Below are 50,319 nucleotides of genomic sequence, written 5' to 3'. Positions count from 1 at the left end.
TGAATTAATAATTTTTTGAAAATGATTTATAATACTATTATACATAATACCTTTTAAAGGTTTTATACGATTACCAGATATTATTTTTGAAAATTAATTTTACTAAAAAATCTAAGTAATTAACGTTTTACAAATAAATAAAATATAATTTATAATACTAATAATGTACAATTTGAAAATGACAAACAAAGGAGATAAAACTTATGACTCAAGAGGTAATAAAAATCCGTGGTGGTCAAACGCTTAACGGTGAAGTCACAATAAGTGGTGCTAAAAATAGTGCAGTGGCTATCATTCCAGCGACGTTATTAGCTCAAGGCCAAGTAAAGCTTGATGGTCTGCCACAAATTTCTGATGTCGAAACATTAGTGAGTTTATTAGAAGACTTAAATATTAAAACAAATTTAGATGGTAAACATTTAGATGTTGATACAACTAACATACAAAATGCACCATTACCAAATAATAAAGTAGAATCTCTTCGTGCGTCTTATTATATGATGGGAGCGATGTTAGGTCGCTTTAAAAAATGTGTCATTGGCTTACCAGGCGGTTGTCCACTAGGACCTCGACCAATTGATCAACACATCAAAGGATTTAAAGCACTTGGTGCCGAAATCGATGAGTCTAGTGAAACATCTATGAAGCTCGAAGCGAAAGAACTTCATGGTGCTAATATCTTCCTTGATATGGTAAGTGTAGGAGCAACTATTAACATTATGTTAGCTGCCGTGCATGCTAAAGGCCAAACAATTATTGAAAATGCTGCTAAAGAACCTGAAGTTGTCGATGTTGCTAACTTCTTAAATAGCTTAGGAGCAGATGTTAAAGGTGCAGGTACAAGCACGTTGAAAATTAACGGCGTAGAAACATTACATGGCTCTGAATATCAAATTATTCCTGACCGTATTGAAGCAGGAACATACATGTGTATTGCAGCTGCGTGTGGTGAAGAAGTAACAATTAATAATATTGTACCGAAACATGTAGAAGCGTTAACTGTAAAATTAAAAGAATTAGGCGTAGATATAGATATTGACGATGATGCAGAAAAAGCTACAATTAAAGGCCATAAAGATTATAAAAATGTAGATATTAAAACGTTGGTATATCCTGGGTTTGCCACAGATTTACAACAACCAATCACACCATTATTATTTATGGCAGATGGTCCTTCATTTGTTACAGAAACAATTTATCCAGCTCGTTTTAAACACGTAGATGAATTGAAAAATATGGGCGCTAATATTGAAGCGGATATGTCTACAGGTACAGCTACTATTAAACCATCGTCATTACAAGGCGCGGATGTTTATGCAAGTGATTTACGTGCAGGTGCATGTTTAATTATTGCTGGGTTAATCGCTGAAGGCGTAACAACTATTTATAACGTTAAACATATTTATCGTGGCTATACAGACATCGTTAAGCACTTAAAAGAATTAGGTGCAGACATTTGGACTGAACAAGTGTAAAAATATCTGGTATAATAATTATATTAAAGACAAAAAGTAAATGAAGTATAGTGCAAATTTGAGTTGCTTCATAGCTTGTAGCATCACACGAGAGATAGCTACAGGCTTGCTCTTTTTGTGAAAGATGTTTTGATTAGAGGTGAAGACAATGGAAATCTGTCCATATCTTGAAGAAACCTTTAAAATTGTTGGTAGAAGTTGGAACGGTTTAATCATTAACTACCTATCTCGATGCACTGATTATACTGCACACTTTTCCGATATGAAAAGGGATTTAAAAACGATTACCCCTCGTGCTTTAAGTATTAAATTAACAGATTTAGGTGAATGGGGATTAGTAGAAAAAAAGGTAGTTTCAACTAGTCCGGTTTCAATTATTTATGAATTGACAGATAAAGGAAGAGCTCTAGCTGAAGCTTTAAAACCAATGGAAGAGTGGGCTAGAAGTTATATAGAGCTTGAAAATGAAGTTAAAGCTAAATAATTATGAAAAAGTTCTGCGACATTGCGTTACGTTTTAGTGATGCAAAGCAGAACTTTTTTCATTTTAAAATGGCTATGTTTAAATTTTTCAAAAAGGGATAAACATTAGACAGATGAAATAACGACGCTTAAGGAGTGAATAATTGATGAGAAATTATACTCAACAATATATTAACGGCGAATGGATTGATAGTGAAAGCGGAGAAACAATTGACGTAATTAATCCTGCAACTGAAGAAGTTATCGGCAAAGTAGCCAAAGGTAACGAAAAAGACGTAGATAAAGCTGTAGAAGCTGCTAATGACGTATATTTAGAATTTCGCCATAGCTCAGTTAAAGAAAGAAAAGAATTATTAGATAAAATCGTTGAAGAATATAAAAATAGAAAACAAGATATTATTGAAGCTATTACAGATGAATTAGGTGCACCACTTTCTGTATCTGAAAATGTACACTATGAAATGGGCTTACAACATTTCCAAGAAGCTAGTAAAGCATTAGATTCATTTGAATTTGAAGAACGCCGTGGAGATTCACTAGTAACAAAAGAAGCAATCGGTGTCACTGGCTTAGTAACACCTTGGAACTTCCCAACTAACCAAACTTCATTAAAACTTGCAGCGGCATTTGCAGCTGGTAGTCCAGTAGTGCTTAAACCATCTGAAGAAACACCATTTGCTGCAATTATCTTAGCTGAAATCTTTGATAAAGTTGGCGTACCTAAAGGTGTATTCAACTTAGTTAATGGTGACGGTGAAGGCGTAGGTAACCCATTAAGTGAACATCCTAAAGTAAGAATGATGTCATTTACAGGTTCAGGACGTACTGGTTCAAAAATCATGGAAAAAGCTTCAAAAGACTTCAAAAAAGTATCTCTTGAATTAGGTGGTAAATCACCTTATATCGTATTAGACGATGTAGATATTAAAGAAGCTGCGAAAGCTACTACAGGTAAAGTAGTTAATAACACTGGTCAAGTTTGTACTGCAGGTACACGTATCTTAGTACCTGAAAGCATTAAAGAAGAATTCTTAACAGCATTAAAAGAAGAATTCAGTAATGTTAAAGTGGGCGATCCGCGCGAAGAAGGTACACAAGTTGGACCAATTATTAGTAAAAAACAATTTGATACTGTGCAATCATATATTGATAAAGGTGTTGAAGAAGGCGCTGAATTATTCTACGGTGGTCCAGGTAAACCAGAAGGATTAGACACTGGTTACTTTGCAAGACCAACTATCTTTATTAATGTAGATAATGATATGACAATTGCTCGTGAAGAAATCTTTGGTCCAGTAGCATCAGTAATCACTTATAATGATGTAGATGAAGCAATTAAAATTGCTAACGATACAGAATATGGCTTAGCTGGCTATGTAATTGGTAAAGATAAAGATACACTTCAAAAAGTAGCACGTTCAATCGAAGCTGGACGTATTCAAATTAATGAAGCGGCAAATACACCAGACTTACCATTCGGTGGTTATAAACAATCTGGTATTGGTCGTGAATGGGGCGATTACGGAATTGAAGAATTCTTAGAAGTTAAATCAATCGCTGGTTATTTCATTTAATTTGAACAATTAATTTAATTATGATTTATAACAGTGCATGGAACTTTTATAGTTCCATGTGCTGTTTTAATTTTTGAAATTTAATAAAATCATTTTGTAATTAAAATGAAAATTTGCTATATTAATTCTAGTATTTAAGACTCACAACTTTTTGATAAAATAATTTATGATTTATTTGGTGCTGCATTTTCAGAAAAGCAGAAAATAACACAAAATAATAAACTATGTTAAAAATGAGTCTTCATAAAAATATAAGAAATGGGTGCAGTTTATGCCTGAAAGAGAACGTACATCACCGCAATATGAATCTTTTCATGAATTATATAAGAATTACACAACTAAAGAGTTAACGCAAAAAGCAAAATCTTTAAAACTTACTAATTATAGTAAATTGAATAAAAGTGAATTAGTCTTAGCCATCATGGAAGCGCAAATGGAAAAAGATGGCAATTACTACATGGAAGGTGTATTAGACGATATTCAGCCAGATGGTTACGGTTTCTTAAGAACGGTTAACTATTCTAAAGGTGAAAAAGACATTTACATCTCTGCTAGTCAAATTCGTCGTTTTGAAATTAAACGAGGCGATAAGGTGACTGGTAAGGTACGTAAGCCTAAAGATAATGAAAAGTATTATGGCTTATTACAAGTAGACTTTGTAAATGATGAAAATGCTGAAGTTGTCAAAAAACGCCCTCACTTCCAAGCTTTAACACCTCTTTATCCTGAGGAAAGAATTATTTTAGAAACAGATCCTCAAAACTACTCAACGCGTATTATGGATTTAGTTACCCCAATCGGTTTAGGTCAACGTGGACTTATCGTAGCTCCTCCAAAGGCTGGTAAAACTTCATTACTTAAAGAAATCGCTAATGCCATTAGTACAAATAAACCAGACGCAAAATTATTTATTTTATTAGTTGGTGAGCGACCAGAAGAGGTAACAGATATTGAACGTTCAGTTGAATCTGCAGAAGTTGTACATTCAACGTTTGATGAACCACCAGAACACCATGTGAAAGTGGCGGAATTATTACTTGAAAGAGCGAAACGATTAGTTGAGATTGGACAAGATGTTATTATCTTAATGGATTCTATTACGCGTTTAGCACGTGCATATAACTTAGTCATCCCTCCAAGTGGTAGAACATTATCTGGTGGGTTAGACCCAGCCTCATTACACAAACCTAAAGCATTCTTTGGGGCAGCACGTAATATTGAAGCGGGTGGCAGTCTTACAATTCTTGCGACAGCGTTAGTTGAAACAGGTTCACGTATGGACGATATGATTTATGAAGAGTTCAAAGGAACAGGAAATATGGAGTTACACTTAGATCGCAAGTTATCTGAGCGTCGCATCTTCCCAGCAATTGATATCGGTAGAAGTTCAACACGTAAAGAAGAATTATTAATTAGTAAATCTGAGCTAGATTCATTATGGCAACTTAGAAATATGTTTACAGATTCTACAGACTTTACGGAACGCTTCATTAGAAAATTGAAAAAATCAAAAAATAATAAAGAGTTTTTCCAACAATTACAAAAAGCAGCAGAAGAGAGTACTAAAACTGGCAAACCGATAATTTAATGAATATCAGATTGAGGGTTGCGTTTTATAGTAATAACTATTATAATTGCTAAGTATTGGGTAAAAACTCACAAATAACTCTGTTCCAGATGGTTCAGGGCAAAGGAGCTGAAAATAATGAAACAAGGAATTCATCCTGATTACCACAAAGTTATCTTTTTAGATACTACAACAAACTTTAAATTCTTAAGTGGTTCTACAAAAACATCTTCAGAAACTATGGAATGGGAAGATGGAAATGAATACCCAGTTATTCGTTTAGATGTATCTTCTGATTCACACCCATTCTATACTGGACGTCAAAAATTCGCTGCTGCGGATGGTCGTGTGGAACGTTTCAACAAAAAGTTTGGTCTCAAATCAAACAACAACAACTAATTGTAAGTTTAAACTGTCTGCCTAATCTATGTTATATAGAGTTAAGTAGGCAGTTTTTTTATTTTATAGAAATGAGTAAGTAGCGTACTACATAAAGTGTGTTGGTATAAATACTTAAAAATTATGAACATTCTAGATATACATAAAGTCGTTTATAAACAATTAAAATATGATATAATTAAGCGATTATGTTTTGAAAAAGGTGGAACTTATAATGTATGAAACTTACCATTCTGGTTGGATTGAATGCATTACTGGAAGTATGTTTAGTGGCAAATCAGAAGAATTAATTCGTCGATTGCGCCGAGGTCTTTATGCTAAACAAAAAGTAGTAGTGTTTAAACCGGCTATAGATAATCGTTACCATGATGAAAAAGTTGTATCTCATGATGGAAACGAATTAGAAGCCATTAATATTACCACAGCACGAGATATTTTATTACAAGATTTATCACATGTAGATGTGATTGGTATAGATGAAATTCAATTCTTTGATAAAGAAATTGTTAACATTGTTGAAAAACTTGCTGAAGATGGCCACAGAGTAGTAGTTGCTGGATTGGACATGGACTTTCGTGGAGAACCATTCGAACCTATGCCACAAATCATGGCAGTCAGCGAGCAAGTAACTAAATTACAAGCGGTATGTGCTGTTTGTGGTTCGTCTTCAAGTAGAACCCAACGATTAATTAATGGACAACCAGCTAAAATAGATGATCCTATTATTTTAGTCGGAGCGAATGAAAGTTATGAACCAAGATGTAGAGCACATCACATTGTTGCACCGAGTAATAATGACAAGGAGGAAATGTAGTGTTTGATCAATTAGATATTGTTGAAGAAAGATATGAACAATTAAATGAAATGTTAAGTGACCCTGAGGTTGTAAATGATTCAGATAAATTACGTAAATATTCTAAAGAACAAGCTGATTTACAAAAAACAGTAGATGTTTATAGAGATTATAAAAGTAAAAAAGAAGAAATCGCTGAAATCGATGAAATGTTAAACGAAACAGACGATAAAGAAGAAATTGAAATGTTAAAAGAGGAAAGTTCTAGTCTTAAAAGTGTGATTCCTGAATTAGAAGAACAACTTAAATTCTTACTTATCCCTAAAGATCCTAACGATGAGAAAGACGTTATCGTTGAAATCAGAGCAGCAGCAGGTGGAGATGAAGCTGCGATTTTCGCTGGCGATTTATTAAGAATGTATACAAAATATGCAGAATCTCAAAACTTCAAAACTGAAATTGTAGAAGCAGCTGAAAGTGACCATGGTGGTTATAAAGAAATCAGTTTCTCAGTTTCAGGTAGTGGCGCATATAGTAAATTAAAATTTGAAAATGGTGCCCACCGTGTGCAACGTGTGCCTGAAACAGAATCAGGTGGCCGTATTCATACTTCTACTGCTACAGTAGCGGTATTACCAGAAGTTGAAGACGTTGAAATTGAAATTCGTAATGAAGATTTAAAAATTGATACGTACCGTTCTAGTGGTGCAGGTGGTCAGCACGTCAATACTACAGACTCAGCTGTACGTATTACTCACTTACCAACAGGTGTAATTGCAACATCTTCTGAAAAATCTCAAATTCAAAACCGTGAAAAAGCATTAAAAGTGTTGAAAGCACGTTTATATGATATGAAATTACAAGAAGAACAACAAAAATATGCTGCACAACGTAAATCAGCTGTCGGTACAGGTGACCGCTCTGAACGTGTAAGAACATACAATTACCCTCAAAGCCGTGTAACAGACCACCGTATTGGCTTAACATTACAAAAGTTAGATCAAATCATGGAAGGTAAATTAGACGAAATTATCGATGCACTTACACTTTCTGAACAAACTGAAAAACTGAAAGAATTAAATAATGGCGAGCTTTAAGGATAAGTTAACTGAAGCTATTCAATTAGCAAAGAACAAAGGATTTGAACAGTCTCGTGCAGAATGGTTAATGCTTGATTTATTTGGTTGGTCTAGAACGGATTATCTCATGCATATGTATGATGAAATGAATGAAGCTGAGGAAGCTAAATTTTCATTGGCTGTGGAACGTATGCTACTAGGAGAGCCTATTCAGTACATTGTAGGTTTTCAAATGTTCTATGGTCTTCAGTTTCAAGTAAATGCACATTGTCTCATTCCTCGTCCAGAAACTGAAGAAGTGATGCTTCATTTCTTAGAACATGTGAAAGAGGAAGCCACAGTTGTAGATATTGGAACAGGTAGTGGTGCGCTTGCTGTATCACTTAAAAAATTAAATCCTAAATTAAATGTGGTTGCGACAGATGTCGTTCAAGAAACACTAGATTTAGCTAAGGATAATGCCTATCATCATAATGCAGATATTGAATTTTTGCATGGTGATGCTTTAAAACCACTTATCAAAAATAATATTAAAGTAGATGGTCTAATCTCTAATCCACCTTATATCGACTATGAAGAGGTTCATAGTATGGCAGATACTGTTGTAAAATATGAGCCTCATGTTGCCTTATTTGCGAAAAATAAAGGCTATGCAATATATGAATCTATATTAAATGATTTGCCAAAAGTCCTTAATGAAGATGCATATGTTACATTTGAAATAGGGTATAATCAAGGCGAGATATTAAAGGAATTAATTTTAAAAAAATATCCAAATTTATCAGTTAATGTCATTAAAGACATTAATGGAATAGACAGAATCGTGTCATTTGAATGGAAATAAGTTAAAGAGGAGGCTGAGACATTTAATTTTGTCCCAGCCTTTTCATCACTCATAATCACGATATTTAAAGGAAAGGTGTGAGGTGAATGGAAAGTAAAATATGGGATATGCGCAACTATAGTGAAGAGCCACTATCATTTCCTGAGTTAAATGAAATAAAAACAATATTTGAACAAGGCGGTTTAATCGCGATTCCTACTGAAACTGTATATGGTCTTGGTGCAAATGCAAAAGACGAAGAAGCGGTTTCTAATATTTATAAAGCCAAAGGACGTCCCTCTGACAACCCTTTAATCGTGCATATTCATAGTCTAGAACAATTAAATGACTTTGTAGCTCATGTACCTGATGAAGCCAAAATATTAATGGATGCGTTTTGGCCAGGTCCGATTTCATTTATCTTACCGCTTGAAAAAGGTTACCTATGTGATAAAGTGAGCGGTGGTCTAGATTCAATCGCAGTGCGTATGCCGAGTCATACAATCGGACGCGCTATTTTACAATATGTAGATTTACCTATAGCTGCACCAAGTGCAAATTTAAGTGGCCGTCCATCACCTACAACATTTCAACATGTCTATCACGATTTAAATGGTAAAATTGACGGCATAGTTAATGGGGATCAAAGTGAAGAAGGCTTAGAAAGTACCGTGCTTGATTGTACGCAATATCCCTTTAGAATCGCTCGTCCGGGCGCCATCACTCAAACCATGTTAAATGAAGTGCTCCCTGGTAGTGTCGAACATTTTAATTATAATAATGTTGAAAAACCGATTGCTCCGGGCATGAAATATAAACATTATTCACCAGAAACGCCTGTCACTATGTTGAAAGATCTAACGCATCCTATTTTAAACCATAAAGATTGGACAAATGTTGCTTTCATTTTGCCAGAAAGTTTAAAATCTTTCGTTCCAGATGGTTCATGGTTTATTCCTTTATGTCAGGATGAACGTGATATTAAAGGTGCAAATCATAATTTATATGCTATTTTGCATGATATTGATAAGAATGAACTGATTAATGAAGCATATATTTATGCTTTTGAAAATGCAGAAGCCGCAGAAGCCGTAATGAATAGAATGTCCAAAGCAACTGCTAACCGTATCATTAGAGGTGAAGAGTTATGAAAATAACATTTGTATGTACTGGAAATACGTGTCGGAGTCCTATTGCAGAAAGCATAGCTAAAACATTGCTTCCAAACGATACAATTGAATCAAGAGGGTTATTTGCGATAAATGGCCAAGCGGTGACACCAGAGTCTTTAGAAGTTATCTTAGAACATGATTTACCAGAACCTACATCAGCACAACAATTTGATGAGAGTGACCTCAATAGTGATTTAATTTTGACAATGACTCAGTCACATAAAGCGCAATTAATCAATGCGTATGGTGAAAATATTCATGTGTATACTTTAAGTGAATACGTTGGAGAAAACGCTGATGTGGACGATCCATTTGGTGGCAGTATTGATACGTATCGAGATACGTTTAATCAACTTTATAGTCTAATCCATAAATTGCAAGGCTTTTCATAAGACGAAAATATTACATTTAGTATAAGTTATTAATTAAATACGTTATAATGAAGAAGTATAGCTAGTTTGCTATGCTTCTTTTAATTATATAAATAAGGTGGAGATTTCTATGCAAGAACTTACGACTTTATTAAATGAATTGAAAGCACAATCATTCTTTAAAGAAGGTGAAATATGCATTATTGGCTGTTCAACATCTGAAGTTATTGGAGAAAAAATAGGCTCTGTAGGTTCAATGGACGTAGCTAAAGATATATTCACTACCTTAGAAAAGGTACAACAAGAAACAGGTGTATCATTCGCATTTCAAGGTTGTGAACATATTAATAGAGCAGTCACAATTGAAAGAGAACAGTTTAATCCTTTAACAATGGAAGAAGTGACAGTCGTACCAGATGTTCATGCAGGTGGGAGTCTAGCAACATATGCCTATCAACATATGAAAGATCCTGTAGTTGTAGAGCATATTACTGTTCCTAAAGGTATCGATATTGGGCAAACATTAATTGGAATGCATATTAAACATGTTTGTGTACCGATTAGAACTAGTGTTAAACAAGTTGGCGATGCAATAGTAACGATTGCCACTTCAAGACCTAAAAAAATCGGCGGTGAACGAGCTAAATACGAATAGGTTTGAAAGGAAGAGGGGATTTTTAATGTCATATATCCAAAATCAAGATAAAGCTGTCTATGAAGCGATTCAAAATGAATACAATAGACAAAATAATAACATCGAACTAATTGCATCTGAGAATTTTGTTTCTGAAGCTGTTATGGAAGCTCAAGGTTCTGTAATGACGAATAAGTATGCTGAAGGTTATCCTGGACGTCGTTATTACGGTGGATGCGATTACGTAGATATTACGGAAACAATTGCTATCGAACGTGTTAAAGCCTTATTTGGCGCTGAACATGCTAATGTTCAACCTCATTCTGGTTCACAAGCTAACATGGCTGTTTACTTAGTAGCACTTGAAATGGGTGATACTGTATTAGGAATGAATTTAAGCCATGGTGGCCATTTAACGCATGGTTCTCCTGTTAACTTTAGCGGTAAATTTTATAATTTCGTAGATTATGAAGTAGATAAAGAAACAGAGAAGATTGACTATGAGGCAGTTCGTAAATTAGCACTTGAACATAAACCTAAATTAATTGTGGCTGGTACTTCTGCATATTCAAGAGAACTTGATTTTAAAAAGTTCAAAGAAATTGCTGATGAAGTAGGCGCAAAATTAATGGTAGATATGGCGCATATTGCTGGTTTAGTAGCAACAGGTTTACATCCTAACCCAGTAGAGTATGCAGATTTCGTTACAAGTACAACTCATAAAACTTTGAGAGGGCCACGCGGTGGATTAATCCTTTGCAAAGAAGAGTATAAAAAAGATATAGACAAAACAATCTTCCCTGGTATCCAAGGCGGTCCATTAGAACACGTGATTGCTGCTAAAGCCGTTGCTTTTGGTGAAGCATTAGAACCAGAATTTAAAGCATACCAAGAACAAGTAGTTAAAAATGCTAAAGTATTAGCAGAAACGCTACAAGAAGAAGGCTTTAGAATTGTTTCTGGCGGTACAGATAATCATTTATTAGCAGTTGACGTTAAAAACTCAGTGAATGTTACAGGTAAAGAAGCTGAATCTACATTAGATTCAATCGGTATTACTTGTAATAAAAACACTATTCCTTTTGACCAGGAAAAACCATTCGTTACAAGTGGTATTCGCTTAGGTACACCAGCCGCTACCACTAGAGGCTTTGATGAAGAAGCGTTTAAAGAAGTAGGGAAAATTATTAGCTTAGCGCTAAAAAATCCTAAAGATCAAACTAAATTAAAAGAAGCTAGTGAAAGAGTAAGTAAATTAACAGCTAAGTATCCACTATATGAGTAATTTTTTAAAATAACTGGAGGAAATAAATAATGAGTAAAGTACATGTATTTGATCACCCTTTAATTCAACACAAATTAAGTTACATCCGTGATATGAATACGGGAACAAAAGAATTTAGAGAGCTTGTTGATGAAGTAGGTATGTTAATGGCATACGAAGTAACAAGAGATTTAGAGCTTCAAGATGTCGAAATTCAAACACCTGTTACTAAAATGACAGCTAAAAGATTAGCAGGTAAAAAATTAGCTATTGTACCTATCTTAAGAGCTGGTCTAGGAATGACAGATGGTGTATTAAGCTTAGTTCCAGCAGCACGTGTAGGCCATATCGGATTATATCGTGACCCTGAAACATTAAAAGCTGTAGAATATTTCGTGAAATTACCACAAGATATTGATGAAAGACAAATTATCGTTGTAGATCCTATGTTAGCAACAGGTGCATCTGCTATCGAAGCGATTAATTCATTGAAAAACCGTGGTGCTAAAAATATTAGATTTATGTGTTTAATTGCAGCTCCAGAAGGTGTTAAAAAAATGCAAGAAGCGCATGATGACGTTGATATTTATATAGCTGCTTTAGATGAAAAATTAAACGATAAAGCATATATCACGCCTGGTTTAGGTGACGCTGGAGACAGATTATTTGGTACTAAATAGTAAAGATACAGTAGTTGAGAAGTTTAAAGTTAGTTCGTTGTAGGAGTAAATAATATGAAAAAAATTATGACAGTCTTTGGTACAAGACCAGAAGCAATTAAAATGGCACCTTTAGTTAAAGAACTTGAAAATGACGACGAATTAGAGCCAATGATTGTTGTAACTGCTCAACATCGAGAAATGTTAGATTCAGTTTTAAAAACATTTAACATCCAACCACATTATGATTTAAATATCATGAAAGAAAATCAAACATTATCTGAAGTTACGTCTAGCGCTATGATACAACTTGAAAATATCATTAAAGACGAACAACCAGATATGGTCCTTGTGCATGGAGATACTACTACTACATTTTCAGGTGCTTTAGCTGCTTTTTATAATCAAACAGCTGTAGGTCATGTAGAAGCAGGATTAAGAACTGGTGATAAATATGCACCGTTTCCTGAAGAAATCAATCGACAAATGGTAAGTAATATTGCCGACTTACATTTTGCACCTACTATAAATGCAGCTGAAAATTTAATCAAAGAGCAAAAAGACAGCGATTCTATCATTGTAACTGGAAATACAGCAATTGATACGTTGAATCTCACGATTAGAAATGACTACACGTCAGATATTTTAAATAAGCATAAAAATAAAAAAATAATTTTATTAACCATGCATCGTAGAGAAAATATTGGCGTTCCTATGGAAAATGTTTTCAAAGCGATTAATAAAATTATTAGTGAATATGACGATGTAGTGGTAGTTTATCCTCAGCACTTGAATCCTAAAGTAAGAGATTTATCAAGTAAATATTTTAGTGACCAAACGCGAGTGGAAAGAATAGAGCCTTTAGATGTCATAGACTTCCACAACTTTGCTAATAAGGCACAAATCATATTAACGGATTCTGGCGGAGTTCAAGAAGAAGCGCCTTCGTTAAATAAACCTGTCTTAGTATTAAGAGATGTTACAGAACGACCAGAAGGTGTAGCGGCTGGAACATTAAAAGTGATAGGCACAGAAGCGGATAATGTTTATTCAGAAATAAAAACATTATTAGATGATTCAACAGCTTATAAAAATATGGCATCAACTCAAAATCCTTATGGAGATGGAATGGCGTCATTAAGAATATGCGAAAGTATAAAATATTATTTTGGTTTAACTATTGAAAAACCAAAAGAATTTAAAATGTGAATATTTTGTGACAAAATTGCTTGGAATTTTTACAACAATTTGAATAGAATTGACACGTTTTATACGCTATATTATTATTAAAATTGTATGAGTGGAACGGTTTACATGATACTCATAAGTAATTTTGGAGGCACTACGAATGAGGCGTTTTAGTATTATCTTCAAACAATTCATTCAATATTATATCTATTTTTTAATTTTGTTAAGTGTTTTGTACTTTATTAAACCTAATCCTTTTACCTTAGGATTAATAATAGGAACGTTTGGCGCTTTAATTAATACATATATCTTTGAATTTTATTTATCTCGGGCAAAGCAACCAGATAATATACATATTTCTACGGGCAATATCTGGAGGTATTTAGTCGCTATTATAGCGTGCTTGATTTGGTTTTTCTTTAAAGAGTATGTAAACATTATAGGAATAATGATAGGCCTTATGATTTCTTATGTACTAATCATCATACGTCCTTTTTTACAAAGGGAGTAAAATTTTCGAAAAGAAAGAGGTGAGTACATGGATCACAAATCCCCACTCAGAAGTTGGAATGTATTTGGTTTTGATATCGTTTTCAACTTATCAAGTATCTTGATGTTAGTTGTTACTGCAGTTATTGTTTTTTTAATAGCTATTATTTGTACGCGTAATCTAAAGAAAAGACCTACAGGTAAACAGAACTTTATTGAATGGGTCTTTGATTTTGTAAGAAGCATCATTGAAAGTAACATGGCATGGAATAAAGGTGGTCAATTTCACTTCTTAGCAGTAACATTGATATTATTTATCTTTGTTGCCAACATGTTAGGGTTACCTTTCGCTATAGTGACAAAAGATCATACGTTATGGTGGAAATCACCAACAGCTGATGCCACTGTAACATTAACACTATCAACAACAATGATTTTATTAACACATTACTATGGTGTGAAAATGCGTGGTACGAAAGCTTATGTAGGTAATTACTTTAAACCGTTCTGGCCATTAGCAATCATTAATGTATTTGAAGAATTTTCTTCTACATTAACGCTTGGTCTACGTTTATACGGTAATATATTTGCCGGTGAACTATTATTATCACTATTAGCTGGTCTGTTCTTCCAAAATGGATGGGGCTGGATAATTAGTATTCCAGGTTTAATCGTATGGCAAGGTTTCTCAATCTTTGTTGGTTCTATCCAAGCATATATCTTTATTATGCTTTCAATGGTTTACATGTCCCATAAAGTAACGGACGCACATTAATTTAAATAAAAAATTTTAGGAGGAAATATTAATATGGGTTTAATCGCAGCAGCAATTGCAATCGGTTTATCAGCACTAGGTGCAGGTATCGGTAACGGTCTTATCGTTTCTAGAACAGTTGAAGGTGTAGCACGTCAACCAGAAGCACGTGGTCAATTAATGAGTATTATGTTCATTGGTATTGGTTTAGTTGAGGCATTACCAATCATCGGTGTTGTAATTTCATTCATGACTCTTTTCAGATAAGAAATGTTTTGAGGCGAAGTCTCTTTGATCTTCGCCGTTCGTTTTATTTAATGCAAATATGATGATTAATAATGAAAGGAGTGTCGAATGCCAGTGAATGCATTAGCTAATTCATATGTTTTGGGTGCAGCAGCCGGTGGTGTTGAGTGGGGAACAATTTTTGTAACTGTATTTACATTTGTTATCCTCTTAGCATTATTGAAAAAATTTGCTTGGGGTCCATTAAAAGAAGTAATGGATAAACGTGAAAGAGATATTAATAGAGATATCGATGAAGCGGAAGAAGCAAAACTTAATGCGCAAAAACTTGAAGAAGAAAATAGAAAGACACTTAAAGAAACACAAGATGAAGTTCAACGTATCCTTGAAGACGCTAGAGTTCAAGCTCGTAAACAACATGAAGAAATCATTCATGAAGCTAACGTTCGTGCAAATGGTATGATTGAAACTGCTCAAAGTGAAATTAACAGTGAAAAAGAACGCGCACTTGCAGATATTAATAATCAAGTATCTGAATTATCAGTATTGATTGCTTCTAAAGTACTTCAAAAAGAAATTTCTGAACAAGATCAGAAAGCATTAGTTGATAAGTATCTTAAAGAGGCAGGCGATAAATAATGGCAGATGTAGCAAAAAAATATGCTAAAGCATTATTTGATGTTTCTATTGATAAAGACAGACTAGATTTAATGTATGAAGAGTTGAAAGTAGTGAATGACGCTACGCAACAATATCAACAAGAATTAAAAGCTATTGATTCAAATCCTAGCAAACCTGCTTCTGAAAGACGCAAATTTGTAGGAATTGTGTTCGGTGAGGCGAATTATTACTTAAAAAATATGCTAATGATATTAGCAAATAACCGTCATTTAGCGTTAATTAATTCTATTTTCAAAGAATTTACTAGTTTCTATAACGCTCACTATAATCAAGATACGGCAGTAGTGGAGTCAGTTTATCAATTGACTGAAGAAGAACTAGATAGAATTCGAAATCTAATTATTAACAAAACTAAGTTGTCAAACGTACATATTATTACTAAAACCAACCCTGATTTAATTGGTGGTTTCAGAGTGAAAGTTGGCACAACTGTTTTAGACGGTAGTGTTAAGAACGACTTAGAACAAATTGAACGTAAATTTAGAAGAGTTAACTAAAATAAGAGGAGTGACATAGATGGCCATAAAAGCTGAAGAAATCAGTGCATTACTTCGCTCACAAATTGAAAATTATGAGTCTGAGATGTCTGTAAATGATGTTGGTACTGTACTTCAAATCGGTGATGGTATCGCATTAATTCACGGATTAAATGACTGTATGGCTGGTGAGCTTGTAGAGTTCCCAAATGGTGTTCTTGGTTTAGCACAAAACCTTGAAGAATCAAATGTGGGTGTAGTTATTTTAGGACCTTACAGTGAAATTACTGAAGGTGACGAAGTAAAACGTACTGGTCGCATTATGGAAGTTCCAGTAGGGGAAGAACTTATTGGACGCGTGGTTAATCCACTAGGACAACCTATCGATGGTCAAGGTCCAATTAATACGACTAAAACTCGTCCTGTTGAGCAAAAAGCTACAGGTGTAATGGCTCGTAAATCAGTTGATGAACCATTACAAACTGGTATTAAAGCGATTGATGCCTTAGTACCAATCGGACGTGGACAACGTGAGTTAATTATCGGTGATAGACAAACAGGTAAAACTACAATTGGTATCGATACAATCTTAAACCAAAAAGGTTTAGACACAATTTGTATTTACGTAGCTATTGGTCAAAAAGAATCAACAGTACGTGCCAATGTAGAAAAATTACGTCAAGCTGGTGCATTAGATTATACAATCGTAGTATCAGCGTCAGCGTCTGAACCAGCACCATTATTATATATTGCACCATACTCAGGTGTAACAATGGGTGAAGAATTCATGTTTAACGGTAAGCATGTACTTATCATCTATGATGATTTAACTAAACAAGCGGCTGCTTATCGTGAATTATCATTATTATTACGTAGACCTCCAGGCCGTGAAGCTTATCCTGGTGACGTATTCTACTTACATAGTAGATTATTAGAAAGAGCAGCGAAATTAAATGATTCATTAGGTGGCGGATCTATTACTGCCTTACCAATCATTGAAACACAAGCAGGAGATATTTCAGCATACGTTCCTACTAACGTAATTTCAATTACAGATGGACAAATCTTCTTACAATCTGATTTATTCTTCTCAGGTGTTCGACCAGCGATTAATGCGGGACAATCTGTATCACGTGTAGGTGGTTCAGCCCAAATTAAAGCTATGAAGAAAGTTGCTGGTACACTTCGTTTAGACCTTGCTTCATATAGAGAATTAGAATCATTTGCGCAATTTGGTTCTGATTTAGATGAATTTACAGCTAGAAAATTAGAACGCGGTAAACGTACTGTTGAAGTCTTAAAACAAGACCAAAACAAACCTTTACCAGTTGAAAACCAAGTATTAATCATTTACGCATTAACTAAAGGATACTTAGATGATATTCCTGTAGTAGACATCACTCGTTTCGAAGATGAATTAAATAGTTGGGCTAAATCAAACGCTTCTGAATTATTAGGTGAAATCAGGGAAACTGGTGGCTTACCTTCTGAAGATAAATTTGATGCAGTACTTAACGAATTCAAGAAAAGTTTCAGCAAATCTGAATAATTAAACTTTAAATCGAAAAGGTGGTGAGATAATGGCTTCTCTAAAGGAAATAGATGGTCGTATTAAATCGACGAAAAAGATGAAACAGATTACCAAAGCAATGAACATGGTATCTAGTTCAAAATTACGTCGTGCTGAAAAGAATACTAAGCAATTCGAACCTTATATGGAAAAAATGCAAGATGCGATTACAGCAATTGCAGGTGCTAGTAAAAATTCAAGCCATCCTATGTTAAGACCAAGACAAGTTCAACGTAGTGGTTATTTAGTTATCACAAGTGATAAAGGTTTAGCTGGCGCATATAGTTCCAATGTGCTTAAAAAATTAATCAATGATATTAAAGAGAAACACTCTAGCAAAGACGATTACAGTATTATGGTATTAGGTCAAACTGGTGTTGATTTCCTTAAAAATAGAGGTTATGAAATAGAGAATTCACTTGTTGATGTTCCTGATCAACCTTCATTTAAATCAATACAAGCTATTGCAAAATATGCCATTGACTTATTTAGTGAAGAACATATTGATGAATTGAAGATTTATTATAGTCACTATGTTAGTGTTCTTGAAAATAAACCGTCTACTAAACAAGTTCTTCCATTATCTCAAGAAGATTCTAGCCAAGGCCAAGGCCAAATGTCTTCATATGAATTTGAACCAGATAAAGAATCTATCCTAAGCGTTATACTTCCACAATACGTTGAAAGTTTAATTTACGGAACGATTCTAGATGCTAAAGCTAGTGAACATGCAGCTCGTATGACTGCAATGAAAAATGCTTCTGATAATGCAACTGAACTTATTGATGATTTATCATTACAATACAATAGAGCAAGACAAGCTGAAATCACTCAACAAATTACAGAAATTGTTGGCGGTTCTGCAGCGCTTGAATAATATTTTAAAGGAGGAAACAACATGGGTAATGGCCGTGTAACTCAGGTTATGGGTCCTGTAATCGACGTTCGTTTCGAACATAATGAAGTACCTGAAATTAATAACGCCCTTATCATTGAAGTCCCTAAAGAAGATGGAACTTTCGAATTAACACTTGAAGTTGCCTTACAATTAGGCGATGACGTCGTACGTACAATTGCCATGGATTCAACTGATGGTGTTCAACGTGGTATGGAAGTACAAAATACTGGCAAAGACATTAGTGTTCCAGTTGGTGAACAAACTTTAGGACGCGTATTCAATGTTTTAGGTGAAACTATCGATTTAGAAGACAAATTAGATGGCTCAGTTAGAAGAGATCCTATTCACCGTCAAGCACCAAACTTTGATGAATTATCTACAGAAGTAGAAATCTTAGAAACTGGTATTAAAGTAGTAGACTTATTAGCGCCATATATTAAAGGTGGTAAAATTGGTCTCTTCGGTGGTGCCGGCGTTGGTAAAACCGTATTAATCCAAGAATTAATCAATAACATTGCTCAGGAACATGGTGGTATCTCAGTATTCGCGGGCGTTGGTGAACGTACACGTGAAGGTAATGACTTATACTATGAAATGAGCGATAGTGGCGTAATCAAAAAGACTGCAATGGTATTCGGTCAAATGAATGAGCCACCTGGTGCACGTATGCGTGTAGCTTTATCAGCTTTAACAATGGCTGAATATTTCCGTGATGAACAAGGTCAAGACGTACTTTTATTCATTGATAATATCTTCAGATTTACACAAGCTGGTTCTGAAGTATCAGCATTATTAGGACGTATGCCTTCAGCCGTTGGTTACCAACCAACATTAGCAACTGAGATGGGTCAATTACAAGAACGTATTACATCTACGAATAAAGGTTCTGTAACATCAATTCAAGCCGTATTCGTACCAGCCGATGACTATACTGACCCAGCTCCAGCAACTGCTTTCGCACACTTAGATGCGACAACAAACTTAGAGCGTAAATTAACAGAAATGGGTATCTATCCAGCGGTGGACCCATTAGCATCAACTTCTAGAGCGTTAGAACCATCAATCGTTGGTCAAGAACACTATGAAGTTGCGCGTGATGTTCAATCAACACTTCAAAAATATAGAGAATTACAAGATATCATTGCTATTCTTGGTATGGATGAGTTATCTGAAGAAGATAAACTTACTGTAGAACGTGCACGTAGAATTCAATTCTTCTTATCTCAAAACTTCCATGTAGCTGAACAATTTACTGGTCAAAAAGGTTCTTACGTACCTGTTAAAACAACAGTATCTGATTTCAAAGATATCTTAGATGGTAAATATGATCACATTCCTGAAGATGCGTTCCGTTTAGTAGGAAGCATGGAAGATGTAATTGCTAAAGCAAAAGATATGGGTGTTGAAGTCTAAACTAATTAGGAGGAATAGATAATGAGTACTTTAAATCTTGATATTGTCACTCCTAATGGTTCAGTCTACGAAAAAGATGACGTTGAACTGGTTGTTTTTCAAACGACAGCTGGGGAAATGGGTGTCATGAGTGGACATATTCCGACAGTTGCCGCATTAAAAACAGGCCATGTTAAAGTGAATTATAAAAATGGTTCTGAGTATATAGCTGTTAGTGGTGGCTTTGTTGAAATTAGACAACAAAAAGTATCTGTAATTGTACAAACAGCTGAAGCTGCTAGTGAAATTGACGTGGAAAGAGCTAAATTAGCTCGCCAAAGAGCGCAATCACATTTAGAAGATGAGGATAATAGCGATATTAACCGAGCTAAACGTGCATTAGCAAGAGCAGAAAACCGCTTACGCGTAGCTGAATTAAAATAAATTGATAAAGGTTTGGAAGCTAAATTGGTTTCCAAACCTTTTTTTGTTTTTATAATGATTATCTTGAGTATCATTCTATACATATTTAATGTACAATATAATACAGTAATCTTTAAGGAGAGTTAGATATGGACTATATAGGTCAATTTGCAGTTATACATTTAATATTACATGTCATTTGTATTTGTATTGCTTATTGGGCATTAAACTCCCTTAGATTAGATAACCTATTTAAAAAAGGTTATGCTACTCAAGTTCAAGTTTGTCTAATATTTATGGCAATTTTATTAGGAACTGCAGTTAGCAACTTTTTGATTGATTTATTACAATATTCAACACAAGTAAAATATTTATTCCGATAAATCAATATCTGTTAATTAATTTGAAAAGTAGATATAATTAATAAATAAAATAATTTGAAATAGGGAAATGATGAAAATAGTTGGAGTTTAAAGTGGAGGATTAAAATGGATAAAATAGTAATAAATGGAGGCAATCGCCTAACTGGAGAAGTTAAAGTAGAAGGAGCAAAAAATGCAGTATTACCTGTACTTACTGCTTCATTATTAGCTTCTGAAGGACAAAGTAAATTAGTTAACGTTCCAGATTTAAGCGATGTCGTTACAATTAACAATGTCTTATCAACGTTAAATGCTAAAGTTGATTACAATAAAGAAGAAGGTGCAGTGACAGTAGATGCCTCAGCTACATTAAAAGAGGAAGCGCCTTATGAATATGTAAGTAAAATGAGAGCTAGTGTCTTAGTTATGGGACCTTTATTAGCTCGTCTAGGTCATGCTATTGTAGCGCTACCTGGTGGTTGTGCAATCGGTGCTCGTCCTATTGAACAACATATTAAAGGATTCGAAGCGTTAGGTGCTGAAATCCATCTTGAAAATGGAAATATCTATGCAAGTACTAAAGATGGATTAAAAGGTGCAGACATTCACTTAGACTTCCCAAGTGTAGGTGCTACTCAAAACATTATCATGGCAGCTTCATTAGCTAAAGGTAAGACTGTCATTGAAAATGTAGCAAAAGAACCTGAGATTGTAGATTTAGCTAACTACATCAATGAAATGGGTGGTAAAGTTACTGGCGCAGGTACAGACACTATCACTATTCATGGTGTTGAAAAGCTTAAAGGTGTAGAACACTCAATCATCCCAGATAGAATCGAAGCAGGTACATTAATTATTGCTGCAGCGATTACAAGAGGGGATGTCTTTGTACGTGATGCAGTTAAAGAACACATGACAAGCCTCATTTATAAATTAGAAGAAATGGGCGTTAATCTTGATTTCCAAGAAGATGGTGTACGTGTAACTGCTGAAGGTGAATTAAAACCAGTAGATGTTAAAACATTACCTCATCCTGGTTTCCCAACAGATATGCAATCTCAAATGATGGCTTTATTATTAACAGCTGAAGGTCATAAAGTAGTTACTGAAACAGTATTTGAGAATAGATTCATGCATGTGGCAGAATTTAGAAGAATGAATGCTAATATTACTGTTGAAGGCAGAAGTGCTAAAATTGCTGGTAAGAGCCAATTACAAGGCGCACAAGTTAAAGCAACTGACTTAAGAGCAGCAGCTGCATTAATTTTAGCGGGCTTAGTAGCTGATGGTACAACTCAAGTGACTGAATTAAAACATTTAGATCGTGGTTATGTTAATTTCCATGAAAAATTAAAATCACTTGGTGCGGATATTGAACGTATCAACGATTAATTTTTAACATCAAAAGATAAATTATTGCTGGAGGTAGTTTCAAATGGAAACAATTTTTGATTACAATCAAATTAAACAAATTATCCCACACAGACAACCATTTTTATTAATTGACCGAGTGGTTGAATATGAAGAAGGTAAACGTTGTGTAGGTTTAAAACAAGTTTCAGGAAATGAACCATTTTTCCAAGGACATTTTCCAGATTATGCTGTAATGCCTGGCGTTTTAATTACTGAAGCATTAGCACAAACTGGTGCAGTAGCTATGCTAAATAGTGAAGAGAATAAAGGTAAAATCGCTTTATTCGCAGGTATTGATAAATGTCGCTTCAAAAAACAAGTTACACCTGGTGACACTTTATTATTAGAAGTTGAAATTACTAAAATTAAAGGTCCAATCGGAAAAGGTACAGCTAAAGCAACGGTTGACGGTCAACTTGCTTGTAGTTGTGAACTTACTTTCGCAATTCAAGACGCATAATTATTTTCAAAGATAAAAGCACTCATGATAGTTATTTCTATCATTGAGTGCTTTTATTATTCTCGTTCAAACTTTTCTTCTTTTAATTTAGGTTTAGATTGCATCATACGATTAAACGTTACTTTCAACTCTTCACCTGATAATCCTTCATCCACTAATTGCTCTAGTAAGCTTTCAGCATACACTTGGCGTAACGTATAAATGTGACATTCAAATACTATAGACATTGTTGTCTCAAAAGTTTCTATACTTTTGATTGTTGCATCGAATAAAGCAGGATCATTCGAAGGTCGAGTTATCACGACACGAATATCTAATAACGTTTGATCATCATAATATTTCTTCATAGTCTCATAATGGGCATTAGAAATAACAACTTCTAATAACCAACCAGTCCCACTATTTTCTTTATTAATAATAACGCCGTCTTCTAATTCAAATTCTGTAATTCCACCATTCTCATTCACAATTTGAAAACGCACCGCTTTAAAAGTCTTCACCAAATCACATCCTAAAAATTTTGAAAATATGCAATAAATTAGAAATTATTTAATTGAACATTCAAGTTTTAACTATTTTCTTTAAATATAACAAATTTTGATTATAAATAGTAAATTTTTATTAAAAATGGCGTTTTGACGTACACCTCAAATGTCATTAAGATAGTTTTTGAAGGAGGTGACACATGCTAAATAAGATAGTAATCGTAGGTCGTATGACTAAAGATGCGCAAATCTATGAAAAAGAGGAGGTGAAAATTGCTACCTTTAGTGTTGCTACTGAACGCAATTATAAAGACGACAACAATGAAATCGCTTGTGATTATATTTTTTGCAAGGCTTTTGGCAAAACAGCAACGAATATTGAAAAGTATACCAGTCAAGGTTCATTGGTAGGTATAACAGGACAAATGCGTTCACGTAAGTATGAAAAAGAGGGACAAACGCATTTTGTAACAGAATTATATGTAGAAACTATTAAATTTATGTCCCCACAATCAAAAAATAACGAAATTCTCTCAAATAGCTCATTTATGGAAGACACTTATCCCCTAGATAATCTAGACATTATTAATATCAATTAAAATTAAATCAACTCTCTAAACTTTAACTCCAATCTTCTCTATTTTATATATAACATCTTTCAATTATACTCAGAATCTCTCTTTATTAATTTACATTAATAGGGAGAGGTTCTTAATTTTTGAGATAAATGTCTGAAAGATTTCAAAAGTATTACATACATAAAAAGCAAAAGTAAACTTTTCAAAACTGCCATGAAGGTTCTGAATGTATATTTTTGTTTCATTTTAGGCTTATTTTCTTGTAATTTCCATGTAAAAAAGTGGCTTCCTTTTTTATTTGGCTGTAACCTGCAATCACTTTTCAGATGTTAGAGTATTACTTGTAATTAATTTGATTAGGAAAAAAATTATACAGGAGGACTTTTAAACTATGAAAAAGACTATTATTGCTTCAACATTAGCAGTAGGCTTAGGTGTAGCAGCAGGTAACGCAGGTCATGCAGACGCAAGTGAAACTCAAATCAATAAAGCTGAATTAGCACAATTAGCTCAATCAAATGATCAATCATTAAATAATAGCCCTATTCAAGAAGGCGCTTATAACGTAACATTTGATTATAATGGCTTCACTTACCACTTTGAATCAGATGGTACTAATTGGAGCTGGAACTATGTACAATCAGGTCAAACAACTGGTCAATCTACACCAGTAGCTCAATCATCACAAGCAACTCAAACTCAACAACAAGATGTTAGTGAACAAGCTTCAGCTTCTAATAACCAAACTTCAGCTGAAACTGTAGCTTCACAACAACAAACTAGCCAACAACAACCAGCTCAAACTCAACAAGCACCACAAACTGAGCAAACTCAACAACCACAACAAGCATCAACAAGCAACAACACAGCTTCAAGTGGTTCTTCAGTACACGTAAATGGTCATTTACAACAAATTGCTCAACGTGAATCAGGTGGCGATATTCACGCTATCAACCCAAGCTCAGGCGCAGCTGGTAAATATCAATTCTTACAATCTACATGGGATTCAGTAGCACCTGCTCAATATAAAGGTATATCACCAGCTCAAGCACCTGAAAGCGTTCAAGATGCTGCAGCTGTAGAACTTTACAACACTGCTGGCCCTTCACAATGGGTAACTGCATAAATTAATATTTACTGAGATGTTTCGATTAATGAAACATCTCAGTTTTTTTAATTGAAAAATAATATACTGTTTGATAATGTGAAATTAATAAAATAAAACTACTAGGGGAGCCAAAAACTATGGCTGAGATGATTTTTTCAGACCCTTATAACCTGATTTGGTTAGTACCAACGTAGGAAAGTAGTTATGTAATTTTACATACCTTCTATTAAGGATGACTACATTTCTGCGTTGATACGTTGAAATGTAGTTTTTTTAATTTAAGGAGGAATTATAATGAGCTTTTCAACTGAGTTAAAAGAAGCAGCACAACCTATTATTGAACAAATTTATAAAGATGGATTTATTCAAGATTTATTAAAAGGTCAATTATCTAAACAAGCTGTGCGTCAATATCTACGTGCAGATGCTTCATATCTAAAAGAATTTACTAATTTATATGCACTATTAATTCCTAAAGCGCCTACTATGACAGATGTAAAATTTTTAGTAGAACAAATTGAATTTATGTTAGATGGAGAAGTAGAAGCGCATGAAATTTTAGCAGATTATATTAATGAACCGTACGAAGAAATCGTTCGCGAAAAAGTATGGCCACCAAGTGGAGATCATTACATCAAACATATGTATTATCATGCTTATGCTCATGAAAATGCGGCATATACAATCGCAGCAATGGCGCCATGTCCATATGTGTATGAAGTAATCGCAAAAATGGCGTTAGAAGATCAAAATTTAAATAGAGATGTTATTACTGCTAGATGGTTCGATTTTTATAGTACTGAAATGCGTCCTTTAATTGAAGTATTTGATCGTATGTTAGATGAACTAACTGAAAATTGTACTGATCAAGAGAAACATGAGATTAAAGAAAGTTTCTTACAAAGTACTATTCATGAACGTAATTTCTTTAATATGGCTTATATTAACGAACAATGGGATTTTGGAGGAAAAGAACATGAATAAACCAAAAATTGCATTAACAATCGCAGGTACCGACCCATCAGGTGGCGCTGGTGTGATGGCAGATTTAAAATCATTTCACGCTTGTGGCGTTTATGGCATGGCTGCAATTACTAGCATTGTGGCTCAAAACACTAAAGGCGTTCAACACATTCATAATTTAGAAACTAGTTGGGTTAAAGAACAACTTGATAGCGTGTTCGATGATGAATTACCACAAGCAATTAAAACAGGTATGATTGCTACTCACGAAACAATGGAACTTGTACAAGAATATTTAAAACAACATTCTGATATTCCATACGTTATTGATCCTGTTATGTTAGCTAAAAGTGGTGATTCTTTAATGGACGATGCTACTAAAAAACATTTACAAAGCACGTTATTACCATTAGCTGATGTTGTAACGCCTAATATACCTGAAGCAGAAGAAATTACTGGTCTAAAAATTGAAAGTGAAGAAAGCATTCGTAAAGCTGGACATATATTCATTAATGAAATTGGCAGTAAAGGTGTAGTCATTAAAGGAGGTCATTCAGCTGATTTAAATAACGCTAAAGACTTCTTGTTTACTAAAGACGACGTTTATACATTTGAAAATAAACGCTTTGATACACCACATACGCATGGTACTGGTTGTACATTTTCAGCAGTAATCACAGCAGAGCTTGCTAAAGGGAAATCAATTTATGAAGCGGTTAAAAAAGCTAAAGAATTTATTTCATTAAGTATTGAATATACTCCTGAAATTGGCCAAGGTCGTGGGCCAGTTAACCACTTTGCATATATGAAGAAAGTAGGATTAGATGATGAATAATTTAGAGAAATTGAGAAATGAAAATCCATTAGTTGTTTGTTATACCAATGATGTCGTTAAAAACTTTACTGCAAATGGTTTATTAAGCATTGGAGCAAGCCCAGCAATGAGTGAAGCACCTGAAGAGGCAGAAGAGTTTTATAAAGTGGCAGGTGCTTTATTAATAAACATTGGTACATTAACTAAAGCCAACGAAGAAGATATTTTAAAAATTGGTAAAATCGCAAATCAACAAGGTACGCCGATTGTATTCGACCCAGTAGCAGTTGGAGCTTCAACGTATCGTAAACAGTTTTGCCAAAAATTCTTATCTGAAGTTGAAGTGTCAGTGATTAAAGGTAATGCTTCAGAAATTTTAACGTTAGTTGATCCAAATACAACGATGAAAGGCACAGATGGAGATGCTAATCTAGATGCTGTTACAATCGCTAAAAAAGCATATGAGGAGCTAAATACAGCTATTGTATTAACTGGTAAAGAAGATGTCGTTGTTCAAGATAACAAAGTGGTTCAGTTATCAAACGGTTCACCGCTTTTAGCGAAGATTACTGGAGCAGGGTGCTTATTAGGTGGTTTAGTAGCAAGTTTCTTATTCAGAGAAACGCACCCATCATTGCAAGTTCTTGAAGAAGCGGTAAGTTTCTATAATATTGCTGCAGAAATTGCTGAAAAAGATGAACAAGTTAAAGGACCAGGCACATTCTTATCTCATTTATTAGATGAAATGTATCAATTAGAATATTCAACTTATGAACAACATGTTAAACGTTTAGAGGTGGAATAGATGTTTAAAGATAGCGATTTAAATGTGTACTTTATATGTGGAACGCAAGACGTGCCAGAAGGTAGTGATATTCAAACTATTTTAAAAGAGGCACTTGAAGCGGGAATTACTTTATTTCAATTTCGTGAAAAGGGACCAAAGGCTTTAGTAGGCGAAGATAAAGTGAAATTAGCACAACAATTGCAAACATTATGTAGGGATTACAACGTGCCATTCTTAGTTAACGATGATGTTGATTTAGCAGAACAAATTGATGCTGATGGCATACATGTTGGCCAAGATGATGCTACAGTTGCTACTTTCGCTCAACGCTTTAATGAAAAGATTATTGGTTTGAGCGTAGGGAACGAGGAAGAATACAATCATTCAGATTTAACTCACGTCGATTATATTGGTGTAGGTCCTATGTACGCTACACCATCTAAAGCAGATGCAAGTGAGCCTGTAGGTCCAGAGATGATCAAAACATTGAAAGAGATGAATCCATCGTTACCTATGGTGGCTATTGGCGGTATTACTGAAGATAACGTAGGACAAATAGCAGAAGCAGGAGCAGATGGTATTTCTGTTATTTCAGCAATTGCCAGAAGTCACAATATTGACAAGACTGTTATCAAATTTCAGAGTTATTTCAAATAAATATTAGTTTTTTTCTTTTTTTGTTTTCTAGTACACTCTGATTATGATAAAATAAGCTCTATGTGAATATATCAATAGAGGTGTAAAAATGAAGAAGAAAGCGTTACTACCTTTGTTATTAGGGGTAATGGTCTTTTTAGCTGGATGTGATTATTCTAAATCTAGTAATAGAGATGGATTTTTCTATAACACATTCGTAGAACCAATGTCTAAAGTATTACATTGGTTAGGCCATTCAGTATTTAATGATGATTATGGTATTGCCATCATCGTGTTAGTATTAATTATCCGTATTATCTTATTACCTTTCATGCTTTCAAACTACAAAAATAGTCATATGATGCGTGAAAAAATGAAAGTTGCTAAACCTGAAGTTGATGGCGTACAAGAAAAAGTTAAACGTGCGCGTACTCAGGAAGAAAAAATGGCAGCTAACCAAGAAATGATGGAAGTTTATAAAAAATACGATATCAATCCTATGAAGAGTGCTTTAGGTTGTTTACCAGTACTTATTCAAATGCCAGTCGTAATGGGATTATACTTTGTATTGAAATATCGTATTGGTGGCGGAATTGCCGAACATCCACACTTCTTATGGTTTAATTTAGTACATCCTGATATTTGGATTACTATCATCGCCGGCGTTCTTTACTTTATCCAAGCTTGGGTTTCAAGTAAACAAATGCCTCAAGAACAACGTCAAATGACGTACATGATGATGATTATTTCACCAATTATGATTATTTGGATTTCATTAAGTTCAGCTTCAGCATTAGGTTTATACTGGTCAGTCAGTGCGGCGTTCTTAATTGTCCAAACATTCTTTGCAAACATGCATTATGAAAAGGTTGCTAAAAGAGAAGTTGCGCCAATGATTGAGAAATTTGAACAAAAAAATGACTCAAAAAAAGGCAAAAACACTCAAGTTGTTTCTAAAAACAACAAAAAGAAAAAATAAATATACTAGCACTTAATATAAAGAGGTTGAACATTTATGTTGTTCAACCTCTTTTTTGATGTGATTAATAATTAGAGATTAAAAATTATTTGAGAGTTTTTTATGAATACATAATAACGAACAAAAAGGGTATTGTATTAAGAACAATTTAATTTAGTGAAAAATATAAAATTGGAAAGGAGAATAATATTTTATGAAAAAAATTGGATTCGTTGGTTTAGGAAATATGGGTAAAGGTATGGCTACTAATTTACAAAAATCAGGATTTCAAGTTTTAGCGTATGATGTAGATACGGATAAACTTAAAGAATTAAAAAAAGAAGGTATTCAAGCTTGTGAATCAGCTCAAGAGGTAACAAAAGAAGTAGATGAAGCTATTCTAACTATGGTTGTTAACCAAGAACAAACTGAGGATGTTATTTTCGGTGAAAAAGGTGTGGCATCAGCTGAAAGAAAAGATATTACGGTAGTAGTAATGAGTACATTGAATCCTACAGTAATAGAAGATATTGAAAAGAAAGCAAATGAATACGATATTAACATTTTCGACGCGCCAGTAAGTGGCAGTTTATCAGGAGCTGAAAATGGTACTTTAGCTATTTTTGCTTCAGGTAAAAAGTCTTTAAATGATACTTTAAAACCATATTTTGAAGCATTAGGGGAAAATGTATTTGAACTAGGCGAAGAAATCGGTGCAGGTCAAGCTGCTAAATTATCTAATAATTTATTATTAGGAATTCATATGGCTGGTATGTCAGAAGCAATTAGATTTGCTCAAAACTATGATATAAAAGAAGATGAATTATTAGATATTGTAAAAGTAAGCACTGGTGATAGTTGGGTAGCGAATAACTGGGAGGAAGTAAAAGAATTTAATAATAATGGCACAGTTGATGTGATATATAAAGATTTAACTTCAGTTATGACAGAAGCTACACAACATAAAACTTTTATACCTGTGAGTGGTTTAGTTCTTAATGAACTACACAACGCAATGGATAAACAAGATTAGATTATATAACTTTAAAAAAGTCGGTTATCGTTTAATTACGGATAGCCGACTTTTGTTATCTATTCATTTGAAATATGCCATTCACTATAAAACTGCTTTAAAAATTGTTCCATAAAATCATGACGTTGTTGTGCAAGTTCTTTTCCGGTAGAAGTATGCATTAAATCTTTTAACTTTAATAATTTGTCGTAGAAATGGCGAATCGCTGATGGAGGTAATGAAGGAATGGTCTCAGTTTGTGGCACATTGTCATTTGGTGATGCTGTCCACATCGGCTCATCGAAATGACCGGCAAATTGAAATGTTCTAGCAATACCAATTGCTCCAATGGCATCTAAGCGATCGGCGTCTCGAACAATCTGACCTTCAATTGATAATTCAACATTATTATTTTTGCCATTACGGTAACTTAAGTTTTGAATGATATGTAGAATATGATTTCGAGTATCCTCGTCTATTTCTAGCGTTTTCAAAAATTTTAACAATTGCTGAATTGCTTCGTCTTTATTAGTTAACTTATCGTCTATCACATCATGTAAGAGAGTAGCTAATGTAATAGTTAATTCGTCGCCTCGTTGTTCTTGTTCTCTGATACGTTGTGCTAGTAGTGTTACTCTTTCCACATGAGCAATATCATGACCTGAATAGTCATCTTTATGAAAGTTTTGCATATATTCTCGGGCTAAAGTCACTTTTTGATGGTATTCCATAGTAATCCTCTTTTCAAAAAATAATAAAATAAGAGGCTAGGAAACCTAAGCCTCTATAACATAAAAATTAAAGAATTGGAGAAAGTAATTGAGAAATACCTTCTTTAAATTTAATCCAAGTACTTCGTTTCGCGTAAAGCTCTTTAGTTAAACGATAGGATACTTTCATATCTTGGATAAATGCTTCTTTTAATTGACGTGCTACATCATTATCATAAACGAAAGCATTTACTTCAAAGTTTAAAACGAAACTACGATTATCCATATTTGCAGTTCCTACTGTAGCAATTTCATCATCAATAATCAGCGTCTTAGAATGTAAGAAACCATTGTCATATTGATAAATCTTAACGCCCGCATCTAATAAAGAAGCTGCATTTTTTAATGTAGCCCAATACACAAATGGATGGTCGGGCATGCTAGGAATCATCAGATTAACTTCTACGCCACCTAATGCTGCAATCTTAATTGCATCAAGGAACGCTTGGTCAGGGATGAAATAAGGAGATTGAATATAAATTGATTTTCTTGCCGATGAAATCATTTTTAAATAACCATATTTAATTTGTTCCCAATCTTCATCAGGGCCACTTGAAGCAATTTGCACACCTATAGAGCCACCTGAATCTACATCTGGGAAATAGCGGTCATCATATTCAATAAAGTCACGACTTGATTGAGAATTCCAATCTAGAATAAAGCGTAATTGAAGCGCGTTAACTGAGTCACCTTCAAGACGTAAATGCGTATCTCTCCAATATCCAAATTTCTTATCTTTTCCAAGATATTCGTCGCCTACATTAAATCCGCCAACATAACCGATTTTACCGTCAATAATCACGATTTTTCTGTGATTACGGTTGTTCATTCGTAAATTGATTAATGGCAGTTTAGAAGGGAAGAATGATTCTACATGTGCGCCTTTCTCTCTAAAGTGTTTGATATCTTTTTTACGTAATGTTCTAGAACCCATATCATCGTATAACATTTTAACTTCCAGGCCTTCGTCAAGTTTTGCTTCAAGCGCAGAAAGTATGCGACGGCCTAAACCATCACTTTTGAAAATGTAGTACTGAATATGTATATAGTCTTGTGCATTTTTAATATCTTCAATTAATGCATCGAATTTGTCATTTCCATCTGTAAAAATTTTAATACGATTATCTGTTGTTAAGAATGCTGTATTATTAAATAACAGCATACGGACCATTTCTTTAAACTTAACGATTTGATGATTGCCTTTTGAAAAATCATCACTTTCTAAAGCGTCGATTTGTTCGTCAACAATCATTGCTAGTCCTTTACGATCTTCTTTATTCAATTTGAAAATTTGATCTTTTTGAATTTGACGTCCTAATAATAAGTATAATATGAAGCCGATAATAGGCAGAAATACTAAAACTAGAAGCCATGCCCAAATTGAACCAGCACTGCGACGTTCCATAAAGATAATAACGAACGCGAAAATTAAGTTTAAAAGAAAGGCAGAAATTAAGATAATATTAATAATCAAAGTTGAATGGGCAAAAGCCATTGAAAAAAGTTCTAACATTTTGTGCCTCCCTCTATAGATATTATTCTTGCAAAAAGTATAAGTTTTTTATTACTTTTCTTAATAATTATTGTATCATGCAGAATTCAAAATGACACAATCAATTTTAAGCTAAAAAAGTTAATGCATTTGACGAAAAGTATCGTTAAACTATACGATATTATAGAATAAAAGAAAGGGTGAACTACCTTGTCGAGTGAAATGCATGCACACCATTCTGAACAGATGAAATTGAATTTAAAATCAAGACTTAATCGAATTGAAGGGCAAGTAAGAGCAATCAATCGTATGATTGAAGACGATGTGTATTGTGATGATGTGTTAACTCAAATAAGAGCTACAAGATCAGCACTTAATAGTGTTGCGACGAAATTATTAGATTATCATATGAAAAGTTGTATCATGGATAAAGTAAACAACGGTGCTCAAGAAGAAGCAATGGAAGAATTATTGGTGACTTTTCAAAAGTTAATGAAAGACTAGGAGAATAAAACATGGCTAAAAGTACTATAAACATTGAAGGATTAGAAAAAAGTGAACAAGCTACTCAATTGCAACATCGCTTATCTCAAATGATTGGTGTTAAAGAAGTTGAAGTAAGTGCGGAACACAAATCTGTAGTAATTGAATACGAAACACCGACAAATTTAAATAGTATTGAAAAAGAAATTTATGATGATAGATTTAAAGTGTTAAATTAATTTACGAATTTCTTAATAAAAAATTAAAAATTATTTTTAAAATTGTATGGTAAATCTAATTTAATTGGGGTAGTATAACCTTGAAAGTCAAAAAACGAGGTGATTACCAATGAGTAAATCGGATAAGATACAAAATGTAGTCAAATTATTATCATCTTTAGGTGTGAATATTAAAAAGACAAAATCTCGTTTAGACATCATCAACACTTTGCCTACATCATCGCAAGTACGACACGAACTAAAATAGTTTATACAAAAAGACGCTTAATCACGTAACGTTATGATTAAGCGTCTTTAATTATTTGTTATTCGGCATGGTTTGACGTTGATGATAATGAATAGAAAGTATAATGCCTATACCTACCATTAAACTCCATAACGAACTACCACCATAACTTATGAATGGAAGCGGAATACCTGTAATTGGTAAAAGTTGAATTGTCATTCCAATATTTTGCAAGATGTGGAATACAAGTAATGAGATATAGCCCACAATAAAAATCTTACTGAATGGTGATTCAACTCTTGTAGCAAGTCTTATAAGATGGAAGATTAAAGCTAAGAAGATAAGCAATAAGACCACTGCGCCAAGGAATCCCATTTCTTCTCCGATAACAGAGAAAATAAAGTCTGTATGGTTCTCTGGTATGTAAACTTCACCGTGGTTATAACCTTTACCAAATAATTGTCCAGAACCAATTGCTTTTAATGACTCTGTTAAGTGATAACCGTCTCCGTTACTGTAAGAATATGGATCTAGCCATGAATTAATACGACCCATTTGATACATTTTAACGCCAAGTAAACTCTCAATTAAACTAGGCTTGTAAATAATAGCTAGAATAATACTACCGCCAATTACTGCTGCAGCAATAAGAATTGGTGCAAGCAAGCGCCAAGTAATACCACTTACTAACATAACCCCTAAGATAATGGCACAAATGACTAATGTAGTACCTAAGTCATTTTGTAATAGAATTAATGCCATAGGTAAGATAGAAACACCAATAATTTTTAGGAATAACATTAAATCAGTTTGAAATGACTTATTAAAAGTAAAACGGTTATGATTTGCGACGGTTTTAGCAAGCGCAAGTATTAAGATTACTTTCATAAACTCAGATGGTTGAATACTTACAGGACCAAATGAATACCAACTTTTAGCACCATTAATAATTGGCGTGAAAGATGTTTCAGGAAGGATTAATAATCCTACGAGTAAAATACATAAAAAGATATATAATATGTATGTGTTGTTTTTAATTTTTTTAGGTGAAAACAACATAATTAGTAAAGCGATTATAGCACCTAATATGTAGTAAATAATCTGGCGAATACTAAAATTGGCACTATATTGGCCGCCACCCATAGCTGAACTAATAGTTACAACACTTATAATTGCTAAGATAGTCAATAATGCTATGAGTACCCAGTCGATTTTTCGTAGCCAATGTTTTGAAGGCTGTTGACGGGATGAATATTTCATAAAAAACTCCTTAAAAACTGTAATGTCACGATTCTTAATATATATCGATTTTACATGACTTTATGTGAATTTGCTAGAGAATAACAAGCTTGCTTACTAATTTAAATTTTCAAAAAGTAAATATAATGTAATGAAAATCAACAAAAAAGAAGTCGGTATTTTACTTGTTGAGAAATGCAAAAATAGCACATACTGTGATAATATTGATTTTTAGGAAGAACTAAATAAACTACATAAAAATTAATAAATGTTTAATCTAAAACTTAAAATCAGTGATTAATCATATTATAATATGATGAAAGAGACTAAGGCATTAACAATTTATATATTAAGAAACTTTGAATTTTTGAGAAAATAAAATTCTTAAGAAAAAATATTGTTTAAATTTATAACGCTTTTGTTCTAATCTTTCTCAATGGAGGAAATTGAATATGGTAAAAGAAAATATTTGTATCGTATATGGTGGTAAAAGTGCTGAACATGATGTTTCGATTTTAACTGCGCAAAATGTATTAAATGCGATAGATAAAGATAAATATTTAGTAGATATTATTTATATCACTAATGATGGACAATGGAAGAAAAAAGATAATATTGTTGAAAAAATTGAATCAGTAGAAGAGCTTCATTTATCAGATGTTGACGCTGGAGAAATCACATTATTATTAAAAGAAAGTAGTAATGGCAACGCATACGACGCAGTATTCCCATTATTACATGGTCCAAACGGTGAAGATGGTACAATCCAAGGATTATTTGAAGTACTTGACTTACCTTACGTAGGAAATGGTGTGTTAGCCGCTTCAAGTTCTATGGACAAATTAGTTATGAAACAATTGTTTGAACATCGCGGATTACCTCAATTACCTTACATTAGCTTCTTAAGAAGTGAGTATGAAAAATATCAAGGCAATATCATTAAACTTGTTAATGATAAACTTACATACCCTGTCTTCGTAAAACCAGCGAACCTTGGTTCAAGTGTTGGTATCAGTAAATGTAATAACGAAGAAGAATTAAAAGTAGGTATTGCTGAAGCATTCCAATTCGACCGTAAATTAGTTATTGAACAAGGTATCAATGCACGTGAAGTGGAAGTAGCCGTTTTAGGTAACGATTATCCAGAAACGACATGGCCTGGTGAAGTTATCAAAGATGTTGCTTTCTACGACTATAAATCTAAATATAAAGATGGCAAAATTTCATTACAAATCCCTGCAGAATTAGATGAAGAAGTTCAAACAACTTTACGAAATATGGCACTTGAAGCTTTCAAAGCTACAGATTGCTCTGGTCTAGTACGTGCCGATTTCTTCGTTACTGAAGATAATCAAATTTTCATAAATGAAACAAATGCTATGCCAGGATTCACAGCATTTAGCATGTATCCAAGTCTTTGGGAGAACATGGGCTTATCTTACTCAGACTTAATCACTAAATTAATCGACTTAGCCAAAGAGCGTCACGAAGATAAAAAGAAAAATAAATACACAATCGATTAAGAGAGGAATTCATTTATGATAGAAGTTTCATTAAAAGACATTCAAAACTGGATACCTTGTGAGATTGACGACCAATACTTAGATCAAACGATCAAAGGGGTTACAATCGATTCACGTGCGATTAAAGAAGACATGCTATTTATTCCTTTTAAAGGAGAGAACGTTGACGGCCACCGTTTTGTAGCACAAGCGTTACAAGATGGCGCCGGAGCTTCTTTTTATGAAAAAGGGCATGACATTGACGCAAACATTATTGGACCAATTATTTGGGTTGAAGATACATTAACTGCGTTGCAACAATTAGCGAAAGCTTATTTAAAACATGTTAATCCTAAAGTTATCGGGGTTACAGGATCAAATGGTAAAACGACTACGAAAGATATGATTGAAAGTGTCTTACATACTGAATTTAAAGTTAAAAAGACACAGGGCAATTATAATAACGAAATTGGTTTACCATTAACTATCTTAGAATTAGATAAAGATACAGAAATTTCAATTCTAGAGATGGGTATGTCAGGATTCCACGAAATTGAATTATTATCAACGATAGCTGAGCCAGACATCGCTGTGATTACTAACATCGGAGAATCACACATGCAAGATTTAGGATCACGCGAAGGCATCGCTAAAGCTAAATCAGAAATTACGATTGGCCTAAAAGAGGGTGGCACATTTATTTATGATGGCGATGAACCATTGTTAGTGCCTCACGTTGAGAAAGTTAAGAACGCTAAATTAATTAGTATCGGCTTAAATTCGGATAATGTTTTAGTATGCGAAGTGAAAAATAGTAAAAATGATGGTATCGCATTTGATATTAACGGTGAAGAACATTATGAATTACCTATTTTAGGTATCCATAATATGAAGAATGCTGCTATCGCCATCGCTATAGGCCACGAACTTGGATTAGATTACGACACAATTCAACGTAATATTAATAATGTTCAACTTACTGGTATGCGTATGGAACGTCATGTGACGGATAATGACATCACAGTGATTAATGACGCTTATAATGCGAGCCCTACAAGTATGAAAGCAGCCATTGATACATTAAGTAATATGGACGGACGTAAAGTCTTAGTGCTTGCTGATTCATTAGAGTTAGGTGAGAATAGCCAACGCATGCACGAAGAAGTTGGTGCACATCTTGAAGATAAAGGTATTCATACATTACTTACTTACGGTACAGATGCTAAATTTATTAGCGACGTAGGTGGTCAGTTTGTTGAAAATGTGGCACACTTCTCAAGCAAAGATGAATTGACAGCGTATTTAAAATCTCATTTAGTGCCTCAAGACAAAGTCTTAGTCAAAGGTTCTAGAGGAAATAAACTTGAAGAAGTCGTAAATCAAATTATTTAATTATCACTATATATTTATATATATGTTTTTCTGACAAGCCATTGTGGATGTTTAAAATCGCACAATGGTTTGTTTTTTATGCCCTTTTCCCAAAAAAGAAGCTAAAAAATGTAACCGCTATTATGAAGAGATGAGCTATATATTGAAGGAAAGTAAGGAATTGCTTTATTGCGATAAATATTTTTAGGTGGTACTATATAGAAGTTGACGTAATAAGAGGACCTTATATACACAGACGTATATTGATAAAAAAGTTAGTTTAAAGGAGAATTATATTGCAAAATTTTAAAGAATTAGGGATTTCGGATAAAACGGTAGAAACCCTTGAAGCAATGGGGTTTAAGGAACCTACACCGATTCAAAAAGAAAGTATCCCTTACACATTAGAAGGAAGAGATATCCTTGGACAAGCTCAAACTGGTACAGGTAAAACAGGAGCTTTCGGGATTCCTTTAATTGAAAAAGTAGTTGGTAAATCAGGTGTACAAGCTTTAATCTTAGCACCAACTAGAGAATTAGCTATGCAAGTAGCTGAACAGTTACGCGAATTCAGTCGTGGACAAAATGTACAGGTCGTTACAGTATTTGGTGGTATGCCAATTGACAGACAAATCAAAGCGTTAAAACGTGGACCACAAATCGTAGTAGGTACGCCTGGTCGTGTGATTGACCATTTAAATCGTCGTACACTTAAAACAAATGATATTCATACATTAATCTTGGATGAAGCGGATGAAATGATGAACATGGGCTTCATCGATGATATGAGATTTATTATGGATAAAATTCCAGCTGAGCAACGTCAAACAATGTTATTCTCAGCTACAATGCCTAAAGCAATTCAAACTTTAGTACAACAATTTATGAAATCTCCACAAATTGTTAAGACAATGAATAATGAAATGTCTGATCCACAAATTGATGAATACTACACAATCGTAAAAGAACTTGAGAAATTCGATACTTTTACAAACTTCTTAGATGTTCACCAACCTGAATTAGCAATTGTCTTCGGTAGAACAAAACGCCGTGTTGATGAGTTAACAAGTGCTTTATTATCTAAAGGTTATAAAGCTGAAGGTTTACACGGAGATATCACTCAAGCGAAACGTTTAGAAGTATTAAAGAAATTTAAAAATGATCAAATTGATATTTTAGTAGCGACTGACGTTGCTGCACGTGGTCTGGATATTTCAGGCGTAAGTCACGTTTATAACTTTGATATTCCTCAAGATACTGAAAGCTATACGCACAGAATTGGCCGTACTGGTCGTGCAGGTAAAGAAGGGATCGCTGTTACATTTGTAAACCCAATTGAAATGGATTACATCCGTCAAATTGAGGAAGTTAACGGTAGAAGAATGAATGCTTTAAGACCCCCACATCGTAAAGAAGTGCTTAAAGCGCGTGAAGAAGATATTAAAGATAAAGTTAAAAACTGGATGTCACGTGAAAGTGAAGCACGTCTAAAACGCATTTCAAGTGAATTATTAGATGAATATGATAGCACTGAATTAGTTGCATCATTATTACAAGAATTAGTTGAAGCGAACGATGAAGTTGAAGTTCAATTAACTTTTGAAAAGCCTTTAGCACGTAAAAGTCGTCAAGGTAAAGGAAATGGATCACGCCGAGGTGGTAAACGTAATAATAAATTTGATAATAAAAACAAACGTTCAAAAGGTAACTTCAATAAGAAAAAAGGTAAGAAATCAGATCGTCGCGACAGACAAGATAAAGGTAAACCTTCAATGAAAGCTCGTACGTTTGCAGATTTACAAAAATAGAATTGGACGTTTAGTCTGAAACACCTCAATGAGTTGAGGTGTTTTTTTGTATGCAAAAATATATAAAACTTATAAAGAAAGTATAATGTGTAGTTGGAAAATGTATATTAAAGTAATCATATAGAATTAAATCAGTATGATATAATTAAGAAAAATTGCAAAGGAGTTTATGATGAAGTTAGAAGATTCATTTCATAAAAGCCCTAAAAATGCATACGCTATTCATTGGATAATGAGCGGTGTTACATTCCTAATTGAGTTAATTATATTAGGTGCTTTGCATTCAATGTGGAACTACTTTAATTGGTATCATTTTATTTTCTACATTTTAATCTTCTTGTTCGTTTTAAGTTGTCTTCGTTTAGTCATACAACCGTATGTGCGTTATCGTTTCCATTATTATAGTGTAGATGCGAAAAATGTCGAAGTTAAATCTATGTTTATCTTTAAGCATCATCAAATGACTAAAATCGAGAGATTACAATATCTTCAAATTAAAACCAATCCATTATTAAAAGCTTTTCATCTTAATACTGTTGTGTTTGTTACAGCAGGACACGAAGTGAAATTACCTTTAATGTCTGAAGTTCAAGCAGAGCATTTATCACAACATATTCTAGAAACATTGAGAGGTGCAGATTCTGATGTATAATCCTCAAAAGTTGCATCCTATTTCATATGTAGATGGTTTAATAAAAGTTATAAAACAAAATATTATTCCTTTTATTATATTTGTAGTGTTTAATAGCTGGGATTTTGATTTTACAGATATAAGAAATTATATTAGCCCAGCTATATTTTTACTCATCTTTATAGTTACATTTATTCATCACTTTTTAGAAGTATATGTAACACGATATTGGATAGAAGATGAGCATTTTATAGTGACATCTGGATGGATAAATAAAAAACGTAAAGAATTAAATTTAAGTAGAATTCAGTCGCTAGACACTACTCAAGGATTAGTTAATCAAATCGTTGGTGGTGTGAGTTTACAAATCAAAACACCAAGTGATGGAGTAGAGTTAGCTACTATTTCAAAAGAGCAGAGTAACTTAATTGAACGAACGATTCGCGAACGTCAATTACAAATGAAAGAAGATAAAAATGAAGAAGTTGTAAATAGTGAACAAAATGTAGTTGAAGAACAGCCTATTCAAAGTACTCATAACGTTGCTTCTAGTACAATACAAAGCGAATCAACGCTTTATAAAATGTCGTGGCGTTCCTTATTGCTTATGGCGATGACGAGTGGTGCTATTGGCGTAGCTTTAGCAACTGTGTCGCCTATACTAGGGGCATTTCAACACATGATTCCATGGGAAAAATGGACATCTAGCCTTTGGCACTGGATTAATTCAGTATTATTTATTGTATTGATTATAGTTGGAGTTGTGTTATTAGTTAGTTATATCATAGGTACACTCATTACAATCGTTCGATATTATAATTACACGGTTACGCAACAAGATAGTCAACTTAAGATTAGTTATGGTTTATTAAATGTAAAAAATATTACCGTGCCTACAGATAGATTGCAAGCTGTTCTTGAGAAGCAATCTTTTCTAAGAAAATTGTTCGGTTATACATCAATACACTTTATTATTACTAGTGATTTAGATATCACTTCAGAAGAAGACGCTAGTGATAATGGTAAAATTATGATCTTACCGTTCATTAAACGACAAGAGGCTTATCACATTATTAAATCACTTGTTCCGGAAATGCAGTTTAATGATATAAAAACTGATATGCCATGGCGTGGTTATCACAGACATTTTTTAATACCTAGCATAATTTTAATGATAGCAGCTGGCATTGGGACTTATTTTTGGAGTGCTTGGAGTATTATTATAGCTCTTTTAATTATTGGCTTAATGGCATTGCACGCTTATATTTATATTCGCGCTGCAGGATTAAATTTCAAAAATGATGAAATTGCACTTCGTGAAGTAAATACATTTAGCTTCAATACATATTATTTCAAAACAGATAAGATTATTGGCATGGAAACTAAACAACATCCATTCCTTGAAAGAGCACATTTAGAGAATGTTAGTTTTCTAATTGCTAAAGGAGCAGAATTTGAAGAGATGAAGTTGAAATTTGTACATGACAATAAAGTGAATCAATATGTAAATGGCTATTTGCGAGGTGAGTACAATGAATGATTATAAATATATGCATAAGAACGGTCCTAAAGTAATGCGACTGGTTGCGTTAATTATATTTATCGTATTTTTGATTATAGTAAGTGTTGTAACATATTTAGATATTGCTTATATGCATTTGATGAGTCCAGTTTGGACGATTGTATTAGCAATTGGTGTTTTAATTATATTTGTCATTTGTTTTGTATTTGGTGCTCCATTTTTAAAATATAAAAACTTTCGTTATTATTATAATGATAATGAGATTTATATAAGAAAGGGGATTATCTTTATTCAAACGACCATTATACCTTTCTATAGAATACAAAATATCGATATTGAAGAAGGGTATTTCATGAGACAATACAACTTAGCCAGTTTACATTTATCAACTGCTGGTGGAGATGCCGAAATTGAATTAATTAATAAAGAAGAAGCTTCAAAATTAAAAGAAATTCTTCAATTTAAGAAAGCAAATGAAAGTGAAGAATTAGAAGAATTGGATGAGGAAATATAAAAAGTGAAGTGAGGATAAAAGATGATTTATGGTCTAGGTGTCGATTTAATTGAAATAGATCGTATTGAAAAAGTATATCAGAAACAACAAAATAAGTTAGTTGAACGTATACTTACTACGCAAGAACAAGAAAAGTTTAATTCATTTAAAAGTGAAAAAAGAAAAATAGAATTTTTAGCAGGACGCTTTGCTACAAAAGAAGCTTTTAGCAAAGCGCTTGGTACTGGATTAGGCAAAACTGTAGCTTTCAATGATATTAATTGCTATAACGATGAAAAAGGAAAACCGTGTATTGAATATCCTAACTTTATCGTGCATGTCTCTATTACACATACTGAAAATTATGCAATGAGCCAAGTTATATTAGAAAAGCAAGATTAACAGTACTATAATGAATAGTACAAATTAAAGTTAGATAGATTTAAGTAATCAAATTTTATTGACGAATAAATCTAAAGTGTTGAGGAGGACTTCTTATGTCAGACAAATTTTATAGAGCAACCTATTTAAACGTAGATTTAGACGCTATTCAAGAAAATTATCATACTATTTCTGAAATGCATCCAAATAAAACGGTAATACCGGTCGTAAAAGCAAATAGCTATGGATTAGGCAGTGTTAAAATCGCGCAATCCTTAATGCAACAAGGTACTAATTTCTTTGCAGTGGCAACATTAGATGAGGCGATTGAATTACGCATGCATGGTATCAGTGCACAAATCTTAATATTAGGTGTTATTCCTTTAGAAGATATTAATAAAGCCATACAACATCGTGTTGCTTTAACTGTTCCTTCTAAAAAATGGTTAACAAGTGCAATGCGTTTAATCAATGAGGACAATCAAAAACGTTTATGGTTACATGTAAAATTAGATACAGGCATGGGAAGATTAGGTATCAAGACCCAAGAAGAATATCAAGACATTATAGATACTATACAAGAATCCGAAAACTTAGTATTTGAAGGTGTGTATACTCATTTTGCAAATGCAGATGAGCCAGGCGATTCAATGGATGAACAATATGCTTTATTTGAAAAATTGGTTAACAACGCGCCTAAACCTAAATATATTCATGCACAAAATTCAGCGGGTTCACTATTAAGAGACTGTGAATTATGTAATGCACTAAGATTAGGTATATCACTATATGGTTATTATCCATCAGATTATGTGAAAAGTATCGTTCAAACCAAATTAAAACCTAGCGCTAAATTAACTACTGAAGTTGTACAAACGAAATATTTAAATCCTGGCGAATCAGTAAGTTACGGTAGTACATATACTGCCACTGAAAATATTAAAATAGCTATCTTACCAATTGGCTACGCTGACGGATATTTAAGATCAATGCAAGGTGCAACTGTAAATATCAATAATCAGCAATGTGAAATTATAGGTAGAGTATGCATGGATCAAACTATAGTTAAAGTGCCTGACGAAGTTCAAGAAGGGGACAAAGTAGTCTTACTTGATAATCAATTTGATACGCCTCAATCTGTTGAAGCTTTAGCGGATAAACAAAATACGATAAGCTATGAAGTCTTATGTAATTTTGGAAGACGTGTACCTCGCATATATTATATAAATAATCAAAAATATGTAACAAATGAATTATTAAAATAGTATAGTCACTAGATATAAAATTTGTTATTATAAAATTAAATAAAGGTTTACAATGTCTTATTTGGTATCCGATGGAGGTTCATAGTATGTTAACTTTTAATCAGAATAGAAGCCACAGTCTTGAACAATCTTTAAAAGAAGGCTATGCACAAATGGCCGATTTAAACCTCTCCCTAGCAACAGAAGCTTTTCCTTTAGAATGTGAAGCTTGTGATTGCAACGAATCGTACATCATTTCGAATTATAAAAGTGAATGATTAAAAGAGGCGATGTATATTTAGCTGATTTGTCACCAGTACAGGGTTCTGAACAAGGGGGAGTAAGACCTGTAGTTATCATTCAAAATGATACTGGTAATAAATATAGTCCTACCGTAATTGTTGCTGCAATTACGGGCAGGATTAATAAAGCAAAAATACCAACACACGTAGAAATTGAGAAACAAAAATATCGATTGGATAGAGATTCAGTTATTCTACTTGAACAAATTCGTACTTTAGATAAAAAAAGGTTAAAAGAAAAATTAACTTATTTATCTGAAGAAAAAATGAAAGAAGTAGATGAAGCTCTAGATATTAGTTTAGGGTTACATGAGGTTCGACCTCAAAAAACTTGAGTTTTTTATGTATATACCAAGTATATCTTTAACAAATAGTTAAAGAAAAAAGCATTAGTATAATAATTAATTGATTTTTTTCAAAATTGCAATTATAGGTTATCATTACCTACAAAATAGTACTTTTTTATAAATGCTATTAAATTGATGACTTAAGTTGTTGACTTTAGGTAATTCCTAAAGTCTTTTTTAAATAGTAGTATTTTTTTTGAATATATTAAATAAATCATTAATAAAATTTGTGAATAAATACAATTTATATTAACGAAATTAAAATTTAAGTTATGCAACTATGAAGTAAGGAGGCAGATTCGTGGAAGAATTTAAAAAACACTATAAACGACTTATAGATGAAAGCTTGGTTACAAAAGATAAAAAACGATTTCTAGAAAAGTGTCACGATTTTACGGATGAAGTAATCAAAAAAGATATTCTGCCTGAAGATGTGGTTAAAATACATAAATCGTATGTTTCTTCTTTACAGCTCCAAGAATCTCAATTGCTTGAAACACTTGATATTTTGCAAGAGGTAGTGAAAGGCTTTGGGTATAGCTATAGAGATTACCAAAAGTTAGTAGATAAAATGCAATTCCACGATAAAGAGATCGATTTAGCCTCTAGGCTTCAACAAACGATGTTGAAAACAGATATTCCTCAATTCGACAGCATTCAAATTGGCGTTATTTCAGTAGCAGCACAAAAAGTAAGTGGAGATTATTTCAATTTAATTGATCATAGAGATGGGACGATGAGCTTTGCAGTAGCTGACGTTATTGGAAAAGGGATTCCTGCCGCTTTAGCCATGAGTATGATTAAATTCGGAATGGACTCTTACGGACACTCGCAATTACCAAGCGATGGACTTAAAAGGTTAAACCGAGTAGTAGAAAAGAACGTTAACCAAAATATGTTCGTTACTATGTTTTATGGTTTATACGAAGAAATGAATCATTTACTGTATTGTAGTTCGGCTGGGCATGAACCTGGTTATGTGTATCGCGCAGAAACTGAAACATTTGAAGAAATAGATGTAAGAGGACGCGTTTTAGGTGTAAGTCAACATACACGTTATAGCCAACAAGAGATTCAAATATGTCTAGACGATCTTGTCATTATATTTACAGATGGTGTAACGGAAGCACGTAATTCTGATGGAGAATTTATTACGAAAGAAACGTTACTTAATTTAATTCGTAAATATAAACATATGCATCCACAAGATATTGTACAAATCTTATATGAAGCTATACTAAAAGTGCAAAATCCTAATAAACGCGATGATATGACAATTTTAATTATAAAACGCGTAAATTAGATATTAAATTTTTTGGTTATATTATAATAGTAATGGGTATACTAAATAGAGTATACATATTTGTAAAGATAAAGAGTAGGAGTGTCAAACTATGAACCTTAATATAGAGTCGATAACACATGATGAATATTATGAAGTTATCGTAGCAGGAGAATTAGACGTTTACACAGTGCCAGAACTTGAAGAGGTGCTTGTTCCAATGCGTCAAGAAGGTACACATGATATTCATGTTAATTTAACAAATGTAAGTTATATGGATTCAACAGGTTTAGGTTTATTTGTAGGAACATTAAAAGCGTTAAATCAAAATGGTAAGGAATTATATATCTTTGGAGCATCAGATAGAATTAGTAGATTATTTGATATCACTGGCTTAAAAGACTTAATGCACGTTAATGAAGGAACGGAGGTAGATTAACTTGCCTAAAAATGATTATATTGAAATGAAACTACCTGCCTCTGCAGAATATGTCAGTTTGATTCGTTTAACATTATCAGGTGTATTTTCAAGAGCCGGAGCTTCATACGATGATATTGAAGATTCTAAAATTGCTGTAAGTGAAGCGGTTACGAATGCAGTTAAACATGCATACAAAAATGATGAAACAAATGGTATGATTAATATATGTTTTGAAGTATTTGATGATAAAATTAAAATCATCATTTCTGATCAAGGTGAAAGTTTTGATTATGAAACTACTAAGTCTCAATTAGGGCCTTATACCGAAAATGAAAATATAGACTTTTTACGTGAAGGCGGTTTAGGATTATTCTTAATTGAATCGTTGATGGACGAAGTAAAAGTTTTCAAAGAATCTGGTGTGACAATCAGCATGATTAAGTATATAAAAAAAGAGCAGGTGCCAAATAATGACGAAAGAGTCGAAATCAGTTAATGATGTATCACCTGAACAAATTAACCAATGGATTAAAGAACACCAAGAAAATGCAAATACAAATGCTCAAGATAGACTTGTAGCACATTACCGCAAGTTAATTGAGTCTTTAGCTTATAAATATTCAAAAGGACAATCACATCATGAAGATTTAGTTCAAGTTGGTATGGTTGGTTTAATAGGTGCTATTAACAGGTTTGATTTATCTTTTGATCGCAAATTTGAAGCATTCTTAGTACCAACCGTTATTGGTGAGATTAAAAGGTATTTAAGAGATAAAACTTGGAGTGTCCATGTTCCACGAAGAATTAAAGAAATCGGGCCGAGGATTAAAAAAGTGAGTGATGAACTAACAAACGAACTTGAACGTTCTCCCTCAATTGCTGAGATCGCTCAGCGTTTAGAAGTTTCTGAAGAAGAAGTTCTAGAAGCTATGGAAATGGGCCAAAGTTATAATGCTTTAAGTGTAGATCATTCTATAGAAGCAGACAAAGATGGTTCGACTGTGACGCTATTAGACATCATGGGTCAACAAGATGATAATTACGATTTAACAGAAAAACGTATGATTCTTGAACGTATTTTACCAATTTTATCTGATAGAGAACGAGAAATTATTCAATGTACATTCATTGAAGGATTAAGCCAAAAAGAAACTGGCGAGCGTATTGGCCTTAGCCAAATGCACGTTTCAAGGTTACAGCGAACAGCAATTAAAAAATTACAACAAGCTGCAAAACAATAATTCAATATTAATAATATATAAGACTATCAGGTATCTATCTTGATAGTCTTTTAATTATGGATAAGGTAAGAGAAAAATGTAGAAAATAGTTTAAATAAAATGATTGTTTATTATATGCTAAAATTGAAAATGAAATTTTGAAAAAGTGTGGTTATATAATGGATAAAAATTTAATTGATGAAATAGTAGCAAAATATCAATTTTCAGAAAAACAAGTTAAAGCAGTACTACAACTCTTAGAAGAAAATAATACTGTTCCTTTTATTGCTAGATACAGAAAAGAAGCGACTGGCGGGCTAGATGAAGTCCAAATAAAACAAATTTCTGATGAATATCAATATGTAGCGAATTTACAAAAGAGAAAAGAAGAAGTTATACATAATATTGGGCAACAAGGTCTATTAACTGATGAACTTAAACAAGATATCTTAAAGCAAACTAAATTGCAAAGGGTAGAAGATTTATATAGACCTTATAAACAGAAAAAGAAAACGAGAGCAACAGAAGCAAAACGTAAAGGACTTGAACCTTTCGCTCAATGGATTATCGGAGGAAAAGGTTCTGATATTGAGCAACAAGCAACACAATATTTAAACGAAGAAGTAGAAACAATACAAGATGCGATAGCAGGGGCTCAAGACATTATCGCCGAGCATATTTCTGATAGTCCTAAATATCGTAACCGAATCTTAAAAGATGTTTATCATCAAGGCCAAATTACTACTACTAAAAAGAAAAAAGCGGAAGATGAAAAAGAAACATATGCGATGTATTATGATTACTCTGAACCTATTAAGCGAGTAGCTAATCACAGAGTTTTAGCTATGAACCGTGGCGAAAAAGAGAAAGTATTATCAGTGAAAATTGAATTTGATACGTCTCATATTGAAACTTTTATTGAAAAAAATGAAGTTAAATCAGCAAATCCTCAATTACAATATATTAAAGAAGCAATTCAAGATAGTTTAAAACGTTTAATTATGCCTTCAATAGAACGTGAAATTCGAGGAGATTTAACTGTAAAAGCTGAAAATCATGCAATCGAAGTATTCAGTGAAAATCTCAAAAATTTATTACTTCAACCTCCTATGAAAGGAAAACAAATTCTAGGTGTTGATCCAGCTTTCAGAACAGGATGTAAACTCGCAGTTATCAATCCATTCGGAACATTTGTGGCAAAAAGCGTTATCTATCCACATCCTCCAAAAGCGAAAGTTCAAGAAGCTGAAAAAGAATTAACACGTATCATCAAAGAGAACGGCGTAGAATTAATTGCAATTGGTAACGGAACAGCAAGTCGTGAAACAGAACAATTTGTAGCAAATGTTATTCAGAAATATAAATTAAATGCGCAGTTTATTATAGTTAATGAAGCGGGTGCATCTGTTTATTCTGCTTCTGAAGTGGCTAGAGCAGAGTTTCCTGATTTCCAAGTAGAAGAAAGAAGTGCTGTTTCAATCGGAAGACGTGTGCAAGATCCTTTAAGTGAATTAGTTAAAATCGATCCTAAATCTATAGGGGTAGGTCAATATCAACACGATGTGAATCAAAAAGAATTAGAGAATGCATTAACATTCGTTGTTGAAACTGCGGTTAACCAAGTTGGCGTAGATGTTAACACTGCTTCTAAATCATTACTGCAATACGTTTCTGGATTATCAGGTGCAATAGCTCAAAATATTATTGATTATCGTGAAGAAAATGGAGCTATTAAACATAATAAAGAAATTAGTAAAGTTAAACGATTAGGTGCTAAGACATTTGAACAAAGTATCGGTTTCTTAAGAATAGTAAACGGTACGGAGCCTTTAGATAATACGTCAATTCACCCAGAAAGTTATGCAGCAACATATAATTTATTAGAAAGTTTAAATTTATCTATATCTGACTTAGGTTCTGAAAAGTTAAAACAAGAACTTTCTAACATCAATATAGAAAACATTGCTACTAAACTAGAAATAGGCGTGCCAACATTAGAAGATATTATTAAGTCATTAATGGCACCAAACCGTGATCCACGTGATGAATATGAAACACCAATTTTAAAATCTGATGTGTTATCAATTGAAGATTTAACAGAAGGTATGAAACTAAGCGGAACTGTTAGAAACGTAGTAGACTTTGGTGCTTTTGTAGATATAGGTGTAAAACAAGATGGTTTAGTGCACGTTTCGAAACTATCTAAGAAGTTTGTGAAAAATCCTATGGATGTTGTGAGTGTAGGAGATATAGTTGATGTATGGATTTTAAATATTGATAAAACTAAAGACAAAGTTGCATTAACTATGATTAACCCTAATGAATAATAAAGATTTACAACAATTAGTAGAAACGATTTCTCTTGAAAGTTTTAACAGGAGATTTAAACATGAGGCTTACTTTAATAAAAGGTTAAGAACTACAGGTGGTAGATATTTATTATCTTCTCATAATATTGAAATAAATCCGAAACAATATGAAAGATACGGAAGAGCAGCGCTTGTCGATATCATTAAGCATGAATTATGTCACTACCATTTGCATTTATTAGGTAAGGGATATAAACATCGAGATGAGGACTTTAAAAGATTAAGTGAAAAAGTGGAAGCACCACGTTACTGTAAAGCACTTGAAAGCTATGAACAAAGAGCAAATTATATTTATAAGTGTGTATCTTGTGGAAGCGAATATTTAAGAATTAAGAAAGTAGATGTTGGCAGAATGAGATGCGGTAAATGTGGGGGCAAGTTAAAACTGAAGCAATATCTTAGAAGATGAACGGTTATAGAATAGTTTTAAAAATATAAAGATAATGGTTAAAAAATAATAAAATTGCATTCAAAGCACTTTATCATTGACTAATAACATTGATAAAGTGCTTTGAATTTTTTATGGATAAGGTATTGACTTTAATATAATAAGCATGTATTATATATATCGTTGCTTTAATAAAAGCGCTAAACATTAAAAGTTAGTAAATTTATTTAAAATAATATTAAAAAAGTATTGACTTTTGATTACAAAAGATTTACAATAAATAATGTTCTCGATAATTAATAAATATTAATTATGCGTTTTGCCAGCGGTCGTGGCGGAATGGCAGACGCGCTAGGTTGAGGGCCTAGTGGGAGAAATCCCGTGGAGGTTCAAGTCCTCTCGGCCGCACCAAATAATAAATTAAATATGCGGGTGTAGTTTAATGGCAAAACCTCAGCCTTCCAAGCTGATGTTGTGGGTTCGATTCCCATCACCCGCTCCATTAAATAAAATGAACATTGAAAACTGAATGACAATATGTCAACGTTAATTCCAATAAATGTAACTTTAAGTTACAAACACTATTTAGTTTTATGAGCTAAT

The 50,319-nt window shown here is 33.3% G+C and carries 57 protein-coding genes, 2 tRNA genes and 1 riboswitch; of the genes, 55 read left to right on the top strand and 4 right to left on the bottom strand.

Going from position 1 to position 50,319, the window contains the following annotated elements; all coding sequences use genetic code 11:
• The first annotated feature begins 203 nt into the window (after window positions 1-203).
• The 26 genes from CD127_RS08020 (at window position 204) to fabZ (ending at window position 22,645) form a co-directional block, all read left to right on the top strand.
• Window positions 204-1,475 carry a UDP-N-acetylglucosamine 1-carboxyvinyltransferase gene (locus CD127_RS08020; protein WP_103366346.1) on the top strand — a complete coding sequence of 424 codons (1,272 nt, stop codon included), beginning with the start codon at window positions 204-206 and terminating at the stop codon, window positions 1,473-1,475.
• 148 nt (window positions 1,476-1,623) lie between these two features.
• Complete coding sequence (locus tag CD127_RS08015; RefSeq protein WP_103299173.1) at window positions 1,624-1,959, top strand: winged helix-turn-helix transcriptional regulator; 336 nt, start codon at window positions 1,624-1,626, stop codon at window positions 1,957-1,959.
• Window positions 1,960-2,104: 145 nt separating this feature from the next.
• Complete coding sequence (locus tag CD127_RS08010) at window positions 2,105-3,532, top strand: aldehyde dehydrogenase family protein (protein ID WP_103366345.1); 1,428 nt, start codon at window positions 2,105-2,107, stop codon at window positions 3,530-3,532.
• 271 nt (window positions 3,533-3,803) lie between these two features.
• A complete protein-coding gene (rho, locus tag CD127_RS08005) occupies window positions 3,804-5,120 on the top strand; it encodes a transcription termination factor Rho (protein ID WP_103298957.1) in 1,317 nt (438 codons plus the stop codon).
• A 117-nt stretch (window positions 5,121-5,237) separates the two neighbouring features.
• Entirely contained in the window at window positions 5,238-5,498 is a 261-nt protein-coding gene (locus tag CD127_RS08000; RefSeq protein WP_103298956.1) for a type B 50S ribosomal protein L31, read from the top strand.
• A gap of 214 nt (window positions 5,499-5,712) precedes the next feature.
• Window positions 5,713-6,312, top strand: a complete 600-nt coding sequence (locus tag CD127_RS07990; RefSeq protein WP_103298955.1) for a thymidine kinase — start codon at window positions 5,713-5,715, stop codon at window positions 6,310-6,312.
• On the top strand, window positions 6,312-7,388 hold the full coding sequence (gene prfA / locus CD127_RS07985; protein ID WP_103298954.1) for a peptide chain release factor 1: 1,077 nt from the start codon (window positions 6,312-6,314) through the stop codon (window positions 7,386-7,388). The genes CD127_RS07990 and prfA overlap by 1 nt, the downstream gene beginning before the upstream one ends.
• Entirely contained in the window at window positions 7,375-8,214 is an 840-nt protein-coding gene (gene prmC / locus CD127_RS07980) for a peptide chain release factor N(5)-glutamine methyltransferase (RefSeq protein WP_103298953.1), read from the top strand. Before prfA ends, prmC begins: the two co-directional genes overlap by 14 nt.
• An 86-nt stretch (window positions 8,215-8,300) precedes the next feature.
• On the top strand, window positions 8,301-9,344 hold the full coding sequence (locus CD127_RS07975) for an L-threonylcarbamoyladenylate synthase (protein WP_103366344.1): 1,044 nt from the start codon (window positions 8,301-8,303) through the stop codon (window positions 9,342-9,344).
• A complete protein-coding gene (locus tag CD127_RS07970; protein ID WP_103366343.1) occupies window positions 9,341-9,757 on the top strand; it encodes a low molecular weight protein arginine phosphatase in 417 nt (138 codons plus the stop codon). The genes CD127_RS07975 and CD127_RS07970 overlap by 4 nt, the downstream gene beginning before the upstream one ends.
• Window positions 9,758-9,866: 109 nt before the next feature.
• Window positions 9,867-10,391 carry a TIGR01440 family protein gene (locus CD127_RS07965; protein WP_103366342.1) on the top strand — a complete coding sequence of 175 codons (525 nt, stop codon included), beginning with the start codon at window positions 9,867-9,869 and terminating at the stop codon, window positions 10,389-10,391.
• 25 nt (window positions 10,392-10,416) lie between these two features.
• Window positions 10,417-11,655 carry a serine hydroxymethyltransferase gene (gene glyA, locus CD127_RS07960; protein WP_103366341.1) on the top strand — a complete coding sequence of 413 codons (1,239 nt, stop codon included), beginning with the start codon at window positions 10,417-10,419 and terminating at the stop codon, window positions 11,653-11,655.
• A 29-nt stretch (window positions 11,656-11,684) separates the two neighbouring features.
• Window positions 11,685-12,314, top strand: a complete 630-nt coding sequence (gene upp / locus CD127_RS07955; RefSeq protein ID WP_103298948.1) for a uracil phosphoribosyltransferase — start codon at window positions 11,685-11,687, stop codon at window positions 12,312-12,314.
• A 54-nt stretch (window positions 12,315-12,368) separates the two neighbouring features.
• Window positions 12,369-13,502, top strand: a complete 1,134-nt coding sequence (gene wecB, locus CD127_RS07950) for a non-hydrolyzing UDP-N-acetylglucosamine 2-epimerase (RefSeq protein ID WP_103366340.1) — start codon at window positions 12,369-12,371, stop codon at window positions 13,500-13,502.
• 139 nt (window positions 13,503-13,641) lie between these two features.
• The gene (locus CD127_RS07945; protein ID WP_103297994.1) at window positions 13,642-13,992 is read left to right on the top strand and encodes an ATP synthase subunit I; all 351 of its coding nucleotides are present in this window, start codon (window positions 13,642-13,644) and stop codon (window positions 13,990-13,992) included.
• A 27-nt stretch (window positions 13,993-14,019) separates the two neighbouring features.
• Window positions 14,020-14,745 (top strand): F0F1 ATP synthase subunit A, encoded by a 726-nt coding sequence (atpB, locus tag CD127_RS07940; protein WP_103297995.1) that lies wholly within the window; start codon window positions 14,020-14,022, stop codon window positions 14,743-14,745.
• A gap of 33 nt (window positions 14,746-14,778) precedes the next feature.
• The gene (atpE, locus tag CD127_RS07935; RefSeq protein WP_002448651.1) at window positions 14,779-14,991 is read left to right on the top strand and encodes a F0F1 ATP synthase subunit C; all 213 of its coding nucleotides are present in this window, start codon (window positions 14,779-14,781) and stop codon (window positions 14,989-14,991) included.
• 87 nt (window positions 14,992-15,078) lie between these two features.
• Window positions 15,079-15,609: a F0F1 ATP synthase subunit B gene (locus CD127_RS07930; RefSeq protein WP_221270321.1), complete on the top strand. Its 531-nt coding sequence runs from the start codon at window positions 15,079-15,081 to the stop codon at window positions 15,607-15,609.
• On the top strand, window positions 15,609-16,148 hold the full coding sequence (locus CD127_RS07925) for a F0F1 ATP synthase subunit delta (protein WP_103366339.1): 540 nt from the start codon (window positions 15,609-15,611) through the stop codon (window positions 16,146-16,148). Before CD127_RS07930 ends, CD127_RS07925 begins: the two co-directional genes overlap by 1 nt.
• A gap of 19 nt (window positions 16,149-16,167) precedes the next feature.
• Entirely contained in the window at window positions 16,168-17,676 is a 1,509-nt protein-coding gene (gene atpA / locus CD127_RS07920) for a F0F1 ATP synthase subunit alpha (protein ID WP_103297997.1), read from the top strand.
• 31 nt (window positions 17,677-17,707) lie between these two features.
• Window positions 17,708-18,574 (top strand): ATP synthase F1 subunit gamma, encoded by an 867-nt coding sequence (gene atpG / locus CD127_RS07915; protein ID WP_103297998.1) that lies wholly within the window; start codon window positions 17,708-17,710, stop codon window positions 18,572-18,574.
• Window positions 18,575-18,595: 21 nt separating this feature from the next.
• The gene (gene atpD, locus CD127_RS07910; protein WP_103297999.1) at window positions 18,596-20,008 is read left to right on the top strand and encodes a F0F1 ATP synthase subunit beta; all 1,413 of its coding nucleotides are present in this window, start codon (window positions 18,596-18,598) and stop codon (window positions 20,006-20,008) included.
• 21 nt (window positions 20,009-20,029) lie between these two features.
• Entirely contained in the window at window positions 20,030-20,431 is a 402-nt protein-coding gene (locus CD127_RS07905; protein WP_103298000.1) for a F0F1 ATP synthase subunit epsilon, read from the top strand.
• Between the two features lie 128 nt (window positions 20,432-20,559).
• Window positions 20,560-20,793 (top strand): DUF1146 family protein, encoded by a 234-nt coding sequence (locus CD127_RS07900; RefSeq protein WP_103298001.1) that lies wholly within the window; start codon window positions 20,560-20,562, stop codon window positions 20,791-20,793.
• Window positions 20,794-20,898: 105 nt separating this feature from the next.
• On the top strand, window positions 20,899-22,164 hold the full coding sequence (gene murA / locus CD127_RS07895) for a UDP-N-acetylglucosamine 1-carboxyvinyltransferase (protein WP_103298002.1): 1,266 nt from the start codon (window positions 20,899-20,901) through the stop codon (window positions 22,162-22,164).
• A 43-nt stretch (window positions 22,165-22,207) separates the two neighbouring features.
• Window positions 22,208-22,645: a 3-hydroxyacyl-ACP dehydratase FabZ gene (fabZ, locus tag CD127_RS07890; RefSeq protein WP_103298003.1), complete on the top strand. Its 438-nt coding sequence runs from the start codon at window positions 22,208-22,210 to the stop codon at window positions 22,643-22,645.
• 56 nt (window positions 22,646-22,701) lie between these two features.
• On the opposite strand, the gene CD127_RS07885 is transcribed toward fabZ, so the two are convergent.
• Window positions 22,702-23,145, bottom strand: coding sequence for a YwpF-like family protein (locus CD127_RS07885; protein WP_103366338.1), 444 nt, complete (start codon window positions 23,143-23,145; stop codon window positions 22,702-22,704).
• A 185-nt stretch (window positions 23,146-23,330) separates the two neighbouring features.
• On the opposite strand from CD127_RS07885, the gene CD127_RS07880 reads away from it, so the two are divergent.
• The 8 genes from CD127_RS07880 to CD127_RS07845 all read left to right on the top strand — a co-directional run bounded on the left by CD127_RS07880 (window position 23,331) and on the right by CD127_RS07845 (window position 30,007).
• A complete protein-coding gene (locus tag CD127_RS07880) occupies window positions 23,331-23,729 on the top strand; it encodes a single-stranded DNA-binding protein (RefSeq protein WP_103366337.1) in 399 nt (132 codons plus the stop codon).
• Between the two features lie 370 nt (window positions 23,730-24,099).
• A complete protein-coding gene (locus CD127_RS07875) occupies window positions 24,100-24,834 on the top strand; it encodes a transglycosylase family protein (protein ID WP_103366336.1) in 735 nt (244 codons plus the stop codon).
• Window positions 24,835-24,927: 93 nt separating this feature from the next.
• Window positions 24,928-25,030, top strand: a riboswitch (TPP riboswitch).
• Between the two features lie 80 nt (window positions 25,031-25,110).
• Window positions 25,111-25,800 (top strand): thiaminase II, encoded by a 690-nt coding sequence (tenA, locus tag CD127_RS07870; RefSeq protein WP_103298007.1) that lies wholly within the window; start codon window positions 25,111-25,113, stop codon window positions 25,798-25,800.
• Window positions 25,793-26,614: a bifunctional hydroxymethylpyrimidine kinase/phosphomethylpyrimidine kinase gene (thiD, locus tag CD127_RS07865; protein ID WP_103366335.1), complete on the top strand. Its 822-nt coding sequence runs from the start codon at window positions 25,793-25,795 to the stop codon at window positions 26,612-26,614. The genes tenA and thiD overlap by 8 nt, the downstream gene beginning before the upstream one ends.
• On the top strand, window positions 26,607-27,398 hold the full coding sequence (gene thiM, locus CD127_RS07860; protein WP_103366334.1) for a hydroxyethylthiazole kinase: 792 nt from the start codon (window positions 26,607-26,609) through the stop codon (window positions 27,396-27,398). The genes thiD and thiM overlap by 8 nt, the downstream gene beginning before the upstream one ends.
• The gene (gene thiE / locus CD127_RS07855; RefSeq protein WP_103366333.1) at window positions 27,399-28,037 is read left to right on the top strand and encodes a thiamine phosphate synthase; all 639 of its coding nucleotides are present in this window, start codon (window positions 27,399-27,401) and stop codon (window positions 28,035-28,037) included.
• 88 nt (window positions 28,038-28,125) lie between these two features.
• Window positions 28,126-28,995: a membrane protein insertase YidC gene (gene yidC, locus CD127_RS07850; RefSeq protein ID WP_103298011.1), complete on the top strand. Its 870-nt coding sequence runs from the start codon at window positions 28,126-28,128 to the stop codon at window positions 28,993-28,995.
• Between the two features lie 193 nt (window positions 28,996-29,188).
• Complete coding sequence (locus tag CD127_RS07845; protein ID WP_103366332.1) at window positions 29,189-30,007, top strand: NAD(P)-dependent oxidoreductase; 819 nt, start codon at window positions 29,189-29,191, stop codon at window positions 30,005-30,007.
• Window positions 30,008-30,066: 59 nt separating this feature from the next.
• Here CD127_RS07845 and CD127_RS07840 read toward each other — a convergent pair whose 3' ends face one another.
• Both CD127_RS07840 and cls read right to left on the bottom strand, forming a co-directional pair.
• Window positions 30,067-30,717 carry an HD domain-containing protein gene (locus tag CD127_RS07840; protein ID WP_103366331.1) on the bottom strand — a complete coding sequence of 217 codons (651 nt, stop codon included), beginning with the start codon at window positions 30,715-30,717 and terminating at the stop codon, window positions 30,067-30,069.
• Window positions 30,718-30,784: 67 nt separating this feature from the next.
• Entirely contained in the window at window positions 30,785-32,269 is a 1,485-nt protein-coding gene (cls, locus tag CD127_RS07835) for a cardiolipin synthase (RefSeq protein WP_103366330.1), read from the bottom strand.
• Between the two features lie 201 nt (window positions 32,270-32,470).
• Here cls and csoR point away from each other — a divergent pair, with 201 nt between their 5' ends.
• The 3 genes from csoR (at window position 32,471) to CD127_RS07820 (ending at window position 33,217) form a co-directional block, all read left to right on the top strand.
• Window positions 32,471-32,752, top strand: coding sequence for a copper-sensing transcriptional repressor CsoR (gene csoR / locus CD127_RS07830; protein WP_380493284.1), 282 nt, complete (start codon window positions 32,471-32,473; stop codon window positions 32,750-32,752).
• An 11-nt stretch (window positions 32,753-32,763) separates the two neighbouring features.
• Window positions 32,764-32,970, top strand: a complete 207-nt coding sequence (gene csoZ / locus CD127_RS07825; protein ID WP_103366329.1) for a putative copper chaperone CsoZ — start codon at window positions 32,764-32,766, stop codon at window positions 32,968-32,970.
• Between the two features lie 109 nt (window positions 32,971-33,079).
• On the top strand, window positions 33,080-33,217 hold the full coding sequence (locus CD127_RS07820; RefSeq protein ID WP_103298016.1) for an Lmo0850 family protein: 138 nt from the start codon (window positions 33,080-33,082) through the stop codon (window positions 33,215-33,217).
• Between the two features lie 51 nt (window positions 33,218-33,268).
• On the opposite strand, the gene rodA is transcribed toward CD127_RS07820, so the two are convergent.
• Complete coding sequence (rodA, locus tag CD127_RS07815; RefSeq protein ID WP_103298017.1) at window positions 33,269-34,456, bottom strand: rod shape-determining protein RodA; 1,188 nt, start codon at window positions 34,454-34,456, stop codon at window positions 33,269-33,271.
• A gap of 431 nt (window positions 34,457-34,887) precedes the next feature.
• Between rodA and CD127_RS07810 the strand changes: the two genes are divergently transcribed.
• The 18 genes from CD127_RS07810 to CD127_RS07725 all read left to right on the top strand — a co-directional run bounded on the left by CD127_RS07810 (window position 34,888) and on the right by CD127_RS07725 (window position 50,218).
• Window positions 34,888-35,958, top strand: a complete 1,071-nt coding sequence (locus tag CD127_RS07810; protein ID WP_103366328.1) for a D-alanine--D-alanine ligase — start codon at window positions 34,888-34,890, stop codon at window positions 35,956-35,958.
• 15 nt (window positions 35,959-35,973) lie between these two features.
• Window positions 35,974-37,329 (top strand): UDP-N-acetylmuramoyl-tripeptide--D-alanyl-D-alanine ligase, encoded by a 1,356-nt coding sequence (locus CD127_RS07805; RefSeq protein ID WP_103366327.1) that lies wholly within the window; start codon window positions 35,974-35,976, stop codon window positions 37,327-37,329.
• A gap of 275 nt (window positions 37,330-37,604) precedes the next feature.
• Window positions 37,605-39,116, top strand: coding sequence for a degradosome RNA helicase CshA (gene cshA / locus CD127_RS07800; protein ID WP_103298020.1), 1,512 nt, complete (start codon window positions 37,605-37,607; stop codon window positions 39,114-39,116).
• A 172-nt stretch (window positions 39,117-39,288) separates the two neighbouring features.
• A complete protein-coding gene (locus CD127_RS07795) occupies window positions 39,289-39,768 on the top strand; it encodes a PH domain-containing protein (protein WP_103366326.1) in 480 nt (159 codons plus the stop codon).
• Window positions 39,761-41,287, top strand: a complete 1,527-nt coding sequence (locus CD127_RS07790) for a PH domain-containing protein (protein WP_103366325.1) — start codon at window positions 39,761-39,763, stop codon at window positions 41,285-41,287. Before CD127_RS07795 ends, CD127_RS07790 begins: the two co-directional genes overlap by 8 nt.
• Window positions 41,280-41,783, top strand: a complete 504-nt coding sequence (locus CD127_RS07785; protein ID WP_103366324.1) for a PH domain-containing protein — start codon at window positions 41,280-41,282, stop codon at window positions 41,781-41,783. Before CD127_RS07790 ends, CD127_RS07785 begins: the two co-directional genes overlap by 8 nt.
• 21 nt (window positions 41,784-41,804) lie before the next feature.
• Window positions 41,805-42,164 (top strand): holo-ACP synthase, encoded by a 360-nt coding sequence (gene acpS, locus CD127_RS07780; protein WP_103298024.1) that lies wholly within the window; start codon window positions 41,805-41,807, stop codon window positions 42,162-42,164.
• Between the two features lie 95 nt (window positions 42,165-42,259).
• Entirely contained in the window at window positions 42,260-43,408 is a 1,149-nt protein-coding gene (gene alr / locus CD127_RS07775; protein WP_103366323.1) for an alanine racemase, read from the top strand.
• An 86-nt stretch (window positions 43,409-43,494) separates the two neighbouring features.
• Window positions 43,495-43,665 carry a type II toxin-antitoxin system antitoxin MazE gene (mazE, locus tag CD127_RS07770; protein ID WP_103298026.1) on the top strand — a complete coding sequence of 57 codons (171 nt, stop codon included), beginning with the start codon at window positions 43,495-43,497 and terminating at the stop codon, window positions 43,663-43,665.
• A complete protein-coding gene (locus CD127_RS07765; RefSeq protein WP_103298027.1) occupies window positions 43,662-44,024 on the top strand; it encodes a type II toxin-antitoxin system PemK/MazF family toxin in 363 nt (120 codons plus the stop codon). Before mazE ends, CD127_RS07765 begins: the two co-directional genes overlap by 4 nt.
• Window positions 44,025-44,337: 313 nt before the next feature.
• Window positions 44,338-45,339, top strand: a complete 1,002-nt coding sequence (locus CD127_RS07760; protein WP_103298028.1) for a SpoIIE family protein phosphatase — start codon at window positions 44,338-44,340, stop codon at window positions 45,337-45,339.
• Window positions 45,340-45,430: 91 nt separating this feature from the next.
• Window positions 45,431-45,757, top strand: a complete 327-nt coding sequence (locus tag CD127_RS07755; RefSeq protein WP_103329699.1) for an anti-sigma factor antagonist — start codon at window positions 45,431-45,433, stop codon at window positions 45,755-45,757.
• Window positions 45,758-45,782: 25 nt separating this feature from the next.
• Window positions 45,783-46,235 (top strand): anti-sigma B factor RsbW, encoded by a 453-nt coding sequence (gene rsbW, locus CD127_RS07750; protein WP_229716423.1) that lies wholly within the window; start codon window positions 45,783-45,785, stop codon window positions 46,233-46,235.
• On the top strand, window positions 46,210-46,980 hold the full coding sequence (gene sigB / locus CD127_RS07745) for an RNA polymerase sigma factor SigB (protein ID WP_103366322.1): 771 nt from the start codon (window positions 46,210-46,212) through the stop codon (window positions 46,978-46,980). Before rsbW ends, sigB begins: the two co-directional genes overlap by 26 nt.
• Before the next feature lie 158 nt (window positions 46,981-47,138).
• Window positions 47,139-49,286, top strand: coding sequence for a Tex family protein (locus CD127_RS07740; protein ID WP_103366321.1), 2,148 nt, complete (start codon window positions 47,139-47,141; stop codon window positions 49,284-49,286).
• Window positions 49,279-49,737, top strand: a complete 459-nt coding sequence (locus tag CD127_RS07735; RefSeq protein WP_103298033.1) for a SprT family protein — start codon at window positions 49,279-49,281, stop codon at window positions 49,735-49,737. Before CD127_RS07740 ends, CD127_RS07735 begins: the two co-directional genes overlap by 8 nt.
• Window positions 49,738-50,041: 304 nt before the next feature.
• A tRNA-Leu gene (locus CD127_RS07730) sits at window positions 50,042-50,127 on the top strand.
• 17 nt (window positions 50,128-50,144) lie between these two features.
• Window positions 50,145-50,218 (top strand) — tRNA-Gly (locus CD127_RS07725).
• Window positions 50,219-50,319: the final 101 nt, after the last annotated feature.

The sequence above is a fragment of the Staphylococcus petrasii genome (assembly GCF_002902565.1).
GTDB classification, from domain to species: Bacteria; Bacillota; Bacilli; order Staphylococcales; family Staphylococcaceae; genus Staphylococcus; species Staphylococcus petrasii.
Note: the sequence above shows the minus strand (reverse complement) of the source record. Positions and strands in the feature narration are given on the sequence as shown.

What these genes read in the sequence shown, in the direction of transcription:
- CD127_RS08020 (WP_103366346.1), top strand. Translation starts at nt 204, where the DNA reads ATGACTCAAGAGGTAATAAAAATCCGTGGTGGTCAAACGCTTAACGGT.
- CD127_RS08015 (WP_103299173.1), top strand. Translation starts at nt 1,624, where the DNA reads ATGGAAATCTGTCCATATCTTGAAGAAACCTTTAAAATTGTTGGTAGA.
- CD127_RS08010 (WP_103366345.1), top strand. Translation starts at nt 2,105, where the DNA reads ATGAGAAATTATACTCAACAATATATTAACGGCGAATGGATTGATAGT.
- rho (WP_103298957.1), top strand. Translation starts at nt 3,804, where the DNA reads ATGCCTGAAAGAGAACGTACATCACCGCAATATGAATCTTTTCATGAA.
- CD127_RS08000 (WP_103298956.1), top strand. Translation starts at nt 5,238, where the DNA reads ATGAAACAAGGAATTCATCCTGATTACCACAAAGTTATCTTTTTAGAT.
- CD127_RS07990 (WP_103298955.1), top strand. Translation starts at nt 5,713, where the DNA reads ATGTATGAAACTTACCATTCTGGTTGGATTGAATGCATTACTGGAAGT.
- prmC (WP_103298953.1), top strand. Translation starts at nt 7,375, where the DNA reads ATGGCGAGCTTTAAGGATAAGTTAACTGAAGCTATTCAATTAGCAAAG.
- CD127_RS07975 (WP_103366344.1), top strand. Translation starts at nt 8,301, where the DNA reads ATGGAAAGTAAAATATGGGATATGCGCAACTATAGTGAAGAGCCACTA.
- CD127_RS07970 (WP_103366343.1), top strand. Translation starts at nt 9,341, where the DNA reads ATGAAAATAACATTTGTATGTACTGGAAATACGTGTCGGAGTCCTATT.
- CD127_RS07965 (WP_103366342.1), top strand. Translation starts at nt 9,867, where the DNA reads ATGCAAGAACTTACGACTTTATTAAATGAATTGAAAGCACAATCATTC.
- glyA (WP_103366341.1), top strand. Translation starts at nt 10,417, where the DNA reads ATGTCATATATCCAAAATCAAGATAAAGCTGTCTATGAAGCGATTCAA.
- upp (WP_103298948.1), top strand. Translation starts at nt 11,685, where the DNA reads ATGAGTAAAGTACATGTATTTGATCACCCTTTAATTCAACACAAATTA.
- wecB (WP_103366340.1), top strand. Translation starts at nt 12,369, where the DNA reads ATGAAAAAAATTATGACAGTCTTTGGTACAAGACCAGAAGCAATTAAA.
- CD127_RS07945 (WP_103297994.1), top strand. Translation starts at nt 13,642, where the DNA reads ATGAGGCGTTTTAGTATTATCTTCAAACAATTCATTCAATATTATATC.
- atpB (WP_103297995.1), top strand. Translation starts at nt 14,020, where the DNA reads ATGGATCACAAATCCCCACTCAGAAGTTGGAATGTATTTGGTTTTGAT.
- atpE (WP_002448651.1), top strand. Translation starts at nt 14,779, where the DNA reads ATGGGTTTAATCGCAGCAGCAATTGCAATCGGTTTATCAGCACTAGGT.
- CD127_RS07930 (WP_221270321.1), top strand. Translation starts at nt 15,079, where the DNA reads ATGCCAGTGAATGCATTAGCTAATTCATATGTTTTGGGTGCAGCAGCC.
- CD127_RS07925 (WP_103366339.1), top strand. Translation starts at nt 15,609, where the DNA reads ATGGCAGATGTAGCAAAAAAATATGCTAAAGCATTATTTGATGTTTCT.
- atpA (WP_103297997.1), top strand. Translation starts at nt 16,168, where the DNA reads ATGGCCATAAAAGCTGAAGAAATCAGTGCATTACTTCGCTCACAAATT.
- atpG (WP_103297998.1), top strand. Translation starts at nt 17,708, where the DNA reads ATGGCTTCTCTAAAGGAAATAGATGGTCGTATTAAATCGACGAAAAAG.
- atpD (WP_103297999.1), top strand. Translation starts at nt 18,596, where the DNA reads ATGGGTAATGGCCGTGTAACTCAGGTTATGGGTCCTGTAATCGACGTT.
- CD127_RS07905 (WP_103298000.1), top strand. Translation starts at nt 20,030, where the DNA reads ATGAGTACTTTAAATCTTGATATTGTCACTCCTAATGGTTCAGTCTAC.
- CD127_RS07900 (WP_103298001.1), top strand. Translation starts at nt 20,560, where the DNA reads ATGGACTATATAGGTCAATTTGCAGTTATACATTTAATATTACATGTC.
- murA (WP_103298002.1), top strand. Translation starts at nt 20,899, where the DNA reads ATGGATAAAATAGTAATAAATGGAGGCAATCGCCTAACTGGAGAAGTT.
- fabZ (WP_103298003.1), top strand. Translation starts at nt 22,208, where the DNA reads ATGGAAACAATTTTTGATTACAATCAAATTAAACAAATTATCCCACAC.
- CD127_RS07880 (WP_103366337.1), top strand. Translation starts at nt 23,331, where the DNA reads ATGCTAAATAAGATAGTAATCGTAGGTCGTATGACTAAAGATGCGCAA.
- CD127_RS07875 (WP_103366336.1), top strand. Translation starts at nt 24,100, where the DNA reads ATGAAAAAGACTATTATTGCTTCAACATTAGCAGTAGGCTTAGGTGTA.
- tenA (WP_103298007.1), top strand. Translation starts at nt 25,111, where the DNA reads ATGAGCTTTTCAACTGAGTTAAAAGAAGCAGCACAACCTATTATTGAA.
- thiD (WP_103366335.1), top strand. Translation starts at nt 25,793, where the DNA reads ATGAATAAACCAAAAATTGCATTAACAATCGCAGGTACCGACCCATCA.
- thiM (WP_103366334.1), top strand. Translation starts at nt 26,607, where the DNA reads ATGAATAATTTAGAGAAATTGAGAAATGAAAATCCATTAGTTGTTTGT.
- thiE (WP_103366333.1), top strand. Translation starts at nt 27,399, where the DNA reads ATGTTTAAAGATAGCGATTTAAATGTGTACTTTATATGTGGAACGCAA.
- yidC (WP_103298011.1), top strand. Translation starts at nt 28,126, where the DNA reads ATGAAGAAGAAAGCGTTACTACCTTTGTTATTAGGGGTAATGGTCTTT.
- CD127_RS07845 (WP_103366332.1), top strand. Translation starts at nt 29,189, where the DNA reads ATGAAAAAAATTGGATTCGTTGGTTTAGGAAATATGGGTAAAGGTATG.
- CD127_RS07840 (WP_103366331.1), bottom strand. Translation starts at nt 30,717, where the DNA reads ATGGAATACCATCAAAAAGTGACTTTAGCCCGAGAATATATGCAAAAC.
- cls (WP_103366330.1), bottom strand. Translation starts at nt 32,269, where the DNA reads ATGTTAGAACTTTTTTCAATGGCTTTTGCCCATTCAACTTTGATTATT.
- csoR (WP_380493284.1), top strand. Translation starts at nt 32,471, where the DNA reads ATGCATGCACACCATTCTGAACAGATGAAATTGAATTTAAAATCAAGA.
- csoZ (WP_103366329.1), top strand. Translation starts at nt 32,764, where the DNA reads ATGGCTAAAAGTACTATAAACATTGAAGGATTAGAAAAAAGTGAACAA.
- CD127_RS07820 (WP_103298016.1), top strand. Translation starts at nt 33,080, where the DNA reads ATGAGTAAATCGGATAAGATACAAAATGTAGTCAAATTATTATCATCT.
- rodA (WP_103298017.1), bottom strand. Translation starts at nt 34,456, where the DNA reads ATGAAATATTCATCCCGTCAACAGCCTTCAAAACATTGGCTACGAAAA.
- CD127_RS07810 (WP_103366328.1), top strand. Translation starts at nt 34,888, where the DNA reads ATGGTAAAAGAAAATATTTGTATCGTATATGGTGGTAAAAGTGCTGAA.
- CD127_RS07805 (WP_103366327.1), top strand. Translation starts at nt 35,974, where the DNA reads ATGATAGAAGTTTCATTAAAAGACATTCAAAACTGGATACCTTGTGAG.
- CD127_RS07795 (WP_103366326.1), top strand. Translation starts at nt 39,289, where the DNA reads ATGAAGTTAGAAGATTCATTTCATAAAAGCCCTAAAAATGCATACGCT.
- CD127_RS07790 (WP_103366325.1), top strand. Translation starts at nt 39,761, where the DNA reads ATGTATAATCCTCAAAAGTTGCATCCTATTTCATATGTAGATGGTTTA.
- CD127_RS07785 (WP_103366324.1), top strand. Translation starts at nt 41,280, where the DNA reads ATGAATGATTATAAATATATGCATAAGAACGGTCCTAAAGTAATGCGA.
- acpS (WP_103298024.1), top strand. Translation starts at nt 41,805, where the DNA reads ATGATTTATGGTCTAGGTGTCGATTTAATTGAAATAGATCGTATTGAA.
- alr (WP_103366323.1), top strand. Translation starts at nt 42,260, where the DNA reads ATGTCAGACAAATTTTATAGAGCAACCTATTTAAACGTAGATTTAGAC.
- mazE (WP_103298026.1), top strand. Translation starts at nt 43,495, where the DNA reads ATGTTAACTTTTAATCAGAATAGAAGCCACAGTCTTGAACAATCTTTA.
- CD127_RS07765 (WP_103298027.1), top strand. Translation starts at nt 43,662, where the DNA reads ATGATTAAAAGAGGCGATGTATATTTAGCTGATTTGTCACCAGTACAG.
- CD127_RS07755 (WP_103329699.1), top strand. Translation starts at nt 45,431, where the DNA reads ATGAACCTTAATATAGAGTCGATAACACATGATGAATATTATGAAGTT.
- rsbW (WP_229716423.1), top strand. Translation starts at nt 45,783, where the DNA reads ATGAAACTACCTGCCTCTGCAGAATATGTCAGTTTGATTCGTTTAACA.
- sigB (WP_103366322.1), top strand. Translation starts at nt 46,210, where the DNA reads ATGACGAAAGAGTCGAAATCAGTTAATGATGTATCACCTGAACAAATT.
- CD127_RS07740 (WP_103366321.1), top strand. Translation starts at nt 47,139, where the DNA reads ATGGATAAAAATTTAATTGATGAAATAGTAGCAAAATATCAATTTTCA.
- CD127_RS07735 (WP_103298033.1), top strand. Translation starts at nt 49,279, where the DNA reads ATGAATAATAAAGATTTACAACAATTAGTAGAAACGATTTCTCTTGAA.